The sequence below is a fragment of the Rhodococcus sp. KB6 genome (assembly GCF_001445685.1).
GTDB lineage: Bacteria > Actinomycetota > Actinomycetes > Mycobacteriales > Mycobacteriaceae > Rhodococcus_F > Rhodococcus_F qingshengii.
The window spans coordinates 1-57,406 of sequence record NZ_LNAK01000122.1; the positions used below are offsets into that span (position 1 = coordinate 1).

A 57,406-nucleotide genomic window follows, 5' to 3' on the forward strand; every position below is an offset into this window, starting at 1 on the left:
ATCTCGGTGGTCGCCGGCAATTTCGATTGCCTCGGCCAACATCATGACGGCGTCGTACGCCTGTGCGTCGTAGGCGGTCAGTTGATAATCAGGCCCCTTCACCGCCTGCACCTTGCGACGCAGTTCGGCGGTTCTCGGGTTGTTCTCACTGAGCGAGCCCATGTACACCATGCCGCTCAACGCCTTCGAGTCCGCCAAAGCCCAAGATGCGGGCTGGTTTCCGATGGAAGCGAGTGAGAAGCGTTGCGTCTGCGGGGTGACCTTCGACAAGGTGTTGTGCGCGAGGATTTCGAAGTGCCCGCCGATACTGGCGACCAGAATCGCGTCCGGTTCGGTTTCCGCGAGACGTGAGACCTGTGCGGTGATGTCCGCGGCATCGACCGGCGCCTTTTCGACGCCCGTCACTCTCGCGCACTTCTCGAGCGCCGGCCGCAGGGTCTTGATGATTCCGTCGATGGACGCACTCGCGTCACCGAGAATTCCCAGGGACTTGTACCCCATCTTCTCGAAAGCCCCGCAGTACACCTGGGCGTACTGCTTCAACGAGTTCGGAATCATGAACGAGAAGTCGTTGTCGGGCGCCGAGGCAAAGGCGTCGCTGAGAACGACCGGAGCTATCGCAGGAATCTTCGACTGCTGGAGAATCGACTTGGCCTGCAGCACCGACCCGCTGCCCGTGGCGAGGATGACCGCACTGGACCCGTGATCGACCAACTTCCGAATGATCGACGGGGTTTTGGTGGGACTGCTCTCGTCGTTCTCGACAACCAATTCGACTTGCTTACCGTTGATTCCGCCCGCCTGGTTGATCAGGTCGACGGTCATCCGCACCGTCTTGCCGGCGATCGTGCTGTACGACGCACCGGGCCCGGTGGAGTCCTCGTCCAAACCGATGACGATGGTGTCTTCGGGAATGACACCGGCAGATGCGCACGCGCTCGCCCCGAGGACCACTGCCGCGCAGACGGCGATCGCCTTTCCGAGTCTCACATCGAACTCCCGTCCAAACTGTGCTTGGTAAATCAAACAAGCGCTTGATTTACGAGTGTGAACAGAAATATGCACTGGGTCACACTGATAGTCAAAATCCGAACTACACGCGCAGGAACTGCGGTGTTACGGCTTCTGCAGCTGCCGGATCGACGAGCTGAGTTCGCGAATGACGGACTTCAATTCGTCGACATCAGAGCGGAGTTCGGCAAGGTCCGAGTCGGGAGATTCGGTCTGCGCTTCCTTCTTCGCCGTGCGCCGCGCAATGCGTGCCACCGGCTCGCCGTCGACGGAACGTGCGGCAAAGCCGTCCAGGAAAACCGAAATCAGATTGCGCTGCAGATCTTCGGCCAATTCGGAAAGCTGTGGGCGATACTGCGCGACGGTGGACCAGACGGATTCACGCAGGAGACGGTGAAACTGTTCGGGATCGATGTCTTCCCGAAACTCCGCGTCGGCAATTCCGCGAGCGATAGCCGATCGCCAGTAGCTGTGTGCCTTCTGAACCAGGATGGTGATGGGCGCGTCCGCCGGTTGCGACGAAAGTATGGCTTCTCCCTGATAGACCTCCGTGGCATACGGGTGATCCACCGCCGAGGCAAAGGAGACCGACACCATCGTGGCCAGGCGATTTCGAGCCGAACCTTCCGGTTCGATCGAGTCCTCGTACCGGACGTTGAGATCTTCGAGGAACCGGACGACGATCTCGTTGGCTATCGCATCCTTGGAGTCGAAGTAGTGATAGAGGCTGCCGGAGAGGATCCCGACTTCGTCGGCGATGTCGCGCACCGTCGTCGCGGCGATCCCCCGCTCACTGAACAGCTTGGCCGCATGAGCGAGTATTTCGTCCCGTCGGGTCGAGCGCACGAGAAGATCCTTCCGACGTTCCGATCGTCAAGCGAGTGCTTGATCAATTTCTCGTCGATGCTAACACCGCACCCTCGCTGACCTGCGGTGTGAGGTCCTGGACACCCAATCGAAACACCGGACACACACTTGTCACCGACAGTCATTCCACCGCAACAACTTCCACCTACTCTGTGCACTCGACGAATACAGCGTTGTATACGCACTCCGGATACAGATCTGTCAGAGCCATTGTCTGCCAGAGCCATCGACACGAAAGGCCCGTACATGCGAACCTTCTCGAAGCGCACCCTTGCCGCGCCGGCCGCTCTCGCCGCGCTGGGCTTGGTTCTCACCGGCTGCGGAAGCAAGGCAACAGACACCGCATCGGGAGATTCGACGGCTACGTCGTGCGTCGACACCTCGGGGGACACGATCAAGGTCGGTTCCCTGAATTCACTCTCGGGCACCATGGCCATCAGTGAAGTGACGGTCCGCGACTCCATCTCGTTGGCGGTGCAGGAGATCAACGATTCCGGCGGTGTACTGGGTAAGAAGATCCAGATCGTGGCAGAGGACGGCGCGTCGGAGCCGACAGTGTTCGCCGAGAAGGCCGAGAAACTGATCAGCAGCGATTGCGTCGCAGCAGTTTTCGGTGGCTGGACCTCCTCGAGCCGCAAGGCCATGCTGCCCGTGTTCGAGGACAACAACTCTTTGCTCTACTACCCGGTCCAGTACGAGGGACTGGAAGATTCGAAGAACATCTTCTACACGGGTGCAACGACCAACCAGCAGATCATCCCGGCTCTGGATTACCTGAAGGAGAAGGGCGTCAAGTCGCTGTATCTGGTCGGCAGCGACTACGTGTTCCCGCAGACCGCCAACCGCATCATCAAGGCGTACGCGGCAGCGAACGGCATCGAGATCAAGGGCGAGGATTACACGCCTCTGGGTTCGACCGACTTCTCCACCATCGTGAACAAGGTCCGCACAGCCGACGCCGATGCCGTGTTCAACACACTCAACGGCGATTCCAACGTTGCATTCTTCCGTGAATACTCGAATGTCGGCCTGAAGCCCGCCGACATGCCCGTCGTCTCCGTCTCCATTGCGGAGGAAGAGATCGGTGGTATCGGAGTCCAGAACGTCGAAGGCCAGCTGACGGCGTGGAACTACTACCAGACCATCGACTCCCCCGAGAACAAGAAGTTCGTCGCGGCGTACAAGGCGAAGTTCGGCCAGGACAAGCCCACGTCCGATCCGATGGAAGCGGCATACACCTCCGTCTACCTCTGGAAGAACACCGTCGAGAAGGCCAACTCGTTTGCGGTCAAGGATATTCAGGACAACGCCGACGGTGTGACCTTCCAGGCGCCCGAAGGACTCGTCACCATCGACGGCGACAACCACCACATCACCAAGACTGCCCGGATCGGCGAAATCCGTTCCGACGGACTGATCTACACGGTCTGGGATTCGGGACAGCCGATCGAGCCGGATCCGTACCTGAAGAACTACCCCTGGGCTGAGGGGCTCGGTAGCTGATCGACGAAAGGCGGAATTGACGGAATCGACGAGTAGAGAGGTGGAGCGTCTGTCATGGATGTTGTGATCGGGCAGTTGTTCACGGGTTTGAGTATCGGATCGATTCTCCTGTTGGCAGCGTTGGGGTTGTCTCTCACGTTCGGGCAGATGGGTGTCATCAACATGGCACACGGCGAGTTCATCATGGCCGGCTCGTACACCGCATACGTAGTGCAGCAGGTGATCTCGAATGCAACGGGATCGTTGATCATTTCTCTGCTCGTCGGTTTCGTCGTCGGCGGACTGATGGGTGTTGTGCTCGAAGTGGTCCTGGTATCGCGGATGTACCACCGACCCCTCGACACGCTGTTGGTGACATTCGGCGTCGGATTGATCCTTCAGCAGTTGGCGCGCGACATCTTCGGCGCGCCGGCAGTCAATGTTTCGGCGCCGAGCTGGCTTTCGGGCGGGGTCGATATTTTCGGCGCCGTGGTGCCGAAAACCCGCATCTTCATTCTGGTGTTGGCGATCGCAGCGGTGATCGCACTTTCGGTCGCACTGAAGCAGTCGTCGATGGGTAGACGCATCCGGGCCGTCGTCCAGAATCGCGATCTGGCCGAGACGAGCGGAATCTCCTCTCGTCGTACGGACATCACGACCTTCTTCCTCGGTTCCGGGCTCGCCGGCGTCGCGGGTGTCGCGTTGACGCTCATCGGTTCCACCAGCCCGACCATCGGCCAGTCCTATCTGATCGACGCCTTCCTGGTTGTTGTCGTCGGCGGTCTCGGTCAGATGAAGGGAGCCGTGATCGCAGCCTTCGCCCTCGGCATCTTGAACTCGTTCATCGAGTACTCGACGACAGCGTCGATCGCGAAGGTGATCGTGTTCGTCATCATCGTCGTCTTCCTTCAAGTTCGGCCGCAGGGCCTGTTCGCAGTCAAGACGAGGAGCCTCGTATGAGCATCCTGAACAATTCCCGAATTCGGGTGTGGGGCGGTTTTGCACTCGCCGCCATCGTGCTGTTCGCCGTCGCTCCGGCTGTGCTCTCGGACTTCAGGCTGTCACTGTTGGCCAAATTCCTGTGCTTCGCCATAGTCGCTGTCGGTATCGGTTTGGCTTGGGGCAGAGGCGGAATGCTCACGCTCGGCCAGGGGGTGTTCTTCGGGATCGGCGCATACGTGATGGCGATGCACCTCAAGATCGCCGATGCCGAACTCAAGGGTGACGCGGTCCCGGACTTCATGTCCATCGCCGGCAAGACCGAACTGCCGGGATACTGGCAACCGTTCGCCTCGCCATTCGTGGCGATCTTCGCCATCCTTTTCCTGCCGGCCGCTGTTGCCTTTCTCCTCGGACTCGGTGTGTTCAAGCGGAGAGTCAAGGGCGCGTACTTCGCGATCCTCTCGCAGGCACTCGCCGCGGCTTTCGCGATCCTCTTGATCGGCCAGCAGTCGATCGGTGGCAGCAACGGCCTCAACCGTTTTCGTACGTTCTTCGGTTTCAATCTCAACGATCCGGCGAACAAGCAGATGTTGTTCTTCATCGCTGCCGGAGTTCTTCTCGCATCGGTCGCTCTGATTCGCCAGCTGATGAACTCCCGATACGGCGAACTCCTCGTCGCCGTCCGTGATCAAGAGGAGCGAGTACGTTTCCTCGGATACGATCCCGCGAACATCAAACTGGTCGCCTACGTGACCGCGGCATTCCTCGCCGGTATCGCCGGCGCGCTGTTCGTTCCGATCGTGGGCATCATCTCCCCCGCCGACGTCGGGATCGTCCCGTCCATCGCTTTCCTCATCGGGGTCGCGATCGGCGGCCGCGCAACGCTTCTCGGTCCGGTACTCGGTGCGATCGGCGTCGCGTGGGCGCAGTCGACATTCTCGGAGAAACTCCCTTCGGGATGGATCTACGCACAAGGGTTGATGTTCATCGTCGTGGTCGGGTTCTTCCCGGCAGGTGTGGCCGGATTGTTCGCCCTGATGCGCCACCGCAAGAAGCGTGAGACCCCGGCCGACCCGCCGGTCAAGGTCTCCCAACCCGAACCAGTGGAGGTGTCGTCATGACCAACACAACCGCCACCAGCGAACCCACACCGGCACTGGGTGGCAACGCCGGAATGTCGTCCGAGTACCTCGAAGTACGAAATCTTTCGGTCAGCTTCGACGGTTTCAAGGCCGTCGACGGCGTCGACTTGACCCTCATGCAGGGCGACCTGAGGTTTCTCATCGGCCCGAACGGGGCTGGAAAGACAACGTTGGTCGACGCCATCACCGGACTCGTTCCCGCGACGGGTTCCATCACGAAGTCCGGCGAGCAACTGCTCGGCAAGAAGGTTCACAAGATCGCCCGCCTCGGCGTCGGGCGAACCTTCCAGACGGCAAGCGTCTTCGAAGAGCTCTCGGTGCTGCAGAATCTCGACATCGCGGCCGGAGCCGGCCGATCACCGTGGAACCTGCTCAGAAAACGCAAAGGTGTGCTTCCCGAGATCGAAGAGGCGCTGGAGACAACCGGGTTGGAGCACCTCAGGGACACCGCCGCAGGCATTCTGGCGCACGGACAGAAGCAGTGGCTCGAAATCGGAATGTTGTTGGTACAGAACTGTTCCGTGCTCCTGCTCGACGAGCCCGTCGCAGGCATGAGCCTCGAGGAGCGCGAGGAGACCGGGAACCTTCTGCGGCGCATCGGCGGTGCGCGAACCGTCGTCGTAGTCGAGCACGACATGGACTTCATGCGATCCTTCGCCACGTCCGTCACAGTGCTCGCCGCTGGGAAAGTGCTTGCCGAAGGAACTGTGGCGGAGGTCCAAGCCGACCCCAAGGTGCAAGAGGTCTACCTCGGCACAGCCGCTGCCGGAACCGATCTCGGCGCCGACACCGAACCGACCCCGGAGGACTGAATCATGCTCGAGCTCGTCGACATCCGCGCCGGCTACGGACGCACCGAAGTGATCCACGGCGTATCCCTGCTGGTTCCCAGCGACGGAGTTGCGGCAGTCATGGGTCACAACGGTGCGGGTAAAACCACCTTGCTGCGCGCCGCCGTCGGTCTGATCAAACCTACACGGGGAAAGGTACTTCTGAACGGTGAGGACATCACCGGTCTACGGCCGAGCGCCCGCGTCGCTCGCGGACTTGCCTACGTACCCCAGGGTCAGCAGTCGTTCGGACAACTGACAACTGCCGAGAATCTTCGGGTGGTCGCCGACGGGCGCAAACGCGGAAAGGCACTCATCGCAGAGGCATTGGATCTGTTTCCCGCACTCACCACGCTCCTCGACCGTCGCGCGGGACTTCTCTCCGGTGGACAGCGACAACAGCTTGCCATCGCTCGCGCCCTGATCACCGAGCCCAAGATCCTCATTCTGGACGAGCCGACCGAGGGCATTCAACCCAACGTGGTCGCCGAAATCGAAAGGACCGTCATGGAACTCACCGAACGCGGCGATCTCGGTGTCCTCCTCGTAGAGCAGCACATCGGTTTCGCGCTCCAATCTGCGCAGCATTACAGCATTCTCGCGGCGGGACACGTGACCTCGACCGGTGAGGGCGGCACCACGTCCACCGAGGCGGTTCGTCGAGCGATGGCAATCTGACATGAGTGTGCGCCCGCCGCTGCGCGAGCAGGTCTATCGGTCGATCCGGAACGATCTGATGTCGGGTCAGATCGCGCCATCCGAACGACTGGGCGAGGAACGGTTGGCTCATCTCTACGGTGTCTCGCGAACACCGGTGCGCGAAGCGCTCGCGAAGTTGGAATCCGACGGGCTGGTCGAGCGCGACGAACACGGCCTCTTTCCGTACCGACCGCACCTCGACGAGTTGGGTGGCCTCTACGAGCTGCGCATACTCCTCGAGGTACACGGACTTCGGCGGGTACTCGACGGTGAGGCCCCCGCTCATGATCGAGACGCGCTCGGTTCCGAACTCGACAAGTGGTACGCATTTCTCAAACAGATGCCGGTACCGGACGCCGGTTTCGTGACGCTCGACGAGGAGTTCCACATCGCGCTCCTCGCCTCGTCCGGAAACCACGCGTTGGTCGACGCTCTTCAGGCCGTCAACTCGAAGCTGCGCCCCGTGCGGATGTTCGACTACCTGACTCCCGACCGTATGAAGGCCACCGTGGAGGAACATATCGCCGTCGTCGAGCTGGTTCTGGACGGCAAGATTCCGCAAGCGCACGAGGCACTGGTATCGCATATCGACATCTCTCGTGCGGTTGTCCTCGACCGTGCTCGTCAGGCCCTCTCGTTGGCCGCCATGGCCAACGCTGTGCGGAACTGATCGAGCGGGGGTCACCGCCCCTCCGAAAATCGCACTTGCTCAGCGTGGGAAGGCTCTCGGAAATAGGAATGGACTCACAGCGGTTGCACCTCACAACGACGTTTGCGTTCTATTCGCTGAGAAAGGCACCACATTCATGGCCGTCCCACTTTCCATCCTCGATCTCGCCCACATCGGCGACAACGAAACCGCCAAAGACAGCTTCGACGCCAGCGTGACCTTGGCGCAGCGTGCCGAGGAGTGGGGTTACAAGCGAATCTGGTATGCCGAGCACCACAACATGGGTTCCATCGCGTCTTCGGCCACCAGCGTTCTGATCAGCCACGTCGCCGCGCACACCAGCAAAATCCGCCTCGGCGCCGGTGGAATCATGCTGCCCAACCACGCGCCGCTGACGATCGCCGAGCAGTTCGGCACCCTCGAGACTCTGCACCCGGGTCGCATCGATCTCGGTCTCGGTCGCGCGCCCGGTAGTGATCAGAAGACGATGCAGGCTTTGCGACGCGACCCGAGTTCTTCGGACAGCTTCCCGCAGGACGTACTCGAGCTTCAGGGCTACCTCGGCGACACTTCGCGCGTCCCCGGAATCAATGCCGTTCCCGGTAAGGGCACTCACGTTCCGCTCTACATTCTCGGATCGTCATTGTTCGGAGCCAAGCTCGCCGCGATGCTCGGCCTGCCGTATGCATTTGCCTCGCACTTCGCCCCCAACGCCCTGCGCGACGCCGTCGCGATCTATCGACGCGAGTTCAAGCCGTCGGAGCAGTTGGCGGAGCCGTACGTCATCGCGGGCGTCAACGTCATCGCCGCCGACACCCATGAGCAGGCTCAGCAGGACTTCCTCGCGGCCAAGCGTTCGCGCGTCAGCCTTCTTCTCGGACGCGGACGCAAGTTCACGGACGACGAAGCGGACATGCTGCTCGACTCCCCCGCGGGTCAGCAGGTTCTGCAGATGACCAAGTACAGCGCCATCGGCACGCCCACGGAGGTCCGCGCCTACCTCGACGAGTTCACCGAGCATGCACAGGCCGACGAGCTGATCACGGTGTCGACCGGCACCAACCGCGAGGCTTGGTTGCGCACGTTCGAACTCCTCGCCGACGTGAGCGATCTGGTACCCGCCTAAGCTGCCGGTATGGGCGATCCATCCCGTCGCGGGTTCATCTCGGTACTGGCAGTTCTACTTTCGACGGGTTGGGCCGCCAACCACTTTGCTGCGCTCATCCCGGTTCTCCGGGTGGACGAGGGCCTTTCGCATACCGTGCTCGACGGTGTTTTCGGTATCTACGCGCTCGGACTTCTACCCGGCCTGTTGACCGGTGGAGCACTGTCGGATCGCGTCGGCCGAGCTGTAGTCGTCCTGCCCGGAGCGCTCATAGCCTCGCTCGGAACCTTGATTCTTCTTCTCTGGCACGACGCGCCCGGGCTCATGGTCGGGCGCCTCGTTGTCGGTATCGGTGCCGGTCTGGCAATCGGCGCCGGTACCGCGTGGGCGGCTGACCTTCGCGGCAAGTCCGGAACCGTGATGGCGGGCGTAGTACTCACCTCGGGTTTCGCACTGGGACCACTGTTTTCGGGTCTGTTGGCACAATTTGCCGCCTTCCCACTCGCTACGCCCTTTGTCGTCTCGGCCTTCTTGTCGGTGGGTTCGGTTACCGCGGCAGCTGTGTGGAGTCGTACACCTGTTTCCGTAGAAGCCGCGACCATCACACCCGTCCCAGACGGCGCGGAGCGCTCCGTCGCAAATGCGCCAGACGGCGCGGAGCGCTCCGTCGCAAATGCGCTGCTCTGGGCACTTCCGTTGGCGCCGTGGGTGTTCGCCAGCGCAACAGTCTCTTTCGTGACCATGACGGCCAGGCTCGGGGACCGCTACTCAGGTCCTCTCCTTCCGGGTTTCGCGGCGGCGCTGACTCTGGGTGCTGGAATCCTGGTTCAAACCGCTGCGCGCCATCGCAATTGGGGTCCTCAGGCCGGCACGGTCGGCGCCGCACTGGCGGCGCTCGGATACTGCCTGGTCGCCGTCGGCGGCGCGCACCCCGCGCTCGGGTTGTTCATCGTCTGCGCGCTCGTCCTCGGTACGGCCTACGGACTGTGTCTACGCGAGGGACTGCTCGACCTCGAGTCGCTGGCTCCCCCCGCCTCGCGGGGCGCCCTGACCGGGATCTTCTACGTCGGCACCTATCTCGGATTCGGACTGCCGGTGCTACTGGTTGTCATCGAACCCACGATGGGTCCGTCGCTGCCGTTGGTGATCCTCGCCGCTGTTGCCGCCATCGTTGCCGTGGTCCGATTCCGTCGATTGCGGTCGACCCAGGCTTCCACGTCACATCCGCGTCTCGAAGCCGCATCGGTCTGAACACCCGTTCGGACGGAGTTGGCGGTACTTGCAGTCGCAGCTACCCGGCGGTGTTAGCGTCGGAGGACCAGAAGGTCACTGCGTAGGGACACAGCAATGGGCAAGAGCGAGGCGGGCAAGGCCGAATCGGCCAAGAGTAGTGCGGACGACCTGACGGGTCGGCGCATCCTGATCACCGGCGCTGCCCGCAATATCGGTTCTTCGCTGGCCAGACGCCTGTACGACCGTGGTGCGTCCGTGGGACTGCTCGGCCTCGAGCCTGAACTTCTCGAACAAGTCGCCACTTCCTGCGGCCGCGCGCCGTGGCAGTTGTGCGACGTCGCCGACCTCGAGCAGGTATCTCGCGGCGTCGACTACATCGCTGAGAAGCTGGGAGGCATCGACGTCGTCGTCGCCAATGCCGGTGTCGAGGCGAACTCGTCGATCCTCGGCGGCGACCCTGCGGACATGCGCCGCGCCGTCGAAGTCAATCTCATGGGCACGTACTACACCCTGCGCGCAGCCGGTCCGCACATCAGTCACGAAAACGGTTACGCCCTGGTGGTCGCCTCGGCTCACGGCGCCGCCAAGCATCCGTTTCGCGGACCGTTCGGTGCTTCGCGCGCCGGCGTCGAAGCCTTGGGTGACGCGTTGCGCTTGGAAATGAAACACCTCGGCACCAAGGTGGGCGTCGCGTATATCGGCGACATCGACACCGATACCACTGCACTGTCGTTCGACGGAGCACGCGGAACCCTCGCCAGCGTCGGCACCACGACCGTCGCTGACGCCGTCGACGCGTTCGAGCGCGGTATCGTCGGCCGGAAGTCACGCGTACACGCGCCCCGCCGCAGCGCCGCGGTTCGCCACATCGCGCAACGAGCTATCGACCTCCGTCCCTCTCACATCCGTGGAGTCGCATGAACCCCCGCATCCCGCCCGGCCGATTCAAGGACCTCGGTCCGATCAACTGGGGAATCTGGCGTGTCCTGTCGAAGGCTGCCGGAGCACCCGATGCGCATCTGTTCAGCACCTTGGGGCGCACGGGTGGACTCTTCCGCGGTTGGCTGCACTACTCCGGCTCACTCATGCCCGGCGGCAAGATCTCTCGCCACGACACCGAACTGATCATCCTGCGGGTCGCGCACCTGCGGGACTGCGGTTACGAGATGGATCACCACATCAGGCTCGGCCGCAAAGCCGGAATCGACGCAGAAGAACTGGCCCGAATCATCGAGGGCCCTGGCGCTTCCGAGTTGAGTCCGCGTCACCGTGCGATCTTGACTGCGGTCGACGAGTTGGTCACCACCAAGGACGTCACCGACAACACGTGGGGAACGCTCTCGCAGCATCTCGACGATCGTCGGTTGATCGAATTCACCTTGTTGGTCACTCAGTACGACGGCCTGGCCACCACGATCGGAACCTTGCGGGTTCAGCGCGACTTCTCCTGAAGTTCCGCGGCGGCCGTAACTCAGCTCTAACCCGAAGACATCTGGACGAAACACCTGATCAATAGCGTATACAGGTATGTCGACAGGGATGAATACGGCGCCGGAGCCACTGCGTGAGGTGGTCTACCGGGAACTACGCACCGAACTGGTCAACGGGACTATCGGGTTCGATCAGCGCCTGACGGAACCGAAACTCTCCACGCGTTTCGGCATTTCTCGCACACCAGTACGGGAAGCGTTGACGATGCTGTGCGCCGATGGACTCCTGCGCCGGGAAGAGTACGGGTTCTCCGCCGTGCGCCCGAGTATCCCGCGGATCCGAGATCTGTATGAACTCCGAATCACTCTGGAACTACAGGGAATTACCCGGGCGATCGCAGATCCGACGATCCGGCACGACCGAACAATCCTCGACGACGAATTGGTGCGGTGGCGTGCCCTGGCTCTCGATCCGCCCGCTCAGGAACCGGGGTTCGTCGAACTGGACGAGGAATTCCACGTCGCCGTACTGAGGGCGTCGGGAAACAATGAACTGGTCGCGTCGCTGCTGTCGGTGAATTCCCGTATCCGGCACGTTCGGATGTACGACTTCATGGTCAACGGCCGCATCGACACCTCGATCGCGGAGCACATTCGAATCCTCGAAGAACTACGTGCCGGCAATCTGCCCGAGGCCCGCACGCTTTTGCACCAGCACATCGGCGAGTCTCTCGACGTCGTCCTCGACCGGGTGACCCGCGCGATCACCGCGCTCTCACTCGCCAACATCACGGACTGATCGGAGCAGTACACACCATGACCATCGCAGCAGAAGTTTTCACCCCGACAGCCCGGGTCGAGCAGGCATTCCAGCGGATCGAGGAAGTAGATCGCCCCGAAGTCTGGATCACGTTGCGCCGCAAGGAAGATGTGCTTGCCGATGCCGCTTCGGTCGAAGCCAGAATCGCCGCGGGCGAGCATCTTCCTCTGGCTGGGCGTCTGGTCGCCGTCAAGGACAACGTCGACGTCGCCGGTCTGCCGACCACAGCGGCGTGCCCCGAATTCGCGTATTCGCCGGACGAAACCGCCAGTGCCGTTGCGCGGTTGATCGAGCACGGGGCTGTTGTTCTGGGGAAGACCAATCTGGACCAGTTCGCCACCGGACTGGTCGGAACGCGCAGTCCGTACGGAGCCGTTCGCTGCGCCTGGGACGAAGAGTTGATCTCGGGCGGTAGTAGCTCCGGATCCGCCGTCGCTGTCGCGCTGGGAATTGCAGACATCGGAATCGGCACCGACACTGCCGGTTCGGGCCGGGTGCCGGCAGCGTTCCACGGGATCTACGGACTCAAGCTCTCGCTCGGCGTCATCCCCGCCCACGGAGTAGTGCCCGCCTGCGTGGACTACGACGCTCTGACGGTATTTGCCGACGACCTCGAATTGGCAACCGCGGCAGCGGCAATCATGATCGGCCACGAACCTCGGGATCCCCGCAGCCGCGTCTGGCCTTCCGACGTTCGTCTCGCGGCGGCGCCGAATCCCCGCGTCGCCGTCCCCCGAATCGAGGATCTCGCTCAACTGAGCCCGTCGTATACAGCAGCATTTCAGGACACTGTGACAGCTCTGGTAGCCGGCGGCGCCGAGACCGAGACCGTCGACATATCCGGACTGCTCGACGCGGCCCGATTGCTCTACGACGGCGCCGTGGTGGCGCAGCGGTACGCCGCTGCCGGCGAGTTCCTCGAAACTCGTCCTGCCGGAGCAGATCCCGCGGTGTCCGACATCGTGCTCGGCGCGAAGCACCCCACCGGATACCAGCTAGTCGACGATCTCGACGCTCTCACCCACGCCAAGGCTGCCGCCCGGGAACTCCTCGCCGGGTTCGACGCCCTACTGCTTCCCACCACCACCGAACATCCGACCATCGCTGCCGTGACCGAGGATCCATTCGGAATCAACCGCCGGATGGGAACTTTCACCAACTTCTGCAACCTGCTCGACATGGCGGCCGTCGCGGCGCCCGGACACCGCACTGCCGAAGATCACCCGTTCGGCGTCATGTTCGTCGTACCCGCTTTCGACGACCAGATCGCCATCGACCTCGCCGCACGACTCGGTGATGTGCCTTCACCCACCCTCGTCGATACCGGAATCGACCTCGCAGTATTCGGCGCTCACCTGCGCGGGCAACCCCTCAACACACAGTTGGTCGACCTCGGCGCGCGGTACGTCGAAACCGTCACGACCTCGGATGCCTACCGGCTCTTCGCTCTCGACACGACGCCACCGAAGCCCGGCCTGGTACGCCGTGGCCCTGGACTCGGCGCACCGGTCGTCGGCGAGATCTTCCGAATCTCACCGGCCGGGCTGGGAACGTTCCTCGCCGCCTTGCCTGCACCGATGGCGCTCACGAGCGTCGAGTTATCCGACGGCAGAACGACAGTCGGTTTCAGCTGCACTCATGACGCCGTAAACGGCGCAGCTGACATCACCGACTACGGCGGTTGGGCCGCGTACCTCTCTCGCTGACAGTCACGGCTTGCAGATTCGAGTGACGGCCTCGCGCACCACCTCACGGCGGCGCGCGATCTCGTCGGCGTCGACGTTCTGGTTGTCGGCCACACCGGGGGCCACCACCCAGCCGAACACGAGGCCGAACAGCATCGTGATCAGGTCCTGGGGGTCCCAGTGCTTCGAGATGAGGCCGTCTTCTTGAGCCTTGCGGATCGTGGCCATTCGCGGAACCCAGCTGGAATGTTCCTCGGCCAACTTCTTCATCCGTGGTGCCTCACCCTGCAATTGACCCCAGATCATCATCCGTTGAATCTGTGGTTTGCCGAGCATTGCGTCGAACAGTTCGACAGCATGCGCGGGCATGTCTTCACCGGTGAACTCGACGGATTCCATCGCCTGCTCGAAGTCGACGTCGAGCACCGCGTGGAACAACGCGACCTTGTCACCGAAATATGCGTAGAGGCGCTCCTTACTGGCGTTTCCGTTCTTCGCAATCCGATCGATGCGCGCACCGGCAAGCCCATAGGTGCCGAATTCTTCTTGCGCAGCGTCGAGGATTCGCTGTTTCGTCGCGGTCACGTCAGTGGGAGCCATAGTGATGATGGTAACCGAACGAACTATTTCGTTTGACTCACCCGAGAAGGCTGGAATACCTTTTTCCAATGACCACCACGTCCCACGTCGACGGCGGCACTCTGCCACCGATCCCGGCTGTCTCCGAGAATCCGAATCATCAACGTCGCTGGCTGGTGCTCTGCATCGTCGCGTTCGCTCAACTCATGGTGGTGCTCGACGGCACCATCGTCTCCATCGCCCTACCGGCAGCCCAGGAGGAACTGGGCATAAGCGACCTTGACCGCGCGTGGGTGGTCACGTCGTACGCCTTGGCGTTCGGTGCGCTGCTGCTCCTCGGCGGACGTATCGCCGACTACTGGGGCCGAAAGCGATCCTTCATCGTCGGCATGGCGGGCTTCGCGGTTGCCTCCGGCATCGGCGGCATCGCGCAGAGCGGTATCGAACTGTTCATCGCTCGCGCCGGCCAGGGCGTCTTCGCAGCATTGCTCGCGCCCGCTGCGCTGTCGATGCTCACCACCACCTTCATCGGAGAGAAGGAGCGCGCCAAGGCTTTTGCCGTCTACGGCGCGATCTCCGGCGGTGGCGCTGCTATCGGCCTTCTCCTCGGTGGAGTGCTGACGCAGTACGTCGACTGGCGCTGGTGCCTGCTCGTCAACATCCCGATCGCGCTGATCGCCATCGCTGCGGCCGTCCCGATCGTCAAGGAAACCAAAGCGCACGGCGACACGAGCTACGACCTTCCCGGCGCTGTCCTCATCGCCCTGGGGCTCGGCTCACTGGTCTACGGATTCACACGCGCCGAGCACGGCTGGGGTCAGGCGGACACTTTGCTGTTCATCGCACTGGGTCTGGTCTTCCTCGCGATCTTCGTGGTCGTCGAGAGCCGCAGCAAGAATCCGCTTCTACCGCTGAGCGTTCCGTGGCATCGCGATCGCGGCGCTGCTCTGATCGGCTCCATGCTGGTGGGCGCCGCCCTGCTCGGCGGCACGTTGTACCTGACGTTCTACCTGCAGATCGTGCTCGGATTCAGCCCGGTCATGGCCGGCGTCGGATCGCTGCCGATGGCGTTCTTCATCGTCTTGGCGTCGACCATCGCAGCGCAGTTGTCCACCAAGATCGGCCCCAAGCCGCTCATGGTCGCCGGCCCGCTGGTGGCAGCAGTAGGACTGCTCATGCTGACCCAGATCGAGGTACACAGCTCCTACTGGACGCACGTGTTCCCCGGCCTCGCGATCTTCGGCTTCGGACTGGGTCTGCTGATGGTGCCGATGCAGAACCTCGCACTGATCGGTGTCCCCGACCACGACGCCGGCGCTGCCAGTGCCCTGGTCAACGCCACCCTGCAGATCGGCGGCGCACTCGGAACCGCACTGTTCACCACGATCTACGCTTCGGCCAAGTCGGCCTTCACCGCCGACAACGCGGCGCCGATCCCGCCGGAAGGCATTCCTGTCGACATGTCGAATGCGACCATCCCGACCGGCGATCAATTGGCACTACTCCCCCAGCCGGTACAGGACTTCGTCGCCTCGATGACGGACTACTTCTTCGGCGCCGAGGTATCCGGATACTCAGCCGCATTCGGTTGGGCGGCAATCTTGTTGGCGATCATCGCACCGGTAGTGCTGGTTCTGGTCCGCGCCAAGAAGGGTGATCTGCCCGCCGAGGGTGCAGTCCACATGGGGTAACCCCTGTGCGCCTTTATTAACCGCCCGCGGTTAATAAAGGCGCACAGCAGGTCAGGCCTTCCTCAACACCTCAGTCACCGGAGTGCTGCTGCGGCCGATCAACTTCTGCAGGTCACCCGACTCGGTGTCCAACGCCCCCTTGGCAATTGCAGCATCGGAATCGGCGAGGATCTGCGCAACCGGTGCAGGCAGTCCGACGCTCTCGAGAATGCCTTCGTATGCCTGCTCGTCCACGAACTGGTACGCGACGGGCTTGCCGGCGAATTCGCTGATCTTTGCGGCCAATTCGGCGTAGGTGAGCCTCTCGTCACCGCCCAACTCGTACACTGCGCCTTCGTGGCCATCGGTGGTCGCGACTACTGCTGCGGCGTCGGCGTAATCCGCACGCGCCGCAGCCGCGATCTTGCCTTCCGCTCCCGCACCGACCAGTGCGCCGCGTTCGATCACACCGGCCAGGTCGTTGGTGAAGTTCTCCCAGTACCAACCGTTGCGCAACAGCGCGAACGGAATACCGCTCCGAGTGAGCACGTCCTCGGTCGCCTTGTGCTCGGCAGCAAGCTTCATCGGCGTGTCCTGAGCATTCAATATGCTCGTGTAGGCGATGAATCCGACGCCGGCAGCCTTCGCCGCGTCGATGATGTTGGTGTGTTGCGCGAGCCGTGACCCCACTTCACTTCCCGAGATCAGCACCAGCTTGTCGACGCCCGCCAATGCGGTTTCCAACGCCGAGGCATCGGCGTAGTCCGCTTGGCGTACAACTACTCCGCGGGCGGCGAGGCTTTCCGCCTTCTGTGGATTGCGGACCACTGCGACGATGTCGGACGCGGCGGCTCCCCGCTCGATCAACGACTCGACTACCAGTTGTCCGAGGTTTCCGGTTGCGCCGGTGACTGCAATGCTCATGCGAACTCCCGATCCAGGTTGAAGCGTAAATGCGTTCTGCAACCATCATGCACTTATTTTTCGTAAGTGCAACACGGCGAGTTAGCGCTATCGGATCGTGCAGTAGTAGCCTGGGTTCATGACCAGCACCGACTCACCTTCACGTGCTGCCCAGACTCCTGATCCGAATGCCGACGTCGTGGACCCAACCCTCGAGGCTGACGTCTTCGCTCGCGGGTGCAACTCTCGGGCGGCATTGCAGAATGCAACCGGACGCTGGGGCGCACTCGCACTGGCAGCACTGAACGAGGGTCCGTACCGGTTCAGTGCCCTGCGCCGACGCGTCGACGGAGTCAGCGAGCGCATGCTCTCGCAGACCCTGCAAACACTCGAGCGGGATGGCCTCGTGCACCGTGAGGTACTCGAAACCATCCCGCCCAAAGTGGAATACAGCCTGACCGAACTCGGCGCCGACGTCGCCGCAAAGATCACGGCCCTGATCGAACTACTCGAATCGCAGGTGCCGAAAATCGTTGCGTCACAAGCGTCGTACGACGCCCGGAATCAGCTCAACTTGTCCGAGAGCTGAGCGATGAACTCGTCGAATGCGTAGGGAACGCTCAGCACCGTCGGAGCGGACGTAGCCATCGCGTAGTCCATTCCGACCAGACGAACCAGACGGCCGTTCGACACCGAGGTCATGTTCGCGAACGGACCGAAGGACATCAGCTTGTCCAGGTTGGTGCCGTCGGCGTCGACGAGAATGAAGACGTCGGCGTCGAGTGTGTCGATGGATTCCATGCCCACGGACACCGAACTGTCGCCGGAAGTGCACACTGCGTCGACACCGGGCGAGGTCTTCACCCCGAGCTGGCCGAGAAGACGGATCCGCGGGTCGGTGCCGCAGAAGACGATCAGGCCCTCGTCGGTGCGCATTGCATACGTTGCGGTTTTGCCCTGGAACTGTGGGTGATCAGCGGCCTGCTTCTCGAAGTACGCCCCGGTCTCGTCGATCAGCGTCTGAGCCTGCTCCGGCTGTCCGAGCGCTGCACCGATCATGCTCATCTGCTTGTCCCACGCCGTATCCCACGGCTGGTCGGGGAACGCGACGGTCGGCGCGATGTCACTGAGACGCTTGTACTCGCCCTCGTCGATGCCGGAGTACACGGCGAGGATCACGTCGGGATCGAGCCCGAGGATCTGCTCGAACGGGATATCGGGATTGGTCGTCATGAGAACAGGCTTGGCACCGTTCAGACGCGAAGCGTCCCAGGGCAGGATGTTGTTCTCGATGCCGGCGCCGGAGAAGCTCTCCATGGCGACCGGAACCTTGTTCAGTGCGATCACCGCATCCTGGCCACTCCATCCGATGGTCACGATGCGCATAGGCTCCGCGTCGATCGTCGTCGAACCGTAGGCGTGGTCGACGGTCACGGGGAACGCCCCCACCTCGGCGGCACCCGAAGCTTCGGCGTCCGATCCGGAGTCACCTGAGGTTCCACAGGCGGAGAGCGTCAGCGCGACGCAAGCCGCGAGCAGTACGGAACGAGTTTTCATGAGTGGTCCTTCGAAAGCCGAATGGTCGACTCGGGACGCTAATGCGTTGCGCGCCTACACCCCGACTCGAAGGCCTCAGATGGCGGTTTCGCAACACAACTCGACACAAAAGACGAAAAACCCCGTGAGCCTTTCCGGTAGTGCGAACTACCGAAAAGGCGCACGGGGCCGAAGGCCCTGCCGTCAGAAGTTGATCATGTGGCCGGCGAGGCCGTGGATCGCTTCCTGCAGTGCCTCACTGAGCGTGGGGTGGGTGTGGACGTTGCGTGCCAACTCGTTGACCGTGAGGTCCCACTTCTGGGCCAAGGTCAGCTCGGGCAGCAGTTCCGAAACGTCCGGTCCGATGAGGTGCCCGCCGAGCAGTTCGCCGTACTTCTTGTCGGCGATCAGCTTGACGAAACCGGTCGGGTCACCGAGACCGTGTGCCTTGCCGTTGGCAGCGAACGGGAAATTCGCGACCTTGACGTCGTAGCCCTCGGCCTTGGCCTGCTCCTCGGTCAAACCGAACGAGGCGACCTGCGGCTGGCAGAACGTCGCACGCGGCATCATCCGGTAGTCACCGAGTGTCTGCGTCTCCGCGCCGCCGATGGTCTCGGCAGCGACGACAGCCTGAGCTTCTGCGACGTGCGCGAGCTGCAGCTTGGCGGTGACGTCACCGATGGCGAAGATGTGCGGGACGTTGGTGCGCATGTAGTCGTCGATCGCGATGGCGCCGCGATCGGTCAACGCGACACCGGTGTTCTCGAGACCGAAGCCCTCCACGCGCGGTGCGAAGCCGACGGACTGCAGAACCTTGTCGACGACCACGGTCTCGATCTCGCCGGACTTGTTGTCCTTGATCGAGACGGTGACCTTGCTGCCGTCGTCGCTGATGGACTGCACAGCGGCACCGGTCTTGATGGTGACGCCGAGCTTCTTGTACTGCTTGGCGATTTCCTTCGAGACGTCGGCGTCCTCGTTGGGCAGTGCCCGATCGAGGAACTCGACGATCGTGACGTCGACGCCGTAGTTCTTGAGGACGTAACCGAACTCCATGCCGATCGCGCCGGCACCGACGATGAGGATCGAACCCGGAAGGTCACGGGTGAGGATCTGCTCTTCGTAGGTCACGACGTTCTCGCTCAGCGAGGTGCCGGGCAGCAGCTTGGTGTACGAACCGGTCGCGATGATGGCGTTGTCGAACGTGATCGTCTCGGTGCCACCCTTGCTCAGCTCCACGCTGATGGTGTTGGCGTCGACGAACGTGCCCTTGCCGTCGTACTCCGGGATCTTGTTCTTCTTCATCAAGAAGTGAATGCCCTTGACTCGCCCGTCCGCGACCTTGCGGCTGCGATCGAAAGCGGAGCCGAAATCGAAGGACACGTCTCCGGACATGCCGAACGTCTTCGCTTCTTTCGTGAAGATGTGCGCGAGTTCGGCGTTACGGAGAAGCGCCTTGGACGGAATGCAGCCGACATTCAGGCATACACCGCCCCAGTACTTCTGCTCGATGATGGCGGTGCTCAGGCCCAGTTGTGCCGCGCGGATAGCAGCGACGTACCCACCGGGGCCGGCTCCGAGGACAACGACGTCATAGTGTGAGGTCACGATTCACCAGGGTAGTCCTGCATCGTTTCGCTGTCCCCAGATGGTCGTATTACCCGTCGGTAGCCCACACTTCTCGGGCAACTCGGGCGAAATTTCCGCCGTACACGGCCTCGATCGACGGCTCGTCGAAGCCCCGCTCACGCAATACCTGATCAAGTGTCAGCACCTCCTCCGGAGGAGTCCACTGCAGTGGCCCCCACGCGGTGTACGCCTCGGAGAACGACGACGGGTTCTGCTCGATCTCTTCGCGGAAGTCGTCGGCGTCGAATGAGAAGTCGGAGCCGATCCCGACATGATCGATGCCGACGAGTCCCACAGCCTCTTCGATGTGGTCGGCCATCGCGGACAGCCGAGCCTGGTCGTCATCCGGTCCGTTGACGCCGAGGAATATGCCCACGCCGTTGATCCCGACGACGCCGCCGGTCTCCGCACACGCTCTGGCCTGATCGTCGGTGATGTTGCGCGGATGCTCCCACAACCTTCGGAGGTTCGAGTGGCTGTAGATCATTGCTCGCTGGGTGATAGCTGAGATGTCCAACCCCGTCTGTACAGAACAATGTGAGCCGTCGACCGTCATTCCGACGCGATTCATCTCGGCAACCAGGTCACGGCCGTATCCACTCAACCCCGTGTCCGCCAGGTCCAAGCAGCCGCAGCCGGCAGCGTTCATGTAGTTATACGTCGGCAACATCGAGCGGACTCCGAGGTCGTAGAAGTACGAGACGTTGGCCAGGTCTCCCTCCAGCGGATTCGAGTCCTCCAGGTCGAAGGCCAGGGCGATTCCGCCGGACTCCTGAATCTCGACGACGCCGTCGACGGTGAAGACAGGGGTGATCTCCGGGAACTCGACCCGCGCCTGCCACGCGAAACTCTTGGCGATTGCCGTCGAGTCCGCGCGAGTCTGCGGCGAGTAACCGACGTTCACCGAAACGTAACTCCCCGCTGGGCGCTGATATCGGAGAAGATCTTCGACAGACGCGTTCGACTGCAGAGGTAGGCAACAATGTTGTTCCCATAGTGGATATGTCCGGTTCACTCACTAATCCCGTCGATGATCAGGGAAATTCACCTGAAACTGGTCGTACGTTCAGCAAATCTCTGGTTCACTGGCGGATAACGCACCGATGCGGTAGAACTTACAAGACTCACACGCCCTGTACCTATCGACAGAGCATGTACCCAGCATGAATTCCCGTACGGGAACAGCAACAAAGGACCGTTCACTCCTGGGCGGATTCGAAGGAATTTTAGGTGGAGGTTTCTGAACGTATGCGTGCTCGCACTTTCAAGCGTGGCCGTCTGGTCGCCGCTGTAGCCGCAGTATCCGTGCTGCCGATGCTGATCAGCCCTGCAGTGTCGTCCGCAGGCGGAGATCCGTCGACCACCACGGCAACTGTTGCCAAGGCAAACACAACGGGTTCCAAGCTCTCGAGCCGCACGGACAACGGGCGCATCGCCACCATCAAGGTGTACTCACCTTCCATGGGACGCGACATTCCGCTCGAGGTCATCCTCCCGGCAGACGGCAGCGAACCCCGCCCGACCCTCTACCTGCTCAACGGTGCAGGCGGCGGCGAAGACCGGGCGACGTGGCAGCGTCAGACCGACGTCAACGAGTTCTTCGCTGACAAGAACGTCAACGTCGTCACCCCGCTCGAAGGTGCATTCAGCTACTACACCGACTGGGTGAACGACGACCCGTCCCTCGGCCGTCAGAAGTGGCAGACGTTCCTGACCCAGGAACTCCCGCCCGTCATCGACGCCGAGTTCAACACCAACGGCGTCCAGTCGATCTCCGCGATCTCGATGACCGCGACCTCGGTCCTCAACCTCGCCATCGCAGCTCCGGGCCTCTACAAGGGCGTCGGTGCATACAGCGGATGCGCCGAGACCAGCACACCGGTCGGCCAGTCCTCCATCGAACTGGTTGTGGGCATGCGCGGCGACGCTGACGTGACCAACATGTGGGGCCCCCTCGACGGCCAGGGCTGGATCGACAACGACCCCGTCGTCAACGCCGAGAAGCTCCGCGGCACCGAGCTCTTCATCTCCACCGGCTCCGGACTCCCCGGCCCGCACGACACCCTGAACAACGAGGCGATCAACGGACAGGTCGGCACACTCGCCAACCAGGTGATCGTCGGCGGCGTCATCGAGGCAGCAGTCAACTACTGCACCCACAACCTCGCCTACCGCCTCAACGATCTCAAGATCCCGGCCACCTTCGACTTCAAGCCGACCGGCACCCACTCGTGGGGCTACTGGGAAGACGATCTCCACAACTCCTGGCCGATGCTCGCTCGTTCGATGGGCATCTGACCGAAATCGTTCCGACTCGACCCCGCTCCCTGCACTTCCGGGAGCGGGGTCGAGTGCTTGTCTGGGCCGATTCGGGGGTTGATTCGGGGGTTAATTCCGGGGCCAATTCAATTGTCAGGCAATCGAATCGCGTCACTTTCTGCGCCCGCTCTGCTTTACTGACACATAACAAAAAGTGAACCTGTTCCAGTAAGGGCTCACAGGCACTTCGATCCGTTCCGGATCCGAAGACATTCAGGTGGAGGATCCGAACGTATGCGTGCTCGAATTTTCAAGCGTGGCAGTGTGATCGCAGCTCTCGCAGTGGCCACGGTGCTGCCGATGCTGATCAGTCCGGCGACAGCTTCTGCGGGCGGTGACACGTCCGGATCGCACGTCGTGAGCAACACCAAGACCGGCGACCGCAAGGTCACCATCTCGGTCTTCTCCCCGGCGATGGATCGCAACATCCCGCTCGAGGTCATCCTCCCCGCAGATGGCAGCGAACCCCGCCCGACGCTCTACCTGCTCAACGGTGCAGGCGGCGGCGAAGACTCGGCGACCTGGCAACGCAAGACCGACGTCATGAACTTCTTCCAGGACAAGAACGTCAACGTCGTCACTCCACTCGAAGGCGCGTTCAGCTATTACACCGACTGGGTGAACGACGATCCGGTTCTCGGTCGCCAGAAGTGGCAGACGTTCCTCACCAAGGAACTCCCGCCCGTCATCGACGCCGAGTTCAACACCAACAAGGTCCAGTCGATCTCCGCGATCTCCATGACCGCGACCTCGGTCCTCAACCTCGCCATCGCGGCTCCCGGCCTCTACAAGGGCGTCGGGGCGTACAGCGGATGCGCTGAGACCAGCACCCCCGTCGGTCAGAGTGCGATCGAACTTGTCACAGGTACCCGCGGCGGAGCTGACATCACCAACATGTGGGGCCCGCTCGACGGTCAGGGCTGGAAGGACAACGATCCGGTCCTCAACGCCGAGAAGCTCCGCGGCACCGAACTCTACGTCTCCACCGGCTCCGGACTCCCCGGCCCACACGACACTCTCGCCAATCCCGCGATCAACGGTCAGGTCGGTGCGCTCGCCAACCAGGCGATCGTCGGCGGCGTCATCGAGGCAGCGGTCAACTACTGCACCCACAACCTCGCCTACCGCCTGAGCGATCTGAAGATCCCGGCCACCTTCGACTTCAAGCCGACCGGCACCCACTCGTGGGGCTACTGGCAGGACGATCTCCACAACTCCTGGCCGATGCTCGCTCACTCCCTGGGCGTCTGACCCGATTCGTTCTCACTCGACCCCGCTCCAGTGTTTCGGGAGCGGGGTCGAGTGCTGTCGGGAGCGAGCAGTAAGAATGGACGTATGACTTCCGATCAGCAGCCCACCACCGGCGACGACCCCTACCTCTGGCTCGAAGACGTGACCGGTGAGTCTGCACTCGATTGGGTCCGTCAGCACAATGCCGTGACCGAGGAGCAGCTCACCGACAACGAGCGCTTCGATCGACTACAGAGCGACGTGCGCGAGATCCTCGATACCGACGCGCGAATCCCCTACGTCCGCCGTCGAGGTGAGTTCCTCTACAACTTCTGGCGCGACAGCACCCACGTTCGCGGATTGTGGCGACGCACGACGTTCGATCAGTACGTCACCGACGACCCGGAATGGGACGTCCTGGTCGACCTCGACGCCCTGGCCGAGGCCGAGGGCGAGAACTGGGTCTGGAAGGGCACGCAACTTCTACGGCCACACCGCAACCGTGCATTGATCAGCCTCTCCCGCGGCGGGGCAGACGCGGCGGTCGTTCGCGAGTTCGACATCGACAAGCGCGAGTTCCTCGCTCCCGAGGGCGAGAATCCCGGCTTCTACCTTCCCGAGGCCAAGACCGACATCGACTGGATCGACATCGATACCGTCTACGTCGGAACGGATATCGGACCGGGGTCGCTCACCGATTCCGGATATCCCCGTCTGGCCCAGCGGTGGAAGCGCGGCACTCCCCTCTCCAGCGCCGAGACCGTCTACGCGGGCCAGGCCACGGACGTGGCCATCTCGGCTTCGCACGATCCGACGCCCGGGTTCGAACGGGACTTCGTCACTCGCTCGGTCGATTTCTACAACTCTCAGCATTTCGAAGTTCGCCCCGACGGTGAACTGGTGCTCGTGGACGTCCCCGAGGACGCCGGGATCTCGATTCACCACGAGTGGTTGTTGATCCGCACCAAGTCCGTGTGGGCCGTCGAGGACACCGAATATCCGACCGGCGCACTGCTTGCCATCCGTTACGACGATTTCCTTGCCGGCTCACGAGCACTGACATCGATCTTCGAACCCGACGCACATTCCTCGCTCGAGCACTACACCTGGACACGCGATCATCTGATTCTGGTGGTCCTGACCGACGTGCGCACGACGCTGCGAATCCTGACGCCGGGCGAAAACGGCTGGGAGGATCGACCTTTCGAAGGGCTTCCAGAACTGACCAGTATCGAAATTCTCGACACCGACCCTGATGTCAGCAACGAGTACTTCGTCAATTCGAGTGGATACACCTCCCCTGCAACTCTTTTGCACGGCGTGATCGGCGAAACCGAACCCACTGCCCTCAAGCAGGCTCCCGCGTTCTTCGACGCCGAGGGCATCACCACGGAGCAGTTCTTCGCCACCTCTGCCGACGGCACCCAAGTTCCGTACTTCGTGGTGCGCAGTCCGCGTAGCGAGCCCGGCCCTACCCTGCTCTACGGGTACGGCGGATTCGAGATCTCGCTGACACCGTCGTACAGCGGTTCTCTGGGCCGTGCCTGGCTGACGCAGGGCGGAACCTATGTGGTTGCGAACATTCGTGGTGGCGGCGAGTACGGACCCGGTTGGCACACACAGGTTCTCAAGGCCGGGCGCCACAAGGTGCACGAAGACTTCGCTGCCGTCGCGAGAGACCTCGTCGATCGCGGAATCACGACCCCGGATCTTCTGGCAGCTCAGGGCGGTAGCAACGGCGGCCTGCTGATGGGCATCATGCTGACCAAGTACCCCGAGCTCTTCGGCGCCATCGTCTGTCAGGTCCCGCTGCTGGACATGCGCCGATTCCATCTCCTGCTGGCCGGCGCTTCGTGGATGGCCGAATACGGTGACCCCGATGTCCCGGAGGAGTGGGCATTCATCTCGGAGTACTCGCCGTATCAGAACATCGACGCCGCCGCGTCGTACCCACCGATCCTGATCGCGACGTCCACCCGCGACGACCGCGTCCACCCCGCGCATGCCCGCAAGATGGCCGCACGGCTGGAAGAGCTGGGCAAGCCGGTGCTGTATTTCGAGAACATCGAGGGTGGCCACGGCGGCGCCGCGGACAATGCTCAGCTGGCCTTCAAGACTGCGCTGACCTACGAGTTCCTCTGGCAGAAACTCGCCTGATCTTTCAGCGGTCGCGCAACCACGCGACGACGCGCTCGCTCACAGCGGTGGGATTGCGTATCCAACCGTTGTGACCGAGTGGTTCGTCGATGTGCGTCATCGTCACTTGGGCCCCGGAGAGCTTGTCCACCAGGTTCTTTGCCGACCGGCGTGGAGCGAGATCGTCCCCTTCGATCGTGATCGACAGAACCGGCAAGGTCAGGCGAGCGATCCGCTCCTCGTAGTCGATATCCGCACCGACGGGTTCCATGCGACCGGTCCTGGCGAACCGGGCCCAATCGGTGATCAGTACTTTCGACTGTCGACCGAAGCCGCCGACGTTGACCCGGTCTCCAGGCCAGAAGCCGGCGATGTTGGCTGTCACCGACATCGCGGACGAACCCAGATAGAGTCCGGGCGCACGGATTCCGGGGAATCCGCGGTGATACGGCGATCCGGAGGCAACCAGGATCAGTCCGCCGAGCCGGCCCCGAATCCTCGACGCGTACATGACCCCGATCTGGCCGCCCATGCTGTGCCCCATCAGAAATGGTGTGCTGGCCGGAAACCGCTCACGCACCACCTCGAACGTCGCCGGACAATCGATCGAGACCAGTTCCTGATATCCGAAAACACTCGACGCGCTCGGGCGCGGTTTGCTGTCACCTTGGCCACGCAGTTCACCGATGGCCGCATTGAAGCCGGCTTCGACCAGGGCCTGCGCCACCGGATCGTAGAACCCGGCGGGAACTCCGAGCCCGGGCAACATCACCACCACGGGTGCGTCGTCGTTCGGTCCGGGAAACAGACGGATCGGGGTCACGGTGCCGTCGGGGAGTTGGATCGGTACGGTCTCCATTCAACTCACACTAACCACCCACGCCGCGGATGGGCAGAGCCCACGCGCCGACTATTCGAGGCTTCCCACGATCAGCGGATCCGGAGTACCCACGATCTCGTAATCCTTGTTGTCGTAATCGAACTGACTGAGCACGTGACGCATCGCGTTTATCCGTGCGCGTTTCTTGTCATTGCTCTTGATGACGGTCCACGGAGCGGTGTCGGTATCGGTGAACCGGATCATCTCTTCCTTCGCCGCCGTGTACGCATCCCACTTGTCCAGAGAAGCGATGTCCATCGGCGAAAGCTTCCACTGCCGCACGGGATCGACCTGTCTGATCGCGAACCGCGTGCGCTGCTCCAGCGGGGAAACCGAGAACCAGAACTTGATCAAGCTGATGCCGTCGTCGACGAGCATCTGCTCGAACAACGGCACCTGGCGCAGAAATCGCTCATGCTCCTCGTCGGTGCAGAAACCCATGACCCGCTCGACCCCGGCCCGGTTGTACCAAGACCGATCGAACATCACCAGTTCCCCGGCAGCCGGAAGGTGCTGCACGTAGCGCTGGAAGTACCACTGCGTCGACTCGCGGGCCGACGGCTTCTCCAATGCGACGACCCGTGCGCCGCGAGGATTGAGGTGCTCCATGAATCGTTTGATCGTTCCGCCCTTGCCGGCAGCGTCGCGTCCTTCGAACACGATGGCGTGCCGTGCGCCGGTTTCCTTCGACCAGTTCTGCAGCTTGAGGAGTTCGATCTGCAGCAGACGCTTGGACATTTCGTACTCGTCCCGAGGCATCCGTGCGTCGTACGGGTAGCCCTCCCGCCAGGTGTCGACCTCGAAACCGTCCGGCGACGTCAGCAGCACCGGATCGTCGTCGTCATTGTCGTCGACGGTGAAGGCGGCGGTGTCGGCCAGATCGACGGCGGTCGAGAGATCCGCGAAGGCGCTGAGGAACGGTCGGCGTTCTGCTAAATCGGTCACCGCCGACAAGGTAGTCTCCCGCAGCAACCGTTCGGTGAAGCTGGGATGAACTACCGGGGTATGACACGACGGGCTCAAAAGATCAGGGTGCAGATGGGGGTCGTCCCCGATGGTGCCTGATGCGATCTCGCTTCAGAATTGAAGCATGACATTCGAAAGCAACACACCTCGCCCCTTCACCCGTTCCAACGACAAGAAAATGTTCGCCGGAGTGTGCGGCGGAATTGCAGATTACTTCGGCGCCGACGTCAATCTTGTCCGTCTACTCGCCGTTATCGCCGCTATTTGCACGGGCGGAACCGCGGCTTTGGTATATCTCGCCGCCTGGATGCTCATGCCGTTAGGTTGAGGATTCCGGCACCTGACATGGCGAGAATTACGCGCCGACAAAAGGTATTTCGGGGCCTACGCGCCAACACGAGCAGGCCCCGAAATCAACAATCTACTTGGCGGCCTTCAACTCTCCACCGCTGAGCGCAGCGAGGGCCTCGAGACCCTTGACGGCCAGGCCACTGACGCTGCCCAACCCCTGACCGATGATCGCACCGACTGAGCCGGCAGCGTCCATGACAGATCCTTCAAGCATGACGTTCTCCTTTAGATGTTCAGTGGTTCACTTGGGACGAGCAAATGACGCCGATCAGAAAACTCAGGGAACGACAGGCGGCGTAAAGCTGAGGGTGTCGAGAGATCCGAAGATTCCACCGGCGGTGTCAGCCAGTGAACCGAAGAGGTTTGCACCGACATTGTCCAATCCCAGCAGCATTGTCAGCAAAGCCTGCATCGGTGCACCGTCCCCATTCGGACCACCGAGAATATCCATCAACGAACCCATGTTCAGCTCCTCGCGTAGGTGATTCTTTTTACCGTCGGTGACGATTATCGAACCAGTCCGGCGGTAGACACTCGACGTGTCGACAGTCACATTAATCCGCGAGATAACGACTCGACACCACTACGGACAATTACCTTAATTAGGATGAATTCGACAGAAATTTCCCGAACACAAATCGTCGATTCACCACAAGTTCCGACGCAAGTTGCACTTTATCGTTCGACTACCTCACGATTTTGGTCAGAAACTGCCTGCAAAAGCGTCGTGAACCCCACCCGCAACAATTCGACGTAGTGCTCGATATCCGGCATCGTCTCTTGCGAGACGATGACATTGAGCGTCAGAGAACCTCCACGCGCGGCAATGAGGAAGTGGCGCAGAATATCTCCGTCGACCGGCGCCTGCCCGCCGAGAACTGCCACCGCCGGCGCACCTTCGAAAACATTGCCGTCGACCGATACCGGGACATTGCTGATCGTCGTGTTCTGAATGACCTTGTGCGAAGGGTCCAGCTTGTTGAGCCGACGCGAGAGACCGGTGAGTCTGAGCAGAGCCGCAGGCGAGGTTTCGATGCGTGTGCCGTAACGACGGACGGCTGGGTGCGAACTCCGCCCCTTTGCCATCAGCGCCGAATCCCTGATCAGTGTCAGCCGCTCGACCGGATCTTCGACGTCCGTGTGCAGATCGACCGTCAACAGCGCCAGTTGGTTGGCCGATTCCCATTCGGCTATCTGCCGCATCGATCGGGGAACCATCGCCGCCAACCCACTGGCCGACTTCTCGCCCTTTTCCGACAGGTATGCGTCGAGAGCACCGGCGACCACGGTCAGGAAGATGTCGTTGACCGTCACGTCCGGAACGGCCGCTCGGATCGCTTTGATGTCTGCGCCGTCCAGCGTCAGGAAATCGATCGTGATGTCTCCGCCCAGCACGCCGTTGAATCGGGTCGGTAGGCGGTCGGCCGAGTACGTAGGCAGCTCTCCGGCCTCTTCCGCCTCCCGAACCGTCTCGGCCGCAACCTTTGTCACGGACAGACCCCGGCCGAAACGGATCGCCTGGCCGGGCAAACCGACGACCGTGCGCCCGATCAAATCCAGCGACGAAAGCCCCGAACCGGCACGCTTCGTCTCCGGCTTCGGCGGACCGGAGAACAGAAGGTTGGTCAGATCGCGGATCGCCAGACCGTCACCAGCCCCGTGGTGGGTCTTGAGCATGATCAGCGTCAGATTGCCCGGCAGCTCGTCGATCCCGTGCACGCCGGTCATGACGTGCAACTCCCAGGGCGGCCGGGACAGGTCCATCGGCTCCCCGAGCGAGCGCCCGAGCAATTCACGAACCGGGGCCCACCCGGCAACAGGGGCACGATGGACGTGCACGTGATCATCGACGTCGAAATCGGCCGGGACCCAATAGGGATAGTCCAGATCCAGCGGAACTCGCTGGAGTCGACTCGTGAACAGTGGCCAGTACCCGAATCTTTCGGTGATCCACCGAACCGCGTCGTCGTGCGTCATCTCTGCGAGCGGATGGCCCGTCGTGTCGAAGAAGTAGGCGCAGACCATGTGGCTCAGATGTCCGCCGGACTCGTTGTAGACGAACTCCGCGTCTCGCGGTCCCATCTGAGATACCGCGGCTGGCAACGAGTTCCGAAAGATCATGCATGCCCCTCAATTCCGACGCTGAACGAATGTCCGAATTGTAGCGAGCTGACATGCAGATCCTCTGGGTTCTGCTCGGAATCGTTGGGTGTCACCAAATCCAGCAATCGGAGAAGGTGCCTGCGATTCCGATCGATCAGGAGGCAACCTCTTGGTTAGGTGAATCCGCAGTCTGCATCGCGGCTGCCGCTGCCAAGTCATCGAAACTTGCTCGCAGTAGTTCGATGTAATGGTGGAGATCGGGCATGGTCGCGGTATCCGCGATGACGTTGAGGGTCAGTCCCCCACCTGCTGCGGCGACCATGAAATGCCGTAGCCCATCCCCGTCGATGGGCGCTTGCACTGCAAGCACAGCCGCGCCCGGGGCGCCGGCAAGCGTCAACCCTTCGACCGAGAGTGGAATGTTACTCACCATCGTGTGCTGGTAACGCGGTCGATCGAGGCTGTGATCGTTCTGCTTGCGCGCATACGCCATCAATCTCATCAAAGGCGCGGGCGTGGTCTCGACTGCGGCCCCGGCACGCCTGACCGCGGGATGGGACGTGCGCGCCTTCTCCGACCGTGCCGAACTCGAAATGAGCGCCAACCTCTCCAATGGGGACTCGACCTGGGTGTGCATATCCACCAGCAGAGCCACCAACTGATTCGCCGACTCCCACGCTTCGACCTTACGCACCGAGCGAGGAACCATCGCGATCAAGGAATCGCTTGGCCTTTCATCCTTTTCCGTGAGGTAGCGCGTCAGAGCGCCTCCGACAACGGCGAGTAGAACGTCGTTGACAGTGGCACCGGGCACCGAATCCTTGATCTCACGGACCTGCTCCCCGGACATTGTCATCGGTTCGAGTGAGGCAGCTCCACTCACCTTGCCGTTGAATCGAATTGCAGGCCTCTCGTTGAGGCTCTCCACCCATTCTCCTGCCTTCTTCGCAGCGTCAGCATCTCTCTGAGCGCGTCGGTTGCCTGGTACCTGCCTTGCGAAGCGATATATTCGGCCGGGAAACCCCAGTAGCGACTTGGTGAATATCCTCGCTCGCACAAACGGCACAGACGGTTCGGACCCAGCCTGCTGCACCTTGCCCGAAAAGATAGCCTCGCCCAACGTCCTGATGGCGATACCGTCAGCTGCACTGTGGTGAGACTTGAGCACCACCGCCGTCAGTCGGCCCGGCAATTCTTCAAGTCCCTCCAAACCTACGAAGAAGTGCAGTTCCCACGGCGGACGGCGCAGGTCCATCTTCGTGGTCAACAACGCGCTCAACGGCTTTTGCAGCGCTGCCCATCCTGTGTCGTTGATCTTGTTGACGTACACGTGCTTTCGGACGTCGAAGTCAGGGTCTGTCACCCAGTAGGGATGGTCCAGTCCCAACGGAGTCCGTTGGACTCGTTGAGTGAACATGCGATCACATCCGAGGCGTGCGGTAACCCAGTCCACTGCCTGTTCTGCCGTGAATTCCGCGCTTGGGTGCAACGATGTCTCGAAGAAGTACACAGCGATCAGATGGTTCAGGTGACCAGCGCCCTCGTGATAGATGAATTCGGCATCGCGTGGGTTCAGCTGCGCCATCCTTGCGCCTGACGTGTTGGACGCGCCCATTGAACTCCTTGTATCGCGGCTGGTTGCCCGCACATTCGCCTGAGTGCAAAGCTTGTGACTATGAGGCCAGTGATTGCAAAACCGATGGTCCCCGAAGCCAGAGGGCTACGGGGACCAAAGTTTCAAGCAAGTGCAGGTTGTGCAGGTTCGCCTGACTGCTCCGCTACGATGCTGTCCTCGACAACCGAACAATATGATGCAGTCGCTGGAGTGATCACGGCTTTTGTGGAGGATCCTTGATGATCTTGCTTCCAGTGGAAGTGAGACCAAGCATGTTCGATACCCACGTGATCATTCCGGTTAAATAAGTTTGCAGCATGACCGATTCCGTTCTTTCTATGGCGTGGGGGAAGACGACAGCGCGTTCAAATACTTCACAAACGTGCCCACGAGATCGACCGATCCGAAATCGACGATCTTGGACAGGTAGTCCAGGAAGAGATCGAACATCTTTTCTCCTTCTCCTTTTACAGGCCGGCTACGGAGCCGAGGACCGATTGGACGCTGCCCGCCGCAGCCTCACCGAGCGCACCGCCCATGTTGAGGCTTCCGGTGATCGACACGAAGATTCCGTCAACGACCTTGACCAAGTAGAACAGTGGATCCACGAGGGATCCGACGTCAACGCTTGCGAGCGCACCTATCAAACTAGCTGTGTCCACCGTATTTCACACTCCTTGAGATTGATTTCGTTCACTGGCTAAAGCAATTCACTTCTCAGTCGACGTTCGGGAACCAGCCGAAGTCAACCGAGGCGATAAACGGGGTAAACAAAGCCATCCCGAGAATGTTTTTGATCAACCCCCCGGCCTCGCCCTCGAGAACGTCCGCAATCGATCCCAGATCCATCATTCGCTCCTGTCATCAAAAACATTGGAAGAAGAACTTGCAGGTGCCGTCAACTGAGGTCGATTGCCGAAACCAACGATCCGGTGACCCCGTCGATTCCCGGCATGAGCGAACCGGACCAGACGTTACCCAGCAGGTCGGTGAACAATGCCGCCGTTGTCTGCAGGAACATGACGATCATATTGAATCCCACGCTTTCGATTGGCCGCGAATACTCACGGAACATTTACATTGGAATGCTTGATGCAGCCCACAAAGAACCGGTCCGAGCAGCAATTAAAGAATCCCAGTCGAACGATGAAGCCGAGATCCTCCGGGGCTGGTGCCCACTTTCCGCGGCTGTGACTGACATCAAGGTAGTGCAATAGGATCCGGTTTGGGTGCTTTTTGCCCAAGAATTTCAGATGGATCTGAAACCTGTTCCATATTCGCAGGTCTAGCGTCCAAGACGCCTGAAAATCGAGCAAAATGGAATAGCAACCGGAATTTACGTCGTCCGAAAGGCTTAGTACTTGAGGGTATTCAGGACAGAATTATCCACCAAAAGAACTAGACGTATCCGCACTTCACAGGTTAGCGGAGGCGAACAATCGGGACGGAAAATATCAAACATCCTTCAACATTCGGATAGATGAAGCTTCTCGTTCCCCACCTTCTCGATACACCTGTTACGCCATGAGGTTGTCCACACACACGCGGCCATCCACAAAGTGGCTTCTGAATCCGCGTCGTCAGGCTCTTGCCGCCACAGTGCATACGTGGAAGTTGTCACAAGAAACCAGTTGCTCGAGCAGGGCACTTCGCGCAGTTCGATCTCCCGATCCACGCGGTCAGGGCGACTCCATCGAATCCTGCCGTCGGTGTACTCCACCGAAGAACCTGGATACTTCGAGCGTTGCGTCGCGGTCACACTGTGGAAGCCTGAGGCCGTCCTCAGCCATACCAGCGCAGCCTGGCTGTGGGATCTCCTGCCGGAGGAACCACTCTTCGTCGAGGCCACCGTGGCTCCCAGCGTCCGAGCAGCCAGTCCGCAGTGGGTACGGCTTCACCGACGAACAGGAGTCTCGTCGGATGAGTGGATGGGTTTACCGATCGTGCCGATCGAGCAGTGCTTCATCGACGTCGCGACCACGTTGCCACGGCCCGCACTCGAGGCCTTCTTCGACGCGGCGGTATCGACCCGAGTGCCGTGGAAGTCGATAGCCCAACTGTGTGATGCGAGCCGCGGCAGGCACGGGATCCCCGCCGTACGCGAACAACTCCGCACCTGTTGCCCGCTCACTCGTTCGGAACCGGAGCGAGCAGTCGCCCGTGCACTGACTGCGCGCAACGTTCACCTGGAGATCAACGCTCGGGTCGGACCCTACTTCGGCGATCTGGTCGACACGCGAGCCCGGGTGATCGTGGAGATCGACGGGCGCGAATTCCATACCGACCCCGCAACTTTCAACAACGATCGACGGCGTCAGAACGCACTCGTTCTCGACGGATGGATGGTGTTGCGTTACTCCGCCGCCACCGCGATGGCCCATCTCGACGCTGTGGCGGACGAAATCATCACAGTGGTCCGAAGACGCCGACACAACCGGGCGTAAGCGCGGGCGTAAACGCACACAGCATCGAGCGCGCAACGGGAAACCGCGATCGCGTCGCAGTAGTGGACAAAAATGCCCGCAAATACCTCCGCACAAGCAAAAGCCCGGCCCACCAAACGGTGGGCCGGGCTCTAGGAGCTAGGTGGAGATGGACTCAGAAGTCCATGCCGCCCATGCCGCCGGTCGGATCGCCTGCAGGCGCTCCGGCCTTCTCGGGCTTGTCAGCGACAACGGCTTCGGTCGTCAGGAACAGAGCCGCGATGGACGCTGCGTTCTGCAGTGCCGAGCGGGTGACCTTGACCGGGTCGTTGATGCCTGCAGCGAGCAGGTCGCCGTACTCGTTGGTCGCAGCGTTGAGGCCGTGACCTGCGGGCAGGTTGGAGACCTTGTCCGCAACAACGCCGGGCTCGAGGCCTGCGTTGAATGCGATCTGCTTGAGCGGAGCGGACAGTGCAACGCGAACGATGTTCGCGCCGGTTGCCTCGTCACCTTCGAGCTTGAGGTCGTCCAGTGCGGGAGCTGCCTGGAGAAGTGCAACGCCACCACCGGCGACGATGCCCTCTTCGACGGCTGCCTTTGCGTTACGCACTGCATCTTCGATGCGGTGCTTGCGCTCCTTGAGCTCGACCTCGGTAGCAGCGCCGGCCTTGATGACTGCAACGCCGCCGGCCAGCTTGGCCAGACGTTCCTGCAGCTTCTCACGGTCGTAATCCGAGTCGCTGTTCTCGATCTCGGCGCGGATCTGGCTGACACGACCGGCGATTGCGTCGGCGTCGCCGGCACCCTCGACGATGGTGGTCTCGTCCTTGGTGATGACGACCTTGCGTGCCTGGCCGAGGAGCTCGAGGCCTGCGGTCTCCAAGGAGAGTCCGACCTCTTCGCTGATGACCTCGCCACCGGTGAGGATGGCGATGTCGGCGAGCTGAGCCTTACGACGGTCACCGAAGCCGGGAGCCTTGACGGCAACAGACTTGAAGGTGCCACGGATCTTGTTGACCACGAGGGTGGAGAGAGCTTCGCCCTCGACGTCCTCGGCGATGATCAGGAGCGGCTTGCCGGACTGGATGACCTTCTCCAGCAGGGGCAGCAGGTCCTTGACCGTGGAGATCTTGGAGCTGACGAGCAGGATGTACGCGTCTTCGAGGACGGCTTCCTGACGCTCTGCATCGGTGGCGAAGTACGCCGAGATGTAGCCCTTGTCGAAGCGCATGCCCTCGGTGAGCTCGAGCTGCAGGCCGAAGGTGTTGGACTCCTCGACCGTGATGACGCCTTCCTTGCCGACCTTGTCCATAGCCTCGGCGATGAGCTCACCGATGGACGGGTCGCCGGCGGAAATACCGGCGGTAGCAGCGATCTGCTCCTTGGTGTCGATCTCCTTGGCGGTCTCGAGCAAGCGAGCTGTGACAGCCTCGACAGCCTTCTCGATGCCGCGCTTGAGGCCGAGCGGGTTCGCGCCGGCTGCGACGTTGCGCAGGCCTTCACGGACCAGAGCCTGTGCGAGAACGGTAGCGGTGGTGGTGCCGTCGCCAGCGACGTCGTCAGTCTTCTTGGCGACCTCCTTGACGAGCTCGGCGCCGATCTTCTCGTACGGGTCGTCGAGTTCGATCTCCTTGGCGATGGAAACACCATCGTTGGTGATCGTGGGGGCGCCCCACTTCTTTTCGAGAACGACGTTGCGACCCTTGGGGCCCAACGTCACCTTGACAGCGTCGGCGAGGGCGTTGAGGCCTCGCTCGAGGCCGCGACGTGCCTCTTCGTCGAACGCGATGATCTTTGCCATTGCGAAGTGATCCTCCGGATAGGGGGTGACACACAAGGTGACCGCTCGTCGGGTCACCTCATCGGCACAAGGCGACCGTTTGACCAGTCACCTCATTACACGGGCGACCGATTTGCCTGGTCACCCATCTACGCCTGTGGTCTAGTCAGTGCCCGCGACGGACGACCGGGGGTGTCTATGGTTCCCGGTCTCACTGCCTCGACCTGGCACTCACGGTTCGCGAGTGCCAACTGCATTTTTAGCACTCGAGCGTGCCGAGTGCAAGGTTGAGCCTCAGCCCGCGATGCAGAACTGTCCGTTACTCAAATTGACCGCAAACGAGAGCACTCCGACGCAGTCGACGCCATTGGCATCGGCCGTAGCGCCCGCTCCGTAACCAGCGATGGCGAAGGTGACGTTGCCGTCAGCCGCCCCGGCCCGCGCGATACCGCCGCCGAGCGCAAATGCCTGCGCCTGACCGTTACCGCGAGAAGCCCCCAGCGCGGTTCCGAAGCCGTTTGCATATGAATTGGAGTAGCCGTTGTCGGCGGCGACGCTCACAGCGGTACCGCTCTCGGCAGCACCGGCCTGCGAACGGCCGGCTCCGACGGACTGCGCGCCGCAGCTCGCGGTCTCGGAGACCTGGATGTCATTGGCCGACGGCGGCGAGACACACGTGACGGGGGCTGCCGAAGCAGCTCCCGCACCGGTCAGCGCCAGCCCGGCGGCGAGCCCCATACCTACAGTCATCACAGCCCCTGTTCTCGCCAGGCGGCCCCCCAACCGACTACTGGAAATTCCGCTGACTCGAGAGGATGAGCGACGGAACCAGACTGACGAGATCAAGGGCATAGAAAACTCCTTCGTGGAACAAGTTCATTGGATTCGGGCGCGAGAGTACCCGCTCGAGTGAAGTCCGTCACCCCCGCCTGGTCAAGCCTCGAGGACGACCCCGAGAAGGGCCGGAAGATCCGCGACCGAATCGATGACATGATCAGGCTTCTGAACCGACAGATCGAGCACTGTTTGCCGAAACTTGCCTGTGCGCACCAGAACTCCGGTCAAGCCGACTCGTTGTGAGGAGAGGACGTCCCCGATCAGGTCGTCGCCGACCATCACCGTCGCCTCAGGTTCGACATGCATCAGCTCCGTGGCTGTCAGGAACCCCGTGAGAGACGGTTTACCCACTGCGGCGATATTTACACCTGCCACTTCCTCGAAGCCCGGCAAGTACGTTCCGGTGTCGATCCGAAGGCCGTCTACGGTCTCCCACATCATCCCGCGGTGCATCGCGACGACGGGCACACCGGCGAGCAGAAGTTCGAGCACTCGGCTCAGCGCCTCGTGAGTGAACTCCGGGCCGGCACCGCCGAGAATCACGACCTCAGGATCGGCGTCGTCGAATTCGATTCCCTCGAGATCGGCAGACACGTCACCGTGATTGAGGACCCACGCCCGCGCGTCCGGATACGTCGCCCGCACGTACTCCCCTGTGAGCCTGGCGGCAGTAACTATCTGGCTCGCCTCGACCTCGATACCGGCGTCGCACAACCCCTGCGCGATGAGCGACGAACTGCGCGAAGTGGTGTTGGTCAGAAACCCACAGGCCAATCCCCGCCGCCGAACTTCGCGTACGGCTTCCCCTGCTCCCTCGATCGGCTGCCAGGACGTGAGCAGGACTCCGTCGATATCGAACAGAACACCTTCGATGTCGGCCATTGCACCAGCCTATATTCGCCATCGAGGTCCTGCCGAGGCGTCGGAACCCGAAATCCGTCGATCGCTCAGTAGGCTCCCACCCATGGACCTGCGCGACGACGACCTATTCTCCGTTGCCGGTTCTCTGGCCGAATTGCTCGGCGCTCCCGTCACGATCGAGGACGAGAACTCGACTGTCCTCGCGTACTCCGGCGGCGAGCAGGCCGTGGACGAAGCCCGCATCGGCACGATCCTCGGCCGGCAGGTACCCAGCCGATTCCGCCAATTACTCTCCGATGCAGGAGTATTCGATCGTCTCCACCGAGAGAGCGACCCAATCTACGTTGATCTCGAAGACCCTGCGATCACGCCGCGCCTGGTCATCGCAGTTCGCGAGAACGATCACCCCGTCGGCTCGATCTGGGTCGCACTCGCCGGAACACCGACGCCCACACAGGAATCGATACTTCGATCCGCGGTATCTGTCGTGGCCGAGAGAATCGCCTCGGAGCGTGACCGGGTCGACAGCACACGCCGTCGCCAATCCCAGCGCGTCCAAGCTCTGATCGGCGGTGGCGAACCCGCATTCCGCGCCGCAGACGACTTGCGGTTGGCAGGCCCGCTCACCGTCGTCGCCGTCGGAACCGTTGCGGGACCACTGCCGGCGGGGTTGGTCGCGTCCTTGAGCTTGTACCTCGACACTCTGGCCGTCGACGCCGTTGCCGCTCAACTGTCCGAGACCATCTACCTTGTCATCGCGACCGACGAGACCAACGCTCGCCGATTGTCCGCCGACTTCCTCACCCGCGCCCGTGGCCGCGAATTCCTGGCAGTGGCCGTCGGTCGGACAGTGAAGTCTGCAAGCGAATCACATCTTTCGCGCTCGGACACCGACCATGTTCTCGGAGCGCTTCGTCATGGCCGGTCCGGCGGAACCGTCGCGGGAATGAGGGACACGTTGGCCTCCGTTCTCGCCCTGCACGTCGCCGACATCATCGACGGACTCGGCGACTCCACACCACTCGGAAGCCTCGAACGTCACGACTCTCAGCACGGCAGCGATCTGGTCGCGACGGCAAAGGCCTTTCTCGAGCACGGCGGTGACGTGGCGAATTCTTCTGCCGCACTGCATGTTCACCCCAACACGCTCCGCAACCGCCTGCGTCGAGGCAAGGAGATGTGCGGCGTCGACCTGACCGACGCCGACACCCGCTTGATTCTGATGCTGCAGTTCAAACTCGCTCGCTGAGCAGGCGCGGCGGTGCGTTGTGCGAATCCACAACGAGGTAGCTCCGACGATGGCCGAACGGCCAGTCCTTTTGCCGCCCCCGCGATTCATGCTTGAGAGAAGAGCCGGATGTGACCGGCGTCTCGGTTCGAGCAGAGTCTGTAGAAGGAGTGCGTCATGGGAACTCGTCAGAGCCCCGATCGTGTGGTCGTGGTCGGTGCGGGCGTTGTCGGATTGTCGACGGCCTGGTTCTTGCAGGAACGTGGAGTCGAGGTCACCGTCGTCGATCGCGACGGGGTCGCAGCCGACGCGAGCTGGGGCAACGCCGGTTGGCTTGCCCCCGCATTGACGCTTCCGCTGCCCGAACCCGCAGTGCTCCAATACGGCTTGCGCGCGATGCTCAGCCCGTCGTCCCCGGTGTACGTGCCACTGACCACCGATCTGAAGCTGATTCGGTTCCTGGTCGGGTTCGCGCGCCACTGCACGCCGTCGAAGTGGCAGGAAGCGATGTCGGTCTACACCGAGGTCAACCGAACAGCCTTGGGCGCGTATGACGAACTCGCCGACGGTGGCGTCAAAGAGCTGACCCGCCTGGCCGATCCTTTCCTCGCCGCGTTTGCATCCGAGAAGGACCGACAGACTTTGGTGGACGAGTTCCATCACGTCGAGGCCGCGGGCGGCGAGGTCGACTTCGACCTCCTCGACTACGACGCGATTCATTCGCTCGAGCCTTCACTCGGCCAGGGTGTGAAAGCCGGTTTGCGCCTGCGCAATCAGCGTTTCATCGATCCCCCGTTGTTCGTGAACTCGTTGGCGGACGCGGTTCGTGAACGCGGTGGAGAAATCGTCAGCGGTGTCGACGTCACGCAGATCGACGATCGGGTCGGCGGAGTCACTGTTCGCAGTGCACACGGTGATTCACGCGACGGTGACTCCGTAGTCATCTCGAGCGGTGCCCGCTTGAACAAGCTCGCAGCACCGTTCGGTGTGCGCAAACTGGTGCAGGCCGGACGCGGATACAGCTTCAGCGTCAAGCCCGAGCACCTCCCCAAGAACCCTGTGTATTTCCCCACCCAGCGCGTCGCATGCACTCCGTTGCACGATCGCTTCCGAGTGGCCGGAATGATGGAATTCCGCAGCCCTGACGCGCCGCTGGATCCGCGCCGCGTGCAGGCGATCATCGATGCGGCCAAGCCGATGCTCAGCGGCATCGACTGGACTGCGCGGGAAGAGGAATGGGTGGGATCACGACCGTGCACTACCGACGGCTTGCCGTTGATCGGAGCCACGCGCTCGCCGCGCGTGCACGTCGCCGGTGGCCACGGGATGTGGGGAATCGCTCTGGGTCCGTTGACGGGAAAGATGGTGGCCGACTCGATGACCGGTGCTCAGACGCCGACCGTCATGAGTCACTTCGATCCGCTGCGCTGACAGCCGGTTTCACCCACTTGTAGTACGCGCCCGTCAGCAGAACCAGCCATCCGGCGCCGACGAGCAGCGCAACTCGGGTATCGGCGATGACGCCGAGCAACACGATGACAAAAGCCAGGAACACGATCGCGAAGATCTGACCGTACGGCCACAGCGGCACTGGAAACTTCAGTGCCGCTGTTTCGTCTGCACTCATCTGAGCGCGGGAACGGAACTGCGAGAGCAGGATCATGATCCAGACGAAAATGGTGGCGAAGGTCGCCAGCGAGGCGATGACGAGGAACACCTGGTCCGGGATCAGGTAGTTGAGCACTACTCCCACCAACAGGGCAACGGTCATGATGACAACGGTCATCCACGGAACACCGTTGGCGGAGACTCTCTTCATCACCTGCGGGGCCTGGCCGGCATGCGACATTCCGAACATCATGCGACCCGCACCGAAAACGTCGCTGTTGATGGCCGACAGGGCCGCGGTGATGACAACGATGTTGAGGATCGAAGCGGCCGTTCCCAATCCGAGGTTCTCGAAGATCTGGACGAACGGGCTGTTGTCGGAGTTGATGGTCTGCCACGGAATGATCGCCATGATGACGGCGAGGGTGCAGATGTAGAAGAGAATGATGCGCACCGGGACCGTGTTGACGGCTTTCCTGATGGTCTGCGCCGGATCCTCGGCTTCGCCCGCGGTGATACCGATGATCTCGGTGCCACCGAACGCGAACATGACGATCGCGAAACACGCGACGAATCCGCCGAAGCCCGTCGCGAAGAACCCGCCGTCCGACCAGAGGTGGCTGATTCCGGCATCGGTGTCGTGAACGCCGAATCCGAACACGATGATCGCGATGCCGCCGGCGATCATCGCGATGATGGCGGTGATCTTCACGAGCGTGAACCAGAATTCCAGTTCGCCGAACACCTTGACGCTCAACAGGTTTATCGCGCCGATGAAGAAGACGACAGCCAGAACCCAGATCCATCTCGGTACGTCCGGGAACCAGAACTGCATGTACAGGCCGAAGGCGGTGACGTCGGCGAGGCACACGATCACCATCTCGAACGTGTACGTCCACCCGGTCATGAAACCGGCGAGTGGTCCGAGGTGCTTGTTCGCGTACTCGCTGAACGAACCGGAAACCGGGTTACGGACCGCCATCTCGCCGAGCGCTCGCAACACCAGGTAGACCGCGATACCGCCGATCAGGTAGGCCAGGAGCACCGACGGGCCGGCTCGTTTGATGGCCTCGGCGCTGCCGTAGAACAGTCCGGTTCCGATGGCTGATCCGAGGGCGATGAAGCGGATATGGCGCGCTGTCAGCCCTCGCTTGAGGCCATCCTGCGTCGCGGCGTCGCTGTTCACTTCTCGGTACTCCAGTCGGATGGATCGTCATACGTGCGCGAACCATTGTCCGCTACCACCGCGCGTGTTCCCGCACGACCCTGTTGGACGGCCGTACAGTGACCTGACACACATGGTCCATTGACGGATCGCTTACGATCGACAAAAGTGTTTGTAACTTTACGTAGCATCAACTCGACTGGAGAGACTGTGTCCAACACCCTCGAAGCAAGCATCGACATCGACGCATCACCGCAGGACGTGTGGGCAATCGTCGCCGACCTGCAGCGCATGGGCGAATGGAGCCCCCAGTGCAAGGTGATGAAGGTAATCGGCGGGACCGTGCGTGAGGGCGCCAAGACGATCAACGTCAACCGCAAGGGCCTGCTGGTCTGGCCGACGTCGTCGAAGGTCGTTCGCTTCGAGCCCAACAAGTCGGTGGCGTTCCGCATCGCGGAGAACCGCACGATCTGGTCCTACGAACTCGAGCCGACCGCTACCGGCACCAAAGTGACCGAGCGTCGCGAGGCTCCCACCGGAACGTCGAAGGTCTCGCAGTTCCTCGTCAAGACCGTCCTGGGCGGAAACGCCGACTTCGAGGTCGAGCTCGTTGAAGGCATGAATGCCACCTTGAAGCGTGTGAAGAGCGAGGCCGAGGCGGCTGCACGCACCTCTGCTTGACCCTCGACCTGGTCGAGGCATCAGGATCCGTTCCATGGATCCCGTGATGACACAGATAGCGCAGGCACAAGAATTGGCGAGCTCCGGCGATCGAGCCGGGGCTCGCTCTGCGTTCGAGAAGGTGTGGGAAGAGATCAGCGCCGCCCCCGATGCGCTCCACATCGTCTCCCTCGCGCACTACATGGCCGACGTTCAAGACGATCCGGCTCAAGAGCTCTGCTGGGACCTGCGCGCCCTCGACGCTGCAGATTCGTTGACCGACGCGCGAGCCCAGGACCACCACGCATCGCTGCAGGTCGCCGGTTTCTATCCATCGCTGCACCTCATCCTGGCTGCCGACTACCGCAAACTCGGACGCGACGCCGAGGCCGTCGAGCATCTGACGAAGGCCGAGGCGTCGGTCGGCACACTCGCCGACGACGGTTACGGCCGGATGATCAGGGGCGCTATCGAGCGACTGCGGGCAGAATTGATCCGTGACCACTAGTTCCGCCCTCTTGACGATCGGCGAGATGTCCAGGGCGTCGGCGCTCCCGATCAGCGCGCTGCGGTTCTACGACAAGGAAGGCGTGCTCGTCCCGCATTCCGTCGATCCGCACACCGGTTACCGCTGGTACACCGACGACCAACTCCGCGACGCACGCGTGATCGCCGGTATGCGGCGCGTCGGTGTTCCGATCCGCGACATGATGGCCGTCCTGACCGGACCGGAACCCCATTCGTGCCTCGACGCCCATCTGCGCAACCTCGAGGACGGTCTCGCCGACGCCCGGGCCGAACTGGGACGAATCCACCGCCTGATCGACGCGCTACCTATCTCCGGCGGCGTGGACATCGACTCGTGGGATCTACGACGCGCACTCGACGCCGTGCTGTTCGCCGTGAACGAGGAATCGGAGTTCCCGATACTTCGCGGCGTCCACCTCGACATTCACGACGGCGTCGCTGCGTTTGTCACCACTGATCAGTTCCGGCTCGCGGTCGCCGAGGTGACAGTTCACTCCGCTCTGACGGTGTCCGCTGTCGTTCCCGTCACCTTCGCGCGATTGTTGCGCGACGTCGCCGGCGTCGTGACGCTGACTTTCTCCGCGCGCACGGTGACTGCGTCGTATCCGGGAGGTGAGGTGTCCAGCCCCCTGATCGAGGACGGAGAGTTCCCCGATCACCGAATCCTGCGCGAGCACCACAACGCCGTCGAACTGAGCGGCGACCACCTTGCCGCCCTGCTCAACGGCACCGAGGACAGTGCCGTCGTCAGCGTCGGCGAAGACGGTGGTGCCCGGGTGGATCCGGGCGGAACGGATCCCCGTGAGAAGTTCCGAGTACTGGTCGACCGGCAGCGACTGCGCGACGCCGCCGCAGCCCAACCGGGGCGGCAACTGGTGATCCGAGTAAGCGGTGCGACGCTCCCGCTGGCGATACGCACCGGCGACTGTGTCGGGTACTACTCGTACTTGATGCCACTACAGCCTGTAGGAGAGAAGGCGTTCACGTAATCTATGGATGCTCTACCACCCCGTACTGTCAGTGCGACCAGCAGAAGACCTACCGAGTAGTTAGAGGAGCCTGTGGCACGCCGACCCACACCCCCCGGAACCCCGCAACCCACCGGGATCGGACATATCGTCGATCTGGTTCGCCATGCGATTCCGCCACTTCATCCCGCCGGCCTGCCGTTCGTGCTGGCCCCGCTGGGAGTTGCAGCTCTGGGCCGCAACCGTAAGTGGGTGCGCCGAGCCGGTCTGACCACCGCCGCCGCATGCGCCACGTTCTTCCGTCACCCGCACCGGGTGCCGCCCAACCGCATCGGCGTCGTCGTCGCACCCGCCGACGGCGAGGTGGCGTTGGTCGACAACGCCGTTCCGCCCGCCGAGCTCAATCTCGGAAGCGAGCCGCGCCCGCGCGTCAGCATCTTCCTGTCGGTTCTCGACGTGCATGTCCAGCGCAGCCCTGTCGGTGGAACGGTCAAAGAGGTCGTTCACCAGGCAGGCAAGTTCCTCTCCGCAGATCTCGCCGACGCCAGCGAGGTCAACGAGCGCAACAGCATGCTGATCGAAACCGCTGATGGTCACGACGTTGCGGTTGTCCAGATCGCGGGACTGCTCGCGCGCCGCATCGTCTGCTACGCCGGTGTCGGTGACGTCCTGCCGATCGGCGACACGTACGGACTGATCCGTTTCGGCTCACGCGTCGACACGTACTTCCCCGCCGGAACCACACTCCTGGTCGAGCCGGGACAACGCACGATCGGTGCTGAAACAGTTATCGCGCAACTGCCGTGAAGACGCCGAAGATGAAGTCAGCCGTGAAGAAGCCGGGAGCAGCCCAACCCGGCGCGAAGATGCCCAAACGCACCCAGGCGGTGCGGTTGCTGCCGTCCGTCATCACCATCCTGGCGCTGTGCGCCGGGCTGTCCGCCGTCAAATTCGCTCTCGACGGACAACCCGGTACCTCGCTCGCGATGATCGGCGCCGCTGCCGTCCTCGATTCACTCGACGGCCGCATCGCGCGACTGCTCGACGCCACCAGCAAGATCGGCGCCGAACTCGACTCACTGGCCGACTCCATCTCCTTCGGCGTCGCCCCGGCCCTGGTCCTGTACGTGACCTTGCTGGACGGCACCAGCATCGGCTGGATCATCGCGTTGATCTACGCGGTCAGCATCGTGTTGCGACTCGCCCGTTTCAACACTCTGCTCGACGACGACGACGTCCCCGCGTACGCACGTGAGTACTTCGTCGGCGTGCCGGCTCCGGCCGGCGCACTCATCGCCCTCACTCCCCTGGCCGCGACGGCTCAGTGGGGTGACGGCTGGTGGTCTTCGCACTTCGTCGTCATCGTGTGGACGCTCTTCTCGGCTGCACTGATCGTCAGCCGCATCCCGACGCTGGCGATGAAGTCGGTATCCGTGCCGCCGCACATGGCGGCCGGCCTGCTCGTCCTGGTGACGTTGGCTGCAGCCGCACTCATCACCTACCCGTACATCCTGCTGATCGTTCTCATCGCGATCTACCTGGTGCACATCCCGTTTGCCGTGCACTCGAAGCGGTGGGTGGCAGCACGTCCCGAAACCTGGGACATCAAGCCTTCCGAACGCCGCGCGATCCGACGCCAACCCAACGTCGGTGGCCGCCGCTCGGCCGCTCGTCTCGGATTGCGGCGACCCCGCTAGTCCACGACGTACTCTCGAGAGGTGACTTCGCCGGAACTCGCCCTCACCGTTCGACTCAACACCTCTGCCGCCGACCTACGCCGCGGGGTCGTGCGCTTGCACCCCGAAGCGTTGGCGGCGTTGGGCATCCGCGAATGGGATGCCATCGCACTCATGGGAGCCCGCGGCACCGCGACCGTCGCGGGCCGTGCGCCCACCGGAACCCCGGCAGGCACGATCCTTCTCGACGACGTCACCATGTCGAACGTCGGCCTGACCGAGAACTCTTCCGTCGTGGTCGGTCCGGTGACGGTGTACGGAGCGCGATCCGTCTCCGTCACCGGCTCGTCCATGGCGACAAATTCGATCAGCTCGACGGTTCTGCGACAAGCCCTTCTGGGCAAGGTCGTCAGCGTCGGCGACACGGTCTCGCTCCTCCCCCGCGATCTCGGTCCGGGTACGAGCACTTCCGAAGCCACCCAAGCGCTTTCCCGTACCTTCGGCGTCGCGTGGACATCCGAACTGCTCACCGTCACGGCCGTCGAACCTGCCGGTGGTCCGGTCAGCGTCCAGCCGAATTCGGCAGTCAACTGGGGTTCCGGCTCGGCGGGCACACTGACACCGAGTGCGCTTGTTTCCAGTCCGGCCGCCGTCGCAATCGAGCCTGCACCGTCGGTTCCGCTGGATCACCTCGTCGGCGCGCAGGCGCAGGCAGCCAAGCTGACCGAGTGGCTCGGCCTGGCACTCGACGAACCAGAACTGCTCCGTACGCTCGGCGCCTCACCGCACCTCGGCGTCCTCATCACGGGCCCCGCCGGCGTGGGCAAAGCCACGTTGGCCCGCTCGGCCCTGTCCTCGCGCAAACTTGTCGAACTCGACGGCCCGGGAGTCGGTGCCACCGAGGCGAATACCCGCCTGCAGCGAATCGTCGACGCCGTTGCTGCCGTGCGCGGCGGTGGTGTACTGCTGATCAGTGACATCGACGCTCTGCTTCCGGCCACCGCGGAACCGGTGTCCGCACTGATCCTCGAACAACTGCGCAGCGCCGTCGCAACCCCGGGCGTGGCATTCGTCGCGACCTCCGCCCATCCGGAGACCGTCGACGCGCGCCTTCGCGGCCAGGATCTCTGCGATCGAGAACTCGCACTTACCCTGCCGGACGGCGCAACCCGCAAGGCGTTGCTCGAACTCCTGCTCCGCCGCGTGCCCACCGGAACCCTCGAACTCGACGCCATCGCCTCGCGCGCACCGGGATTCGTGGTCGCCGACCTCGCGGCGCTCTGCCGTGAAGCTGCCTTGCGAGCGGCGACGCGGGCGTCCAAATCCGGTGATTCTCCGGAGATCACGCAGGAAGATCTTGTCGGTGCCCTCGAAGTGATTCGGCCACTGTCTCGTTCGAGTACCGAAGAACTGTCGATCGGCAGCGTCACCCTCGACGACGTCGGCGACATGGTCGAAACCAAACAGGCGCTCACCGAGGCGGTGTTGTGGCCGCTGCAGCACCCCGACTCCTTCGCGCGCCTCGGTGTCGACCCACCCCGCGGCGTGCTCCTCTACGGCCCTCCTGGCTGCGGCAAGACGTATCTCGTTCGTGCCCTTGCCAGCTCGGGGCACCTCAGCGTTCATGCCGTGAAAGGCGCAGAGCTGATGGACAAGTGGGTCGGCGCCTCCGAAAAGGCCGTAAGAGAGTTGTTCCAGCGCGCACGCGATTCGGCGCCCTCGTTGATCTTCCTCGACGAAATCGACGCCCTTGCCCCGCGTCGTGGTCAAAGTTCCGACTCCGGGGTGTCGGATCGCGTCGTAGCCGCGTTGCTGACCGAACTCGACGGCGTCGAACCGCTACGCGACGTCGTGGTGTTGGGCGCCACCAACCGACCGGATCTGATCGACCCGGCTCTTCTGCGCCCCGGCAGACTCGAACGTCTCGTATTCGTACCGCCGCCGGATGCGGAGGCCCGCAAAGCGATTCTGCGTGCTTCCGGCAAGTCGGTACCGCTCGCCGAAGATGTCGATTTGGACATTCTGGCCGTCGATCTCGAGGGATACTCGGCAGCAGACTGCTCGGCTCTCCTGCGTGAGGCTGCACTCGCCGCCATGCGTCGGAGCATGGACGCGGCCGACGTGACGGCCGCGGACGTGGCAACCGCCCGTGAGAAGGTACGTCCCTCACTCGATCCCGAGCAGGTGGCACACCTGCAGGCGTACGCGGACAACCGATAAGGACTGACCATGGCTGCTGATCTGGTTCTGTACGGCGACATCGTGACCATGCACGAGGAAGCACCACGCGCCCAGGCGCTCGCCGTGACGGGCGGCCGGATCACAGCCGTCGGCGCGCGCACGGACGTCGAGGAACTGGTGGGGCCGGATACCCGCGTCGTCGACGTCGGAGGTGCCACTGTTCTGCCGGGGTTCATCGAGCCACACGGTCACCCTTTGGAAGAAGCCATCGTGCTCGGGCCTGACGTCGTCGACATCCGGCCTGTCACGATCGCCGAGGCGGACGCCGTAGTTGCTGCCGTCGTCGACACTGTTCGTTCGCGAGGCGCTGCCGGCGCTTCTTTGAACGGTTGGGACCCGTTGCTGCAGAAGGGCCTACCCGTCCCGACCATCGACTGGCTGGACTCCGTAGCGCCGGAGTACCCCCTCGTGATCATGCACAACTCGGGACACGTCGCGTATTTCAACACGGCGGCAGCAGTGCAGGCCGGCATCACCCGCGATACCCCCGATCCGATCGGCGGATCGTACGGCCACGACGCGACGGGCGCACTCGACGGAGCCGCGTACGAAATGCCTGCGGTGTTCGCAGTCGCGGGCCACGCAGTCACTATCGGTGACGACTTCCCCGCACTGGTGGCGGCCGAATGCGCCCGGCTGAACGCCGCCGGAATCACCACCATCGCCGAATTGTCGTTCGACCCCAAGATGCGGCCCGCCCTGGCAGCGATAGCCGACGCCGGACTGCTCACCACCCGCCTGCGGCTCTACGAGATGTCCAACGACGCACGCACTACCGAGGCGTCACCGGGCGACGGAAACGACCTGGTGCGCCAGATCGGCATCAAGGTCTGGTCCGACGGTTCACCGTGGGTCGGTAACATCGCCACCAGCTTCCCGTATCTCGATACCGAAGCCACCCGCGCGCTCGGGATCGCCTGCACGCACGGGCACGCCAACTACACCGGCGAACAGATCCACGACATCAGTTCCGCCTACTTCGCCAAAGGGTGGCAGATGGCGTGCCACGCCCACGGTGACGACGCGATCACCATGGTTCTCGACGCGTGGGAGCAACTTCTGAAGGAGCACCCCCGGCCCGATCACCGGTTGCGTCTCGAACACGTCGGCGCGATGCGTCCGGATCAGTTCGTCCGCGCGGCGGAACTGGGCGTCACGGTCAGCATCTTCATCGACCACCTGCACTACTGGGGTGACGTTCTGGTGGATGACCTGTTCGGCCCCGAATACGGATCCGTCTGGGCCGCAGCAGGTTCTGCGCTGGCAGCCGGGCAACGGTTCACCTTCCACAACGACGGTCCCGTCACCCCCGCCAATCCGCTACGGAATATGCAGGACGCCGTCACCAGACTTTCGCCCAGCGGCCGCGTCGTCGCACCCCAGGAACGGATCCCCGTGGACGCAGCTGTGCGCGCCCATACGGTCAACGCCGCTTGGCAGCTGTTCAGCGAAGATCACATCGGGTCCATCTTTCCCGGCGCCTACGCGGATCTTGTTGTGCTGTCGGCAAATCCCCTCGACGTCGAGCCGACCAGGCTGGCCGACATCACGGTGCTCGCCACCATCCTGGAGGGCCGGACGGTGTACGGAGACCTGAGCGCGATCGGCTGATCGGTCGCCGAACGCCGTGGACAAAGGCCGTAAACCCTCTCTGCTCGATTTCCAAGGATCGTTGCGAAACCGGAGACGGCGCAAGTGGTCTCAGGGTTCAGTGCGGATGTCGTCAACGACCTGAGCAATCGCATGTTTCGCCCAGGCCGTGATCTGCTCGTTCGTGTCGCGGTAGTACGGCAAGGCAACCAATGCAATCGACAGAGCCCATGCGCGGCCACGCGTCCAAGTTCCCTCGTCCACGTCAACATGAAGCCGGAATGTATGCCGAGTGCTCGGCGTCAGCAGAGTCCATGCAATGAGGCAGTCGATTGCCTGCCGCAAATCGAATGAAGATCCGAAAAGTCCCAAAAATCGGAATTGTCGAAAATTATTGCATAGGAACAGTTTTCGAGATCCAAGTCTTGTGTTCGAAACTTTGTTCGATTAAACTTTGGGCATGGACAGTCGGGGAGCGTGGCAGCTGGATGGCGAGGGCCTCAAGGGTGAGGTTCTGGATCTGGTGCGCACCCGACACGAGTTGCAGTCGCGGATGGTGTTGCTGATCGTGGAGATGTTTTCCCGGGAGGTTCTCGGCGGGAAGGGTTTTCGGGCGATCGCGCAATGGTTGCACGGTTCGACGAATCTGGAGATCGGTGAGTGCAGTCTGCTGGTCGGGTTGGCGCGGTTGTTGATGCTCGAACCTGTTGTCGCGGATGCGTTTCATCGTGGTGACGTGGATGCGTTGAAAGCCCGTCAGGTGGCGTCGTTTTGTCAGCATCCGCCCAAGAACATGACGCCGGCGGATGTGGACAAGGCCCGCGGGATCCTGCTTGGCCTGGCGTCGCAGAACATCGCTGATTGTGATGCGGTGCGGGCGGCGATCCGCCGAATCGAGAAGCAGTACGGCAAACGCGAGGACGGTGTTCCGGTGGGTGAGGATTCGGAGCGTAACGAGTTCTACGCCTCGAAAGGCCTGTACGGCAGAGTAACTGTGAAGGGCGAACTGGATGCTGTGAACGGGGCCCGGTTGATCACGTTGCTGTCGAGCCTGTCGGCTCCGACACCGGAAAAAGACGGCGTGAAGGACACCCGCACGCCTGCATTACGGCGTGCGGACGGGTTTTGCGAGTTGTTGCGCCGGTACGAGCGGGCGGGGTTGGGTCCGATCGAAGGCGGAGTGAAACCGCACATCACGGTGACCGCGTCGGCAAAAGATATGACGGACCTTAAAGTTCTGAAAGAACTGTTGCCGTCCACCGAGGAACTGGGTTTCGCGTGGGCGGATTGGGTAGGTCCGATCAGTATCGATACCGCGCGGATGTTGGCGTGCGACTGCACCGTGACGCGGATTTTGTTGGATGAGAATGGTGTTCCGCTCGACTGCGGTAAGGAAGCGAGAACAGCGACGGTGCCGCAGAGGCGGGCGTTGGCGGTTCGTGATGGTGGGTGTGCGTTTCCGGGGTGCGGAACGCCGTCGGGGTGGTGCGATGCTCATCATATTGTTCACTGGAACGATGGTGGCCCAACAGATCTCGACAATCTGATCTTGTTGTGCGGTCATCATCATCGGACGATGCACCACACCGAATGGCGGGTGGAGATCGGGCCGGATCGGAAAACAGTGTTCTATCCACCGATGTCGATCGATCCGTATCAGCAGCCGATCGGCGGGAACAGCCCACCGACAGCAGCCTGAAGTGAAACAACTCGAGACGTGAGCACCGGGGCACGATCATGCCCCGGTGCTCATGCTGCGTTCCGTCATCTTCGCGGAGACGTACGGCCTACCAGCGGTTCCGAACCTCCTCGGCAAATCCGAGGAGATCTCGAACCACCACGGAGGTACCGTCGTCGAGGATCACTGTGCCGGAGAACTTTCCGAACACCTGATGCTGAATCGAACGCAGCACCCCGACGTCGAAAGTCGCGGCACGGTCGATGATCGGCTCGAAAGTCATCTCGAAGCGACCATCGTTGCTCGAGAAGTTCCACGGAGCGCCGTCGTACGTTCCCTGCGGGATGCCGAAGTCGATCCTGTCCAGCTTGTGTGCCCGCCCTCCGACAAACACGATGTTCTCGCTGGCCGCCGTAGTATCGCCGAAGCCGTACCCGATGTTGAATCCGAACCGCTCGCCGTTCACCAGTCCGGATGCAGAACCCCAGTACCAGGTGTTGTCGTAAGTCCAGACTCCCCTGCCCCAATCGAGAACGCCGAACGAGTCCTCCGAGCGAAATGTGAAGTCGTCGCTCCCGATTCGCACGGTCCCGGCAGCGGGCAGGCAGTTGATCTTCTGGTTGTAGTAAAACGATCGGGACGCCTTCGGAAACGGTGTGGCGATCACCATCCGGTCATCGGCAGGAGTCGCCAGGAACAAATCGGCATGAAGACCTCGTCCACCGTCGAAAGCCGGGTAGTCGACGATCAGGTGGCGCCCACCGTCCACATGGCGAAACTCGAAGCGAGCTTTACCTTTCGACACCACCACATCACCGTCGTCCGCGCTTTCGGGCAGGCCGAGCCTTCCCATCGGGAACGGCAGCATCACGTTTTCGGTAATCTCGTGTGGTGTTCGGAAATCGAGCCAGGAGACTCCGAGCAAGCCCATGTACCCATTGTCGGCGACGGTCAACGCGATGCCGTAATCCGCAGTAAGAACGCAGTAGTAGTCCCACTCCTTGATCCGGAACTTCGGAGCGGCGATCGCAGAGCGTCGATACTTGCGAATCTCCGATGGGGCCCAACCCGTCTCGACCAAATGTCCGCCATCGTCGAGAAGCGGGCCGGGCGACATCAGTGTCTGCATTCTTACTTCCAGCGTCCCAAGATCTCGTTCGCACGGTTGGCCAATGCCATCTGGAAGAACGGACCGAAGCTCACACGTGCCACTCCGAGCGGACCGAAACTTGCCGGGTCGTCCTGATCCGGGATTCCGATCGCATTGATCGGAAGTGGGAGCTCGGACGTCAGGCGGCGCTGGGTCGCGTCGTCATGCCGCCCGACGGGGTAAAGAACGTCGGCGCCGGCGTCGGCCGCCAGCTTGAGGCGTGCGATGGCGCGATCGACGCGATCGGACTCGTCACCGACCTGCTTCACGAACAGGTCGGTGCGCGCGTTGACGACAACGTGAACTCCGGCTGCGTCGGCGGCCTGACGAAGCCCACCCACGAAGTCGGCGTGCTCCTGGGCCTCACGCAAGCGTCCGCCTTCACTGTGAACGGTGTCCTCGATGTTGAGTCCGACAGCGCCGGCATCGATCAACCCGTCGATGAGAACTGCCGGCTCGAGCCCGTAACCACCCTCGATGTCCACCGAGATCGGGGCGTCGACCGCACCGGTGATCTGCTTGATCCGGTGCAGAAGTTCGTCGAAGGTGATGCCCTCGTTGTCCGGCTTGCCGATGGAATCGGAAACCGGATGACTGCCTACCGTCAGGGCTGCAAAACCGGCAGCCACCGCAAGATTCGCCGACCACGCGTCCCACACCGTCGGGAGAATGACCGGATTACCTGGCTGGTGCAACGCCAGTAGAGCAGTTGCCTTGTCGTTGATCGAAGTCATGCGGTGGCTCCTCGAGATCGTGGGGTGTACCTCTCACCTACCGACTCTAGTGAGCGACCGGGCAGCCTGTGCTCTTGTAATCGACCTGGAACTCCTTGATGCCGTTGATCCAACCCGAGCGCAGACGGCGCGGATCACCGATCTTGGTGATGTCCGGGACGTTGTCGGCGATCGCGTTGAACATCAAGTCGATCTCCATACGAGCGAGGTTGGCACCGATGCAGAAGTGCGCGCCCGTTCCGCCGAAGCCCAAGTGCGGATTGGGGTTACGAGTGATGTCGAACGTCATCGGGTTCTCGAACACGTCCTCGTCGAAGTTCGCGGAGCTGTACAGCATCACCACGCGCTGCCCCTTCTTGATCGACACTCCTGCCAATTCCGTGTCCTCGAGCGCGGTGCGCTGGAAGGCGGTGACGGGTGTCGCCCAACGGACGATCTCGTCGGCCGTCGTCTTGGGACGTTCCTTCTTGTACAGCTCCCACTGCTCGGGGTTGTCCAGGAACGCGATCATTCCGTGCGTGATGGCGTTGCGAGTGGTCTCGTTCCCTGCGACCGCCAGGATGAGCACGAAGAACCCGAACTCCTCCGGGCTCAAGGAGTCGCCGTCGATGTCGGCCTGGACCAGAGTGGTGACGATGTCGTCTGCCGGGCAGGTACGACGTGCGTCTGCCATTTGGTACGCGTATCCGAGGACCTCGGTGGACGCGACTGCCGGATCACCCTGATATTCCGGGTCGTCGTAGCCCATCATCTCGTTGGACCACTTGAACAGCTTGTCCCGATCGTCCTGCGGTACACCGATCAGATCCGCGATCGCCTGGAGCGGCAGCTCGCTGGCAACCTGCTTCACGAAGTCGCCCGGGCCTTCGCTCACAGCGGTGTCGACGATGCTCCGTGCACGACGATCCAATTCGTCGCGCATGCCGTTGATCGCGCGAGGCGTGAACAGCTTCGAAATCAGCTTGCGGAGCTTGGTGTGCTCCGGTGCATCCTTGTTGAGCAGAAGATGCCGGAGCATCTCGACGGCCTCACGTGGCATGTCGTCGGCGAAACGCGCGATCGCGGTGTTCTCCCAGCTCGAGAACACATCGCTGCGCTGGCTGACCTCTTTGACGTCAGCGTGACGCGAGACCACCCAGTAGCCCTCGTCCTGGAATCCACCGACCGTCGGCGGCTGCTCACACCACCACACGGGTGCGTTGCGACGCAGTTCGGCGAATTCCTCGAAAGGGATCCGCTCCCCGAGGACAGCAGGATCGGTGACGTCGAATCCGGCCGGCAGGTCAGGCGTGCGTGTTGTGTCCGAGATGGTCATGGCGTCCTCTGATCGGTCGAATGTGCGCTACACCACAGAGTAGCTTTCACTAACGGACTGTCAAGTGAAAGACGGAGAGTCTCGTGCAACTGACCCGTGAGAGCCCCCGCGGCACTAGGATCCTGGTAATGACAGATACCTCCGGCAGACTGACGCTGCGAGAGAAGCAGAAGCAGCGAACCCGCGCAGACCTCGTGGATGCCGCCGGCGCGCTCTTCACCGAACGCGGATACGCGGCTGTCACCGTCGAGGACATCGCCGGCCGGGTCGGTTGCAGCCGAGCCACCTTCTACCTGCACTTTCCCGGAAAGATCGACATCCTCAAGGCGCTCGGCTCGAACACCGTCGTATCCAGCACCCTCGCCATATTCCAGGATCTCGACCACGTACTCGATTCCGGTTCGCGCGAAGAATTCGCCGGCTGGATCAACCGCGCTCTCGACTGGTGCCGCGATCACCACCACATGATGCGGGCGTGGGACGAGGCCATGGTCCTCGAACCCGAGTTCCGCACACTGGCGCGCGAAGGCATCTCTGCACTGCCCAACGCGATGCCGTCGTACCTCGCCCGTTGGCCGCAGAGCCGACACGACGAGGCGAAACTCCGGGTCGAACTCCTGCTGACACAGGTCGAGCGCTTCTTCATTCGCTGGGCGGAACAGGGCGCGATCACCGCGGGTGCGGACGTCGCAGCAGACGTTCTCACCGACATCTGGTTTCCGGCACTCACGCCGCCCACGACCGATGTCGCGGCGCCGCGATAGGTTGGCCCGATGCCACTCGATCTTCGAGCGATCCTCACCACCGTCGCTGCGCTCCTGTCCGGGATACTCGCGGCGCTGGCCCTGACCAATCCCGTTCTTCGCGACTGGGCCATCGTGGCCTCTCCGTCGGAAGTAGATCGCTGGATCAGCAGTGGACCCACCGCTGTCGGGCTCGGCGCCGTGGTTGCCGTGCTTGCCTGCGCACTCTCACAGCGTCGCGGCTCCCGTCGGGCAGCCTGGATCGCGATCACCGTCGGGGTCGCCGTCATCGCGATCATTCGGGCAGTCGTGCCCGAGGTTGCGTCACTGGACCTGCTGATCGCCGTGATCATCGTCAAAAGTGTTGCAGCCGGTGCGATTCTGGGTTGTGTGGTTGCCGTCAGTTGGGATCGCACCGCCACGAAGAACGCCACCCTCCTCGGCGTGCTTGCCGCCTTCCTCGCGGTTCGCACGTTCGCCGGCGGGACGGGCCGGATGAGTACGTCTTCGGTAGGTGAGCCGTCGTGGTGGCTGATCGGCGCCACGGCCGCAGCAGCAATCGCCTGTGCAGTGACCGCGCAATCCGGCTTCCGGATCCGCAAGCCCGACGCGGGCGAAATCCGCATCGCGCTCGTGGTGATCGCCGCGCTGGCGATCGGGCATCGAGTGCTCGGCGCCGTGATCGATCGCCAGCAGTACGCGTCCGAGGCAACTGCCTGGATCGTCATGGTCTTGGCAGCGGGCGCTGCGCTCGCGTTGACATGGATCGCCGCCTACCGTCTCGGCGACACCTCCGGTGCTGGTGGCAAGTTCCTCTGGGCCGCAACCGCTCTGGCCGCTGCGTCGGCTCCGCTGTTCGTCGACATCGCGAAGGGCTCCGGCCACTGGGGAGACCTGAAGTCCCCCTGGGTACTGGTGCTTTTCGCAGCCCTGCCGGTCGCCGTCGGATTGCGACTGCACAAGCAGGTGCCAAACCTCGTTCCCATCGCCGTTCTCGTTGCGGTACCGCTGTCAGAACTACTGCCCTTCGACTCCGCGCACGGTGTCTGGTCAATCGCACTGAAGATCGCCTCGCTGGGTCTCGCCGCCGGATTGCTGTTCGGTGCCCTGGCTCCCGGCAGCCTGGTCGACGCCACACTCGGACTCGCCATTCCCTTTGCCGCAATGACCTTCTCGTCGATCGCTGTTCTCACCGATCAGCTCGCTTTCCCACCGATGATGACGTCGATATACATCCAAGGCCAGCTCGATATCGATGCGGTCTCTCCCCACGGCGACGGAGGATTATTCGGACGCGGCGTCGGAATCACCGTCGACTACGTCACCCCTCAGACCGTCGGCACTGCAATCCTCTTCGCCTTGATCATCGGCTTCTGCGGTGCAGCGATCCTCCGACGGTCCCATCCACCCGTCGACACCACGGAATCTCGGATCGAACCGGAGCCAGTCGACTGACACACCGTCACCGGACTGAGACCTGCTATTGCGGTGCAACTGGTACCGGATTGACTATTTTGGAGCAGTGCCCATCGCCCGCAGGACGCTGCTCGTCGCGCTGAGTGGTGTGACGGCATTCGTCGTCACCGTCGTCGCCTTGGCACCGTTCGTGAACAGCCAGTCGACGTCGATTTCGACGGGCGACCGATTCTGGTCCATCTCGACCATCGGCGCCGGCGTCTTGGCTGTCGTCGCGGTCGGGACAGCCGCGATGATGGCCCGCTGCCGGTTGCGGACCGCGGCCATGACGGTCTTCGGTGGACTCCTACTCGAACTGCCCGGGCTCTACGATCACAACTTCGAGGCACTTTCACCCGTCGGTGCGGGAGTCGCTGTCGGCGCGGTCACGGTTGCTGCCGCTCCCCGGGTCCGAGCCGCTTCCGTCGCGGGAACGATTGTTGCCGTGCATGTCTCGGATTCACTCCTCGACGAAGACGCTATTCCTCGGCGGTACGCGGACTACATCGCCGACAACACCAACCAGTTTCAACCACCAGTGTTGGGGGCAACACTGCTCGCGCTCGCTTTGGCCGCCGCCTGCGTCGCCGCGTTCTGGTTCCACGACTTCGACAAGGACCACCCCAAGGAACGGATGGCCGTTCGACCGGTGACTATCGCGGCGGTGCTCACTCTCTTCGGGGTCGCTGCGAATTGGTGGTTCGAGATCACCACCGTCACGGCGGCGGTGCCTCTACTACTCGTCGCGCTGGTGATCACGGTGATCTGCGCGCGGGTGCTGGGCGACGGCAGTCGTATCCTGCTGATGTGTACCGCTGCCGTCGCAACTCTGGCGGCGGTCTCGGCGAACCGTCCCGCAACCGAAGCTATGGAATGGTCGAAAACCCCCGCCTCGACCGCCGTCGTGATCGGACTCGTCATCGTCGCCGCGGC

General features: G+C 62.4%; 56 protein-coding genes (1 of these 56 cut by a window edge). 32 read left to right on the forward strand and 24 right to left on the reverse strand.

Annotated features, from left to right (window positions below; translation table 11 throughout):
* On the reverse strand, nt 1-990 hold a 990-nt coding region (locus tag ASU23_RS18705; RefSeq protein WP_058038496.1), incomplete at its 3' end, for an ABC transporter substrate-binding protein.
* Between the two features lie 126 nt (nt 991-1,116).
* Nucleotides 1,117-1,857 carry a TetR/AcrR family transcriptional regulator gene (locus tag ASU23_RS18710; protein WP_003941474.1) on the reverse strand — a complete coding sequence of 247 codons (741 nt, stop codon included), beginning with the start codon at nt 1,855-1,857 and terminating at the stop codon, nt 1,117-1,119.
* Nucleotides 1,858-2,124: 267 nt separating this feature from the next.
* Here ASU23_RS18710 and urtA point away from each other — a divergent pair, with 267 nt between their 5' ends.
* From urtA to atzF, 12 genes are all read left to right on the forward strand, one after another.
* Complete coding sequence (gene urtA, locus ASU23_RS18715; protein WP_054781649.1) at nt 2,125-3,381, forward strand: urea ABC transporter substrate-binding protein; 1,257 nt, start codon at nt 2,125-2,127, stop codon at nt 3,379-3,381.
* 54 nt (nt 3,382-3,435) lie between these two features.
* Nucleotides 3,436-4,320 carry an urea ABC transporter permease subunit UrtB gene (gene urtB, locus ASU23_RS18720; protein WP_003941514.1) on the forward strand — a complete coding sequence of 295 codons (885 nt, stop codon included), beginning with the start codon at nt 3,436-3,438 and terminating at the stop codon, nt 4,318-4,320.
* Nucleotides 4,317-5,423: an urea ABC transporter permease subunit UrtC gene (urtC, locus tag ASU23_RS18725; RefSeq protein ID WP_007735392.1), complete on the forward strand. Its 1,107-nt coding sequence runs from the start codon at nt 4,317-4,319 to the stop codon at nt 5,421-5,423. The genes urtB and urtC overlap by 4 nt, the downstream gene beginning before the upstream one ends.
* Nucleotides 5,420-6,256, forward strand: a complete 837-nt coding sequence (gene urtD / locus ASU23_RS18730; RefSeq protein WP_003941545.1) for an urea ABC transporter ATP-binding protein UrtD — start codon at nt 5,420-5,422, stop codon at nt 6,254-6,256. The genes urtC and urtD overlap by 4 nt, the downstream gene beginning before the upstream one ends.
* 3 nt (nt 6,257-6,259) lie before the next feature.
* Nucleotides 6,260-6,952: an urea ABC transporter ATP-binding subunit UrtE gene (gene urtE, locus ASU23_RS18735; protein WP_003941544.1), complete on the forward strand. Its 693-nt coding sequence runs from the start codon at nt 6,260-6,262 to the stop codon at nt 6,950-6,952.
* Nucleotide 6,953: 1 nt separating this feature from the next.
* A complete protein-coding gene (locus tag ASU23_RS18740; protein ID WP_042923309.1) occupies nt 6,954-7,643 on the forward strand; it encodes a GntR family transcriptional regulator in 690 nt (229 codons plus the stop codon).
* Between the two features lie 136 nt (nt 7,644-7,779).
* Nucleotides 7,780-8,769: an LLM class flavin-dependent oxidoreductase gene (locus ASU23_RS18745; protein ID WP_039973481.1), complete on the forward strand. Its 990-nt coding sequence runs from the start codon at nt 7,780-7,782 to the stop codon at nt 8,767-8,769.
* A 9-nt stretch (nt 8,770-8,778) separates the two neighbouring features.
* Entirely contained in the window at nt 8,779-9,999 is a 1,221-nt protein-coding gene (locus tag ASU23_RS18750; RefSeq protein WP_058038497.1) for an MFS transporter, read from the forward strand.
* 96 nt (nt 10,000-10,095) lie between these two features.
* Nucleotides 10,096-10,902, forward strand: coding sequence for an SDR family NAD(P)-dependent oxidoreductase (locus ASU23_RS18755; RefSeq protein WP_058038498.1), 807 nt, complete (start codon nt 10,096-10,098; stop codon nt 10,900-10,902).
* Nucleotides 10,899-11,432 carry a carboxymuconolactone decarboxylase family protein gene (locus ASU23_RS18760; protein ID WP_047268860.1) on the forward strand — a complete coding sequence of 178 codons (534 nt, stop codon included), beginning with the start codon at nt 10,899-10,901 and terminating at the stop codon, nt 11,430-11,432. The genes ASU23_RS18755 and ASU23_RS18760 overlap by 4 nt, the downstream gene beginning before the upstream one ends.
* A 76-nt stretch (nt 11,433-11,508) precedes the next feature.
* Nucleotides 11,509-12,210: a GntR family transcriptional regulator gene (locus tag ASU23_RS18765; protein ID WP_019744458.1), complete on the forward strand. Its 702-nt coding sequence runs from the start codon at nt 11,509-11,511 to the stop codon at nt 12,208-12,210.
* Between the two features lie 17 nt (nt 12,211-12,227).
* Nucleotides 12,228-13,937, forward strand: a complete 1,710-nt coding sequence (gene atzF / locus ASU23_RS18770) for an allophanate hydrolase (protein WP_058038499.1) — start codon at nt 12,228-12,230, stop codon at nt 13,935-13,937.
* A 3-nt stretch (nt 13,938-13,940) separates the two neighbouring features.
* Here the strand turns inward: atzF and ASU23_RS18775 are convergent, their stop codons facing one another.
* Nucleotides 13,941-14,516 (reverse strand): TetR family transcriptional regulator, encoded by a 576-nt coding sequence (locus tag ASU23_RS18775; protein WP_003941498.1) that lies wholly within the window; start codon nt 14,514-14,516, stop codon nt 13,941-13,943.
* Between the two features lie 68 nt (nt 14,517-14,584).
* Here ASU23_RS18775 and ASU23_RS18780 point away from each other — a divergent pair, with 68 nt between their 5' ends.
* Nucleotides 14,585-16,186, forward strand: coding sequence for an MFS transporter (locus tag ASU23_RS18780; RefSeq protein WP_003941517.1), 1,602 nt, complete (start codon nt 14,585-14,587; stop codon nt 16,184-16,186).
* A 51-nt stretch (nt 16,187-16,237) separates the two neighbouring features.
* Here ASU23_RS18780 and ASU23_RS18785 read toward each other — a convergent pair whose 3' ends face one another.
* Nucleotides 16,238-17,089, reverse strand: a complete 852-nt coding sequence (locus ASU23_RS18785; protein WP_058038500.1) for an SDR family oxidoreductase — start codon at nt 17,087-17,089, stop codon at nt 16,238-16,240.
* Between the two features lie 118 nt (nt 17,090-17,207).
* On the opposite strand from ASU23_RS18785, the gene ASU23_RS18790 reads away from it, so the two are divergent.
* On the forward strand, nt 17,208-17,657 hold the full coding sequence (locus ASU23_RS18790; RefSeq protein WP_007735410.1) for a helix-turn-helix domain-containing protein: 450 nt from the start codon (nt 17,208-17,210) through the stop codon (nt 17,655-17,657).
* Here the strand turns inward: ASU23_RS18790 and ASU23_RS18795 are convergent.
* From ASU23_RS18795 to ASU23_RS18805, 3 genes are all read right to left on the reverse strand, one after another.
* Nucleotides 17,633-18,625 (reverse strand): iron-siderophore ABC transporter substrate-binding protein, encoded by a 993-nt coding sequence (locus ASU23_RS18795; RefSeq protein ID WP_054781530.1) that lies wholly within the window; start codon nt 18,623-18,625, stop codon nt 17,633-17,635. The genes ASU23_RS18790 and ASU23_RS18795 overlap by 25 nt on opposite strands.
* A 183-nt stretch (nt 18,626-18,808) precedes the next feature.
* Nucleotides 18,809-20,212: a dihydrolipoyl dehydrogenase gene (lpdA, locus tag ASU23_RS18800; RefSeq protein ID WP_003941477.1), complete on the reverse strand. Its 1,404-nt coding sequence runs from the start codon at nt 20,210-20,212 to the stop codon at nt 18,809-18,811.
* A 49-nt stretch (nt 20,213-20,261) separates the two neighbouring features.
* Nucleotides 20,262-21,248 (reverse strand): dipeptidase, encoded by a 987-nt coding sequence (locus tag ASU23_RS18805; RefSeq protein WP_058038501.1) that lies wholly within the window; start codon nt 21,246-21,248, stop codon nt 20,262-20,264.
* A 233-nt stretch (nt 21,249-21,481) separates the two neighbouring features.
* Here ASU23_RS18805 and ASU23_RS18810 point away from each other — a divergent pair, with 233 nt between their 5' ends.
* From ASU23_RS18810 to ASU23_RS18820, 3 genes are all read left to right on the forward strand, one after another.
* A complete protein-coding gene (locus ASU23_RS18810; protein ID WP_021343370.1) occupies nt 21,482-22,531 on the forward strand; it encodes an alpha/beta hydrolase family protein in 1,050 nt (349 codons plus the stop codon).
* A 255-nt stretch (nt 22,532-22,786) separates the two neighbouring features.
* Nucleotides 22,787-23,803 (forward strand): alpha/beta hydrolase family protein, encoded by a 1,017-nt coding sequence (locus ASU23_RS18815; protein WP_003941485.1) that lies wholly within the window; start codon nt 22,787-22,789, stop codon nt 23,801-23,803.
* A gap of 84 nt (nt 23,804-23,887) precedes the next feature.
* Nucleotides 23,888-25,939, forward strand: a complete 2,052-nt coding sequence (locus ASU23_RS18820; RefSeq protein ID WP_058038502.1) for a prolyl oligopeptidase family protein — start codon at nt 23,888-23,890, stop codon at nt 25,937-25,939.
* Nucleotides 25,940-25,943: 4 nt separating this feature from the next.
* Here the strand turns inward: ASU23_RS18820 and ASU23_RS18825 are convergent, their stop codons facing one another.
* Nucleotides 25,944-26,777: an alpha/beta fold hydrolase gene (locus ASU23_RS18825; RefSeq protein ID WP_020906717.1), complete on the reverse strand. Its 834-nt coding sequence runs from the start codon at nt 26,775-26,777 to the stop codon at nt 25,944-25,946.
* Between the two features lie 51 nt (nt 26,778-26,828).
* Nucleotides 26,829-27,743, reverse strand: a complete 915-nt coding sequence (gene ppk2, locus ASU23_RS18830) for a polyphosphate kinase 2 (protein ID WP_024487730.1) — start codon at nt 27,741-27,743, stop codon at nt 26,829-26,831.
* A 145-nt stretch (nt 27,744-27,888) separates the two neighbouring features.
* Here ppk2 and ASU23_RS18835 point away from each other — a divergent pair, with 145 nt between their 5' ends.
* Nucleotides 27,889-28,092, forward strand: coding sequence for a PspC domain-containing protein (locus tag ASU23_RS18835; RefSeq protein ID WP_003941534.1), 204 nt, complete (start codon nt 27,889-27,891; stop codon nt 28,090-28,092).
* 93 nt (nt 28,093-28,185) lie between these two features.
* Here ASU23_RS18835 and ASU23_RS34290 read toward each other — a convergent pair whose 3' ends face one another.
* The 7 genes from ASU23_RS34290 to ASU23_RS34025 form a co-directional block, all read right to left on the reverse strand.
* Complete coding sequence (locus ASU23_RS34290; RefSeq protein WP_003941503.1) at nt 28,186-28,329, reverse strand: hypothetical protein; 144 nt, start codon at nt 28,327-28,329, stop codon at nt 28,186-28,188.
* A gap of 63 nt (nt 28,330-28,392) precedes the next feature.
* Entirely contained in the window at nt 28,393-28,578 is a 186-nt protein-coding gene (locus tag ASU23_RS18840; protein WP_223304379.1) for a hypothetical protein, read from the reverse strand.
* 212 nt (nt 28,579-28,790) lie between these two features.
* Nucleotides 28,791-30,236: a wax ester/triacylglycerol synthase domain-containing protein gene (locus tag ASU23_RS18845; RefSeq protein WP_054781531.1), complete on the reverse strand. Its 1,446-nt coding sequence runs from the start codon at nt 30,234-30,236 to the stop codon at nt 28,791-28,793.
* 136 nt (nt 30,237-30,372) lie between these two features.
* Nucleotides 30,373-31,833, reverse strand: a complete 1,461-nt coding sequence (locus ASU23_RS18850) for a wax ester/triacylglycerol synthase domain-containing protein (protein ID WP_058038503.1) — start codon at nt 31,831-31,833, stop codon at nt 30,373-30,375.
* A 467-nt stretch (nt 31,834-32,300) separates the two neighbouring features.
* Nucleotides 32,301-32,495 carry a hypothetical protein gene (locus ASU23_RS18855; protein ID WP_031331808.1) on the reverse strand — a complete coding sequence of 65 codons (195 nt, stop codon included), beginning with the start codon at nt 32,493-32,495 and terminating at the stop codon, nt 32,301-32,303.
* 55 nt (nt 32,496-32,550) lie between these two features.
* Nucleotides 32,551-32,682: a hypothetical protein gene (locus tag ASU23_RS35120; RefSeq protein ID WP_003941467.1), complete on the reverse strand. Its 132-nt coding sequence runs from the start codon at nt 32,680-32,682 to the stop codon at nt 32,551-32,553.
* A 49-nt stretch (nt 32,683-32,731) separates the two neighbouring features.
* Entirely contained in the window at nt 32,732-32,875 is a 144-nt protein-coding gene (locus ASU23_RS34025) for a hypothetical protein (RefSeq protein ID WP_153212751.1), read from the reverse strand.
* A gap of 565 nt (nt 32,876-33,440) precedes the next feature.
* On the opposite strand from ASU23_RS34025, the gene ASU23_RS18860 reads away from it, so the two are divergent.
* A complete protein-coding gene (locus tag ASU23_RS18860) occupies nt 33,441-34,277 on the forward strand; it encodes a DUF559 domain-containing protein (RefSeq protein ID WP_054781533.1) in 837 nt (278 codons plus the stop codon).
* 154 nt (nt 34,278-34,431) lie between these two features.
* On the opposite strand, the gene groL is transcribed toward ASU23_RS18860, so the two are convergent.
* The 3 genes from groL to ASU23_RS18875 form a co-directional block, all read right to left on the reverse strand.
* Nucleotides 34,432-36,057, reverse strand: coding sequence for a chaperonin GroEL (gene groL, locus ASU23_RS18865; RefSeq protein WP_003941476.1), 1,626 nt, complete (start codon nt 36,055-36,057; stop codon nt 34,432-34,434).
* A gap of 273 nt (nt 36,058-36,330) precedes the next feature.
* Nucleotides 36,331-36,888, reverse strand: a complete 558-nt coding sequence (locus ASU23_RS18870; RefSeq protein WP_019744475.1) for a DUF6764 family protein — start codon at nt 36,886-36,888, stop codon at nt 36,331-36,333.
* Nucleotides 36,889-36,969: 81 nt separating this feature from the next.
* Nucleotides 36,970-37,755, reverse strand: coding sequence for an HAD-IIA family hydrolase (locus tag ASU23_RS18875; RefSeq protein ID WP_020906711.1), 786 nt, complete (start codon nt 37,753-37,755; stop codon nt 36,970-36,972).
* Between the two features lie 82 nt (nt 37,756-37,837).
* Between ASU23_RS18875 and ASU23_RS18880 the strand changes: the two genes are divergently transcribed.
* The gene (locus ASU23_RS18880; RefSeq protein WP_003941492.1) at nt 37,838-38,983 is read left to right on the forward strand and encodes a CdaR family transcriptional regulator; all 1,146 of its coding nucleotides are present in this window, start codon (nt 37,838-37,840) and stop codon (nt 38,981-38,983) included.
* 156 nt (nt 38,984-39,139) lie between these two features.
* Nucleotides 39,140-40,393, forward strand: coding sequence for an FAD-binding oxidoreductase (locus ASU23_RS18885; protein WP_058038504.1), 1,254 nt, complete (start codon nt 39,140-39,142; stop codon nt 40,391-40,393).
* Here the strand turns inward: ASU23_RS18885 and ASU23_RS18890 are convergent.
* The gene (locus ASU23_RS18890) at nt 40,365-41,756 is read right to left on the reverse strand and encodes an amino acid permease (RefSeq protein WP_021333985.1); all 1,392 of its coding nucleotides are present in this window, start codon (nt 41,754-41,756) and stop codon (nt 40,365-40,367) included. The two genes, ASU23_RS18885 and ASU23_RS18890, sit on opposite strands and share 29 nt — an antisense overlap.
* Nucleotides 41,757-41,945: 189 nt before the next feature.
* On the opposite strand from ASU23_RS18890, the gene ASU23_RS18895 reads away from it, so the two are divergent.
* The 7 genes from ASU23_RS18895 (at nt 41,946) to ASU23_RS18925 (ending at nt 49,419) form a co-directional block, all read left to right on the forward strand.
* A complete protein-coding gene (locus tag ASU23_RS18895) occupies nt 41,946-42,416 on the forward strand; it encodes an SRPBCC family protein (protein ID WP_003941500.1) in 471 nt (156 codons plus the stop codon).
* A gap of 34 nt (nt 42,417-42,450) precedes the next feature.
* Nucleotides 42,451-42,903 carry a hypothetical protein gene (locus ASU23_RS18900; RefSeq protein ID WP_058038505.1) on the forward strand — a complete coding sequence of 151 codons (453 nt, stop codon included), beginning with the start codon at nt 42,451-42,453 and terminating at the stop codon, nt 42,901-42,903.
* Nucleotides 42,893-43,912, forward strand: a complete 1,020-nt coding sequence (locus ASU23_RS18905; RefSeq protein ID WP_042450437.1) for a MerR family transcriptional regulator — start codon at nt 42,893-42,895, stop codon at nt 43,910-43,912. Before ASU23_RS18900 ends, ASU23_RS18905 begins: the two co-directional genes overlap by 11 nt.
* Nucleotides 43,913-43,984: 72 nt before the next feature.
* On the forward strand, nt 43,985-44,698 hold the full coding sequence (locus ASU23_RS18910; RefSeq protein ID WP_003941540.1) for a phosphatidylserine decarboxylase: 714 nt from the start codon (nt 43,985-43,987) through the stop codon (nt 44,696-44,698).
* 59 nt (nt 44,699-44,757) lie between these two features.
* Complete coding sequence (locus ASU23_RS18915; RefSeq protein ID WP_029254795.1) at nt 44,758-45,588, forward strand: phosphatidylcholine/phosphatidylserine synthase; 831 nt, start codon at nt 44,758-44,760, stop codon at nt 45,586-45,588.
* A gap of 21 nt (nt 45,589-45,609) precedes the next feature.
* Nucleotides 45,610-47,787 (forward strand): AAA family ATPase, encoded by a 2,178-nt coding sequence (locus ASU23_RS18920; protein WP_058038506.1) that lies wholly within the window; start codon nt 45,610-45,612, stop codon nt 47,785-47,787.
* 9 nt (nt 47,788-47,796) lie between these two features.
* Nucleotides 47,797-49,419, forward strand: a complete 1,623-nt coding sequence (locus tag ASU23_RS18925) for an amidohydrolase (RefSeq protein WP_058038507.1) — start codon at nt 47,797-47,799, stop codon at nt 49,417-49,419.
* Between the two features lie 90 nt (nt 49,420-49,509).
* On the opposite strand, the gene ASU23_RS18930 is transcribed toward ASU23_RS18925, so the two are convergent.
* Entirely contained in the window at nt 49,510-49,662 is a 153-nt protein-coding gene (locus ASU23_RS18930; RefSeq protein WP_047268844.1) for a hypothetical protein, read from the reverse strand.
* Between the two features lie 196 nt (nt 49,663-49,858).
* Between ASU23_RS18930 and ASU23_RS18935 the strand changes: the two genes are divergently transcribed.
* Nucleotides 49,859-51,097 carry an HNH endonuclease signature motif containing protein gene (locus ASU23_RS18935; protein WP_058038508.1) on the forward strand — a complete coding sequence of 413 codons (1,239 nt, stop codon included), beginning with the start codon at nt 49,859-49,861 and terminating at the stop codon, nt 51,095-51,097.
* 88 nt (nt 51,098-51,185) lie between these two features.
* Here the strand turns inward: ASU23_RS18935 and ASU23_RS18940 are convergent, their stop codons facing one another.
* From ASU23_RS18940 to ASU23_RS18950, 3 genes are read right to left on the reverse strand one after another with little or no spacing between them, the layout of a single operon-like run.
* On the reverse strand, nt 51,186-52,205 hold the full coding sequence (locus ASU23_RS18940) for a DUF2804 domain-containing protein (protein WP_058038509.1): 1,020 nt from the start codon (nt 52,203-52,205) through the stop codon (nt 51,186-51,188).
* Nucleotides 52,206-52,207: 2 nt separating this feature from the next.
* Entirely contained in the window at nt 52,208-52,960 is a 753-nt protein-coding gene (locus ASU23_RS18945; RefSeq protein ID WP_007730096.1) for an isocitrate lyase/phosphoenolpyruvate mutase family protein, read from the reverse strand.
* A 46-nt stretch (nt 52,961-53,006) separates the two neighbouring features.
* The gene (locus ASU23_RS18950; protein WP_003945041.1) at nt 53,007-54,275 is read right to left on the reverse strand and encodes a cytochrome P450; all 1,269 of its coding nucleotides are present in this window, start codon (nt 54,273-54,275) and stop codon (nt 53,007-53,009) included.
* 128 nt (nt 54,276-54,403) lie between these two features.
* On the opposite strand from ASU23_RS18950, the gene ASU23_RS18955 reads away from it, so the two are divergent.
* The 3 genes from ASU23_RS18955 to ASU23_RS18965 form a co-directional block, all read left to right on the forward strand.
* A complete protein-coding gene (locus ASU23_RS18955; RefSeq protein ID WP_042926208.1) occupies nt 54,404-55,039 on the forward strand; it encodes a TetR/AcrR family transcriptional regulator in 636 nt (211 codons plus the stop codon).
* A gap of 9 nt (nt 55,040-55,048) precedes the next feature.
* Nucleotides 55,049-56,473 carry a hypothetical protein gene (locus ASU23_RS18960; RefSeq protein WP_058038510.1) on the forward strand — a complete coding sequence of 475 codons (1,425 nt, stop codon included), beginning with the start codon at nt 55,049-55,051 and terminating at the stop codon, nt 56,471-56,473.
* A 67-nt stretch (nt 56,474-56,540) separates the two neighbouring features.
* Nucleotides 56,541-57,406: the 5' portion of a hypothetical protein gene (locus ASU23_RS18965; RefSeq protein WP_253741402.1), read on the forward strand. Its footprint extends 514 nt past the window's final position; only the first 866 of its 1,380 coding nucleotides appear in the window; the start codon lies at nt 56,541-56,543; the stop codon falls past the right edge of the window.

Excerpts from the sequence above, each read along its gene's own strand:
- ASU23_RS18760 (WP_047268860.1), top strand. The coding sequence starts at position 10,899 with ATGAACCCCCGCATCCCGCCCGGCCGATTCAAGGACCTCGGTCCGATC.
- atzF (WP_058038499.1), top strand. The coding sequence starts at position 12,228 with ATGACCATCGCAGCAGAAGTTTTCACCCCGACAGCCCGGGTCGAGCAG.
- ASU23_RS18870 (WP_019744475.1), bottom strand. The coding sequence starts at position 36,888 with ATGCCCTTGATCTCGTCAGTCTGGTTCCGTCGCTCATCCTCTCGAGTC.
- ASU23_RS18915 (WP_029254795.1), top strand. The coding sequence starts at position 44,758 with ATGCCCAAACGCACCCAGGCGGTGCGGTTGCTGCCGTCCGTCATCACC.
- ASU23_RS18960 (WP_058038510.1), top strand. The coding sequence starts at position 55,049 with ATGCCACTCGATCTTCGAGCGATCCTCACCACCGTCGCTGCGCTCCTG.
- ASU23_RS18835 (WP_003941534.1), top strand. The coding sequence starts at position 27,889 with ATGACATTCGAAAGCAACACACCTCGCCCCTTCACCCGTTCCAACGAC.
- ASU23_RS18825 (WP_020906717.1), bottom strand. The coding sequence starts at position 26,777 with ATGGAGACCGTACCGATCCAACTCCCCGACGGCACCGTGACCCCGATC.
- ASU23_RS18940 (WP_058038509.1), bottom strand. The coding sequence starts at position 52,205 with ATGCAGACACTGATGTCGCCCGGCCCGCTTCTCGACGATGGCGGACAT.
- ASU23_RS18750 (WP_058038497.1), top strand. The coding sequence starts at position 8,779 with ATGGGCGATCCATCCCGTCGCGGGTTCATCTCGGTACTGGCAGTTCTA.
- ASU23_RS18880 (WP_003941492.1), top strand. The coding sequence starts at position 37,838 with ATGGACCTGCGCGACGACGACCTATTCTCCGTTGCCGGTTCTCTGGCC.
- ASU23_RS35120 (WP_003941467.1), bottom strand. The coding sequence starts at position 32,682 with ATGGATCTGGGATCGATTGCGGACGTTCTCGAGGGCGAGGCCGGGGGG.
- ASU23_RS18810 (WP_021343370.1), top strand. The coding sequence starts at position 21,482 with ATGCGTGCTCGCACTTTCAAGCGTGGCCGTCTGGTCGCCGCTGTAGCC.
- ASU23_RS18745 (WP_039973481.1), top strand. The coding sequence starts at position 7,780 with ATGGCCGTCCCACTTTCCATCCTCGATCTCGCCCACATCGGCGACAAC.
- urtC (WP_007735392.1), top strand. The coding sequence starts at position 4,317 with ATGAGCATCCTGAACAATTCCCGAATTCGGGTGTGGGGCGGTTTTGCA.
- ASU23_RS18765 (WP_019744458.1), top strand. The coding sequence starts at position 11,509 with ATGTCGACAGGGATGAATACGGCGCCGGAGCCACTGCGTGAGGTGGTC.
- ASU23_RS18900 (WP_058038505.1), top strand. The coding sequence starts at position 42,451 with ATGGATCCCGTGATGACACAGATAGCGCAGGCACAAGAATTGGCGAGC.
- urtA (WP_054781649.1), top strand. The coding sequence starts at position 2,125 with ATGCGAACCTTCTCGAAGCGCACCCTTGCCGCGCCGGCCGCTCTCGCC.
- ASU23_RS18740 (WP_042923309.1), top strand. The coding sequence starts at position 6,954 with ATGAGTGTGCGCCCGCCGCTGCGCGAGCAGGTCTATCGGTCGATCCGG.
- ASU23_RS18785 (WP_058038500.1), bottom strand. The coding sequence starts at position 17,089 with ATGAGCATTGCAGTCACCGGCGCAACCGGAAACCTCGGACAACTGGTA.
- ASU23_RS18925 (WP_058038507.1), top strand. The coding sequence starts at position 47,797 with ATGGCTGCTGATCTGGTTCTGTACGGCGACATCGTGACCATGCACGAG.
- ASU23_RS18790 (WP_007735410.1), top strand. The coding sequence starts at position 17,208 with ATGACCAGCACCGACTCACCTTCACGTGCTGCCCAGACTCCTGATCCG.
- ASU23_RS18815 (WP_003941485.1), top strand. The coding sequence starts at position 22,787 with ATGCGTGCTCGAATTTTCAAGCGTGGCAGTGTGATCGCAGCTCTCGCA.
- ASU23_RS18850 (WP_058038503.1), bottom strand. The coding sequence starts at position 31,833 with ATGGGCGCGTCCAACACGTCAGGCGCAAGGATGGCGCAGCTGAACCCA.
- ASU23_RS18885 (WP_058038504.1), top strand. The coding sequence starts at position 39,140 with ATGGGAACTCGTCAGAGCCCCGATCGTGTGGTCGTGGTCGGTGCGGGC.
- ASU23_RS18950 (WP_003945041.1), bottom strand. The coding sequence starts at position 54,275 with ATGACCATCTCGGACACAACACGCACGCCTGACCTGCCGGCCGGATTC.
- ASU23_RS34290 (WP_003941503.1), bottom strand. The coding sequence starts at position 28,329 with ATGCTTGAAGGATCTGTCATGGACGCTGCCGGCTCAGTCGGTGCGATC.
- groL (WP_003941476.1), bottom strand. The coding sequence starts at position 36,057 with ATGGCAAAGATCATCGCGTTCGACGAAGAGGCACGTCGCGGCCTCGAG.
- ASU23_RS18935 (WP_058038508.1), top strand. The coding sequence starts at position 49,859 with ATGGACAGTCGGGGAGCGTGGCAGCTGGATGGCGAGGGCCTCAAGGGT.
- urtD (WP_003941545.1), top strand. The coding sequence starts at position 5,420 with ATGACCAACACAACCGCCACCAGCGAACCCACACCGGCACTGGGTGGC.
- ASU23_RS18820 (WP_058038502.1), top strand. The coding sequence starts at position 23,888 with ATGACTTCCGATCAGCAGCCCACCACCGGCGACGACCCCTACCTCTGG.
- ASU23_RS18945 (WP_007730096.1), bottom strand. The coding sequence starts at position 52,960 with ATGACTTCGATCAACGACAAGGCAACTGCTCTACTGGCGTTGCACCAG.
- ASU23_RS18875 (WP_020906711.1), bottom strand. The coding sequence starts at position 37,755 with ATGGCCGACATCGAAGGTGTTCTGTTCGATATCGACGGAGTCCTGCTC.
- ASU23_RS18955 (WP_042926208.1), top strand. The coding sequence starts at position 54,404 with ATGACAGATACCTCCGGCAGACTGACGCTGCGAGAGAAGCAGAAGCAG.
- urtB (WP_003941514.1), top strand. The coding sequence starts at position 3,436 with ATGGATGTTGTGATCGGGCAGTTGTTCACGGGTTTGAGTATCGGATCG.
- urtE (WP_003941544.1), top strand. The coding sequence starts at position 6,260 with ATGCTCGAGCTCGTCGACATCCGCGCCGGCTACGGACGCACCGAAGTG.
- ASU23_RS18845 (WP_054781531.1), bottom strand. The coding sequence starts at position 30,236 with ATGATCTTTCGGAACTCGTTGCCAGCCGCGGTATCTCAGATGGGACCG.
- ASU23_RS18780 (WP_003941517.1), top strand. The coding sequence starts at position 14,585 with ATGACCACCACGTCCCACGTCGACGGCGGCACTCTGCCACCGATCCCG.
- ASU23_RS18775 (WP_003941498.1), bottom strand. The coding sequence starts at position 14,516 with ATGGCTCCCACTGACGTGACCGCGACGAAACAGCGAATCCTCGACGCT.
- ASU23_RS18755 (WP_058038498.1), top strand. The coding sequence starts at position 10,096 with ATGGGCAAGAGCGAGGCGGGCAAGGCCGAATCGGCCAAGAGTAGTGCG.
- ASU23_RS18840 (WP_223304379.1), bottom strand. The coding sequence starts at position 28,578 with ATGGGTTCGTTGATGGATATTCTCGGTGGTCCGAATGGGGACGGTGCA.
- ASU23_RS18795 (WP_054781530.1), bottom strand. The coding sequence starts at position 18,625 with ATGAAAACTCGTTCCGTACTGCTCGCGGCTTGCGTCGCGCTGACGCTC.